The sequence below is a fragment of the Cupriavidus sp. 05L411 genome (genome assembly GCF_056398045.1).
In genome coordinates this window covers 1-51,001 of sequence record NZ_JBFTOQ010000050.1, presented here as the reverse complement: position 1 = coordinate 51,001, position 51,001 = coordinate 1, and the positions used below count along the sequence as shown (strand labels likewise).

44 protein-coding genes are annotated in these 51,001 nt (G+C 66.2%); 30 read left to right on the top strand and 14 right to left on the bottom strand.

What is annotated here, in order from left to right:
* Window positions 1-196 precede the first annotated feature (196 nt).
* The 8 genes from AC1DQR_RS34585 to AC1DQR_RS34550 form a co-directional block, all read right to left on the bottom strand.
* A complete protein-coding gene (locus tag AC1DQR_RS34585; RefSeq protein ID WP_416047560.1) occupies window positions 197-823 on the bottom strand; it encodes a nucleotidyltransferase family protein in 627 nt (208 codons plus the stop codon).
* A complete protein-coding gene (locus AC1DQR_RS34580; RefSeq protein WP_416047561.1) occupies window positions 820-1,848 on the bottom strand; it encodes an XdhC family protein in 1,029 nt (342 codons plus the stop codon). The genes AC1DQR_RS34585 and AC1DQR_RS34580 overlap by 4 nt, the downstream gene beginning before the upstream one ends.
* The gene (locus AC1DQR_RS34575; protein WP_183032719.1) at window positions 1,821-2,402 is read right to left on the bottom strand and encodes an SRPBCC family protein; all 582 of its coding nucleotides are present in this window, start codon (window positions 2,400-2,402) and stop codon (window positions 1,821-1,823) included. Before AC1DQR_RS34575 ends, AC1DQR_RS34580 begins: the two co-directional genes overlap by 28 nt.
* Window positions 2,393-3,688, bottom strand: a complete 1,296-nt coding sequence (locus AC1DQR_RS34570; RefSeq protein ID WP_477134665.1) for a vWA domain-containing protein — start codon at window positions 3,686-3,688, stop codon at window positions 2,393-2,395. The genes AC1DQR_RS34575 and AC1DQR_RS34570 overlap by 10 nt, the downstream gene beginning before the upstream one ends.
* 3 nt (window positions 3,689-3,691) lie before the next feature.
* Window positions 3,692-4,588, bottom strand: coding sequence for an AAA family ATPase (locus AC1DQR_RS34565; protein ID WP_477134664.1), 897 nt, complete (start codon window positions 4,586-4,588; stop codon window positions 3,692-3,694).
* Between the two features lie 127 nt (window positions 4,589-4,715).
* Window positions 4,716-5,516 carry an FAD binding domain-containing protein gene (locus AC1DQR_RS34560; RefSeq protein ID WP_416047563.1) on the bottom strand — a complete coding sequence of 267 codons (801 nt, stop codon included), beginning with the start codon at window positions 5,514-5,516 and terminating at the stop codon, window positions 4,716-4,718.
* A gap of 15 nt (window positions 5,517-5,531) precedes the next feature.
* On the bottom strand, window positions 5,532-7,922 hold the full coding sequence (locus AC1DQR_RS34555) for a xanthine dehydrogenase family protein molybdopterin-binding subunit (protein ID WP_416047564.1): 2,391 nt from the start codon (window positions 7,920-7,922) through the stop codon (window positions 5,532-5,534).
* A gap of 10 nt (window positions 7,923-7,932) precedes the next feature.
* The gene (locus tag AC1DQR_RS34550; protein ID WP_477134663.1) at window positions 7,933-8,415 is read right to left on the bottom strand and encodes a (2Fe-2S)-binding protein; all 483 of its coding nucleotides are present in this window, start codon (window positions 8,413-8,415) and stop codon (window positions 7,933-7,935) included.
* 378 nt (window positions 8,416-8,793) lie between these two features.
* Between AC1DQR_RS34550 and AC1DQR_RS34545 the strand changes: the two genes are divergently transcribed.
* The 10 genes from AC1DQR_RS34545 to AC1DQR_RS34500 all read left to right on the top strand — a co-directional run bounded on the left by AC1DQR_RS34545 (window position 8,794) and on the right by AC1DQR_RS34500 (window position 21,759).
* The gene (locus AC1DQR_RS34545) at window positions 8,794-9,372 is read left to right on the top strand and encodes a YqaA family protein (RefSeq protein ID WP_416047566.1); all 579 of its coding nucleotides are present in this window, start codon (window positions 8,794-8,796) and stop codon (window positions 9,370-9,372) included.
* A gap of 158 nt (window positions 9,373-9,530) precedes the next feature.
* Window positions 9,531-13,505, top strand: a complete 3,975-nt coding sequence (locus AC1DQR_RS34540; RefSeq protein WP_477134662.1) for a DUF3683 domain-containing protein — start codon at window positions 9,531-9,533, stop codon at window positions 13,503-13,505.
* A gap of 115 nt (window positions 13,506-13,620) precedes the next feature.
* Window positions 13,621-14,055: an HIT family protein gene (locus AC1DQR_RS34535; RefSeq protein WP_477134661.1), complete on the top strand. Its 435-nt coding sequence runs from the start codon at window positions 13,621-13,623 to the stop codon at window positions 14,053-14,055.
* A 159-nt stretch (window positions 14,056-14,214) separates the two neighbouring features.
* On the top strand, window positions 14,215-16,080 hold the full coding sequence (locus AC1DQR_RS34530) for an ABC transporter ATP-binding protein/permease (protein WP_477134660.1): 1,866 nt from the start codon (window positions 14,215-14,217) through the stop codon (window positions 16,078-16,080).
* Between the two features lie 52 nt (window positions 16,081-16,132).
* Window positions 16,133-16,546 (top strand): gamma-butyrobetaine hydroxylase family protein, encoded by a 414-nt coding sequence (locus AC1DQR_RS34525; protein WP_150987857.1) that lies wholly within the window; start codon window positions 16,133-16,135, stop codon window positions 16,544-16,546.
* Window positions 16,547-16,590: 44 nt separating this feature from the next.
* Window positions 16,591-17,322: a bifunctional demethylmenaquinone methyltransferase/2-methoxy-6-polyprenyl-1,4-benzoquinol methylase UbiE gene (ubiE, locus tag AC1DQR_RS34520; protein WP_150987860.1), complete on the top strand. Its 732-nt coding sequence runs from the start codon at window positions 16,591-16,593 to the stop codon at window positions 17,320-17,322.
* Between the two features lie 52 nt (window positions 17,323-17,374).
* The gene (locus AC1DQR_RS34515; RefSeq protein ID WP_416047569.1) at window positions 17,375-18,400 is read left to right on the top strand and encodes a Tim44 domain-containing protein; all 1,026 of its coding nucleotides are present in this window, start codon (window positions 17,375-17,377) and stop codon (window positions 18,398-18,400) included.
* Window positions 18,401-18,684: 284 nt separating this feature from the next.
* Window positions 18,685-19,359 (top strand): ubiquinone biosynthesis accessory factor UbiJ, encoded by a 675-nt coding sequence (locus tag AC1DQR_RS34510; protein ID WP_416047570.1) that lies wholly within the window; start codon window positions 18,685-18,687, stop codon window positions 19,357-19,359.
* Between the two features lie 105 nt (window positions 19,360-19,464).
* Complete coding sequence (gene ubiB, locus AC1DQR_RS34505; protein ID WP_477134659.1) at window positions 19,465-21,042, top strand: ubiquinone biosynthesis regulatory protein kinase UbiB; 1,578 nt, start codon at window positions 19,465-19,467, stop codon at window positions 21,040-21,042.
* A 57-nt stretch (window positions 21,043-21,099) separates the two neighbouring features.
* Window positions 21,100-21,759 carry a methyltransferase domain-containing protein gene (locus tag AC1DQR_RS34500; RefSeq protein WP_416047572.1) on the top strand — a complete coding sequence of 220 codons (660 nt, stop codon included), beginning with the start codon at window positions 21,100-21,102 and terminating at the stop codon, window positions 21,757-21,759.
* Between the two features lie 35 nt (window positions 21,760-21,794).
* On the opposite strand, the gene AC1DQR_RS34495 is transcribed toward AC1DQR_RS34500, so the two are convergent.
* Window positions 21,795-22,403 (bottom strand): hypothetical protein, encoded by a 609-nt coding sequence (locus tag AC1DQR_RS34495; RefSeq protein ID WP_416047573.1) that lies wholly within the window; start codon window positions 22,401-22,403, stop codon window positions 21,795-21,797.
* 460 nt (window positions 22,404-22,863) lie between these two features.
* On the opposite strand from AC1DQR_RS34495, the gene AC1DQR_RS34490 reads away from it, so the two are divergent.
* The 4 genes from AC1DQR_RS34490 (at window position 22,864) to aspS (ending at window position 27,421) form a co-directional block, all read left to right on the top strand.
* A complete protein-coding gene (locus AC1DQR_RS34490) occupies window positions 22,864-24,300 on the top strand; it encodes a high affinity choline transporter 1 (RefSeq protein WP_253933021.1) in 1,437 nt (478 codons plus the stop codon).
* Between the two features lie 199 nt (window positions 24,301-24,499).
* Entirely contained in the window at window positions 24,500-24,859 is a 360-nt protein-coding gene (locus AC1DQR_RS34485) for an FmdB family zinc ribbon protein (RefSeq protein ID WP_416047574.1), read from the top strand.
* A gap of 14 nt (window positions 24,860-24,873) precedes the next feature.
* The gene (locus AC1DQR_RS34480; protein WP_150987888.1) at window positions 24,874-25,572 is read left to right on the top strand and encodes a DUF502 domain-containing protein; all 699 of its coding nucleotides are present in this window, start codon (window positions 24,874-24,876) and stop codon (window positions 25,570-25,572) included.
* A gap of 43 nt (window positions 25,573-25,615) precedes the next feature.
* On the top strand, window positions 25,616-27,421 hold the full coding sequence (aspS, locus tag AC1DQR_RS34475; protein ID WP_150987891.1) for an aspartate--tRNA ligase: 1,806 nt from the start codon (window positions 25,616-25,618) through the stop codon (window positions 27,419-27,421).
* A gap of 64 nt (window positions 27,422-27,485) precedes the next feature.
* Here aspS and AC1DQR_RS34470 read toward each other — a convergent pair whose 3' ends face one another.
* Both AC1DQR_RS34470 and speB read right to left on the bottom strand, forming a co-directional pair.
* Window positions 27,486-28,784 carry an MFS transporter gene (locus tag AC1DQR_RS34470; RefSeq protein ID WP_416047575.1) on the bottom strand — a complete coding sequence of 433 codons (1,299 nt, stop codon included), beginning with the start codon at window positions 28,782-28,784 and terminating at the stop codon, window positions 27,486-27,488.
* Window positions 28,785-28,818: 34 nt separating this feature from the next.
* Window positions 28,819-29,802, bottom strand: a complete 984-nt coding sequence (gene speB / locus AC1DQR_RS34465; RefSeq protein WP_477134658.1) for an agmatinase — start codon at window positions 29,800-29,802, stop codon at window positions 28,819-28,821.
* Window positions 29,803-29,931: 129 nt separating this feature from the next.
* On the opposite strand from speB, the gene AC1DQR_RS34460 reads away from it, so the two are divergent.
* The 4 genes from AC1DQR_RS34460 to AC1DQR_RS34445 all read left to right on the top strand — a co-directional run bounded on the left by AC1DQR_RS34460 (window position 29,932) and on the right by AC1DQR_RS34445 (window position 33,264).
* Window positions 29,932-30,828, top strand: coding sequence for a LysR family transcriptional regulator (locus AC1DQR_RS34460; protein ID WP_477134657.1), 897 nt, complete (start codon window positions 29,932-29,934; stop codon window positions 30,826-30,828).
* A 190-nt stretch (window positions 30,829-31,018) separates the two neighbouring features.
* Entirely contained in the window at window positions 31,019-31,909 is an 891-nt protein-coding gene (locus tag AC1DQR_RS34455; protein ID WP_477134656.1) for a hypothetical protein, read from the top strand.
* 96 nt (window positions 31,910-32,005) lie between these two features.
* Window positions 32,006-32,479: a dihydroneopterin triphosphate diphosphatase gene (gene nudB, locus AC1DQR_RS34450; protein ID WP_150987898.1), complete on the top strand. Its 474-nt coding sequence runs from the start codon at window positions 32,006-32,008 to the stop codon at window positions 32,477-32,479.
* Entirely contained in the window at window positions 32,476-33,264 is a 789-nt protein-coding gene (locus AC1DQR_RS34445) for an endonuclease/exonuclease/phosphatase family protein (RefSeq protein WP_416047579.1), read from the top strand. Before nudB ends, AC1DQR_RS34445 begins: the two co-directional genes overlap by 4 nt.
* 9 nt (window positions 33,265-33,273) lie before the next feature.
* On the opposite strand, the gene AC1DQR_RS34440 is transcribed toward AC1DQR_RS34445, so the two are convergent.
* On the bottom strand, window positions 33,274-34,155 hold the full coding sequence (locus AC1DQR_RS34440) for a LysR family transcriptional regulator (protein ID WP_416047580.1): 882 nt from the start codon (window positions 34,153-34,155) through the stop codon (window positions 33,274-33,276).
* Window positions 34,156-34,290: 135 nt separating this feature from the next.
* On the opposite strand from AC1DQR_RS34440, the gene AC1DQR_RS34435 reads away from it, so the two are divergent.
* Window positions 34,291-34,890 (top strand): short chain dehydrogenase, encoded by a 600-nt coding sequence (locus AC1DQR_RS34435; RefSeq protein ID WP_416047581.1) that lies wholly within the window; start codon window positions 34,291-34,293, stop codon window positions 34,888-34,890.
* On the opposite strand, the gene mobB is transcribed toward AC1DQR_RS34435, so the two are convergent.
* Window positions 34,875-35,432, bottom strand: coding sequence for a molybdopterin-guanine dinucleotide biosynthesis protein B (gene mobB / locus AC1DQR_RS34430; RefSeq protein ID WP_416047582.1), 558 nt, complete (start codon window positions 35,430-35,432; stop codon window positions 34,875-34,877). The two genes, AC1DQR_RS34435 and mobB, sit on opposite strands and share 16 nt — an antisense overlap.
* A gap of 141 nt (window positions 35,433-35,573) precedes the next feature.
* Between mobB and clsB the strand changes: the two genes are divergently transcribed.
* The 7 genes from clsB to AC1DQR_RS34395 all read left to right on the top strand — a co-directional run bounded on the left by clsB (window position 35,574) and on the right by AC1DQR_RS34395 (window position 45,477).
* The gene (gene clsB, locus AC1DQR_RS34425) at window positions 35,574-36,890 is read left to right on the top strand and encodes a cardiolipin synthase ClsB (RefSeq protein ID WP_416047583.1); all 1,317 of its coding nucleotides are present in this window, start codon (window positions 35,574-35,576) and stop codon (window positions 36,888-36,890) included.
* Between the two features lie 367 nt (window positions 36,891-37,257).
* Window positions 37,258-37,848, top strand: coding sequence for a TetR/AcrR family transcriptional regulator (locus tag AC1DQR_RS34420; protein WP_477134667.1), 591 nt, complete (start codon window positions 37,258-37,260; stop codon window positions 37,846-37,848).
* 73 nt (window positions 37,849-37,921) lie between these two features.
* On the top strand, window positions 37,922-39,709 hold the full coding sequence (locus AC1DQR_RS34415) for an acyl-CoA dehydrogenase C-terminal domain-containing protein (RefSeq protein WP_477134655.1): 1,788 nt from the start codon (window positions 37,922-37,924) through the stop codon (window positions 39,707-39,709).
* Window positions 39,710-39,901: 192 nt separating this feature from the next.
* The gene (locus AC1DQR_RS34410; RefSeq protein ID WP_416047585.1) at window positions 39,902-42,328 is read left to right on the top strand and encodes a 3-hydroxyacyl-CoA dehydrogenase/enoyl-CoA hydratase family protein; all 2,427 of its coding nucleotides are present in this window, start codon (window positions 39,902-39,904) and stop codon (window positions 42,326-42,328) included.
* A gap of 18 nt (window positions 42,329-42,346) precedes the next feature.
* Complete coding sequence (locus tag AC1DQR_RS34405; protein ID WP_477134666.1) at window positions 42,347-43,546, top strand: acetyl-CoA C-acyltransferase; 1,200 nt, start codon at window positions 42,347-42,349, stop codon at window positions 43,544-43,546.
* Between the two features lie 143 nt (window positions 43,547-43,689).
* Window positions 43,690-44,646, top strand: coding sequence for a DegV family protein (locus tag AC1DQR_RS34400; RefSeq protein WP_477134654.1), 957 nt, complete (start codon window positions 43,690-43,692; stop codon window positions 44,644-44,646).
* Window positions 44,647-44,700: 54 nt separating this feature from the next.
* Window positions 44,701-45,477 carry an enoyl-CoA hydratase gene (locus AC1DQR_RS34395; protein ID WP_183035553.1) on the top strand — a complete coding sequence of 259 codons (777 nt, stop codon included), beginning with the start codon at window positions 44,701-44,703 and terminating at the stop codon, window positions 45,475-45,477.
* A gap of 26 nt (window positions 45,478-45,503) precedes the next feature.
* Here AC1DQR_RS34395 and AC1DQR_RS34390 read toward each other — a convergent pair whose 3' ends face one another.
* Window positions 45,504-45,926 (bottom strand): acyl-CoA thioesterase, encoded by a 423-nt coding sequence (locus tag AC1DQR_RS34390; protein WP_416047587.1) that lies wholly within the window; start codon window positions 45,924-45,926, stop codon window positions 45,504-45,506.
* Between the two features lie 178 nt (window positions 45,927-46,104).
* Between AC1DQR_RS34390 and AC1DQR_RS34385 the strand changes: the two genes are divergently transcribed.
* The 4 genes from AC1DQR_RS34385 (at window position 46,105) to AC1DQR_RS34370 (ending at window position 50,967) form a co-directional block, all read left to right on the top strand.
* Window positions 46,105-48,000, top strand: coding sequence for an ABCB family ABC transporter ATP-binding protein/permease (locus AC1DQR_RS34385; RefSeq protein ID WP_416047588.1), 1,896 nt, complete (start codon window positions 46,105-46,107; stop codon window positions 47,998-48,000).
* A 185-nt stretch (window positions 48,001-48,185) separates the two neighbouring features.
* Window positions 48,186-49,319, top strand: a complete 1,134-nt coding sequence (locus AC1DQR_RS34380) for an ABC transporter substrate-binding protein (protein WP_183035556.1) — start codon at window positions 48,186-48,188, stop codon at window positions 49,317-49,319.
* Window positions 49,316-50,179, top strand: a complete 864-nt coding sequence (locus AC1DQR_RS34375) for an ABC transporter ATP-binding protein (RefSeq protein WP_477134653.1) — start codon at window positions 49,316-49,318, stop codon at window positions 50,177-50,179. Before AC1DQR_RS34380 ends, AC1DQR_RS34375 begins: the two co-directional genes overlap by 4 nt.
* Window positions 50,180-50,181: 2 nt before the next feature.
* A complete protein-coding gene (locus AC1DQR_RS34370; RefSeq protein ID WP_477134652.1) occupies window positions 50,182-50,967 on the top strand; it encodes an ABC transporter permease in 786 nt (261 codons plus the stop codon).
* Window positions 50,968-51,001: the final 34 nt, after the last annotated feature.

Below are 51,001 nucleotides of genomic sequence, written 5' to 3'. Positions count from 1 at the left end.
TTTCTTTTCGTTAGTTTTCTTTGCCGGTCAAAGAAAAGTGACCGGCAGCCCCCGCAGGGGGATGTCGTATGGCCCTTGGGTGCAAAAACCAACGCCGATGAAACAAACAGCGACCAACCCCGCAGGCAGATGTCGTACGGCCCTTGGGTGCAAAAACCAACACCGCCAGCAAACACCCCAATACCCCCCAACCCCCTTACCCCCTTCCCCCTAAATCCCCCAAAGTATCCACATCCCGAAACGCCCCCTCATCCTCAGTAAGAATCCTCATCACCGGCTGCGTCTTCAACAACGCCCGCGCGCCTTCATCCCCATCAAGCTTCAGCAGGGCATCCCGCCACGCCGACCCGAATCCAACCGGATGCCCACGCCGTCCGTCGTGCCACGGTGCGGCAATCGCGTCACGCGTCGTGATCGTCAACGCCACCGCGCGCACCAGCTCGGCCGGCAGCCACGGCATGTCGGCCAGCGCCACGACCCAGCCGCTGGCGTCGGGCGTGGCGGCCACCGCGGCAGCCAGCGCGGCGCCCATGCCGGCCTCGGCGGCTGCCGTCTCCAGTACCCGGCAGCCGGCAGCCTGCAATTCGGCTGCCAGCGCGGCATTGCCCGGGCGGATCACGGCTAGCGTGCCGGGCAGCACGGAGACTAGCGTGCGGGCGCTGCGGGCGGCTACGGTGTGGCCGTCGGGCAGCGTGGCCAGGAGTTTGTTGCGCTGGCCGGCGGGGTCAAAGCGGCGGCCGTAGCCGGCTGCCAGCAGGATGCCGGTGGGGGGCTCGGCAGTGTGGATGGCACCGTTGATGGGGCCCGTCAGCGGGCTGGTCACGGGGTGGGGCTGCAGGTGCTGCCTTCGTTGGCGGCCAGTTCGCGCGCGGCCTTGGCGCCTTCTACCTGGAGGATGTCGGGCAGCGAGACGTGGTTCTTGGCGGCGACGACTTCGGCCAGGATCGAGATGGCGATCTCGGGGGGGGTGCGGCTGCCGATGTAGATGCCGACCGGGCCGTGCAGCCGCGCGAGCTGCAGGTCGTTGAGGTCGAACTCCTTGAGCCGCTCGCGGCGCGCCTGGTTGTTGCGGCGCGAGCCGAGGGCGCCAACATAGAAGGCGCGCGTGCGCAGGGCTTCCATCAGGGCCAGGTCGTCGAGCTTGGGGTCGTGCGTGACGGCGATCACCGCGCAGCGCTCGTCGAGCTTCATGTCGGTCACGGTGTCGTCCGGCATGGTGCGCACCATGGTGACGCCGGGGATGTCCCAGGTCTCGGTGTATTCCTCGCGCGGGTCGCATACGGTGACCTGGAAGCCCAGGCCAACCGCGATCTGGCTCAGGTACTTCGACAGCTGTCCCGCGCCAATCACCAGCATGCGGTAGCGCGGCCCGTGAATGGTGAGCAGGGTGGCGCCGTCGAAGGCAAGGCCGTCGGTGGCCTCGGCCGGGCCCAGGGTGGCGCGGCCGCTAGCCATGTCGAGCGTGCGGGCTACCAGCTTGCCGCCTTCCACGGCGGCCAGCAGTTCGTCCAGGTGGCTGTCGGCGCCGAGCGGCTCGGTCACCAGTTCGATGGTGCCGCCGCAGGGCAGGCCGAAGCGGTGCGCTTCCTCGGCGCTGATGCCGTACTTGACGGCTTCGGGGAGCGCGCCGGCAATGCCTTCGCGCCGTACCCGGTCGATGATGTCATCTTCGATGCAGCCGCCCGAGACCGAGCCGACCACCAGGCCGTCGTCGCGCACGGCCAGCATGGCGCCTTCCGGCCGGGGCGACGAGCCCCAGGTTCTGACTACCGTCACCAATAGCGTGCGATGGCCTTCGGCCTGCCACTTCACACTGCTYTTCAGGACTTCGAGATCCACGCTGTCCATGATCGTTTCCGCTTCGTTTCACCGTTTTGTTCATCGGGCGCGCTGCCTTCGCCGGCCGCCGCTCCGTCCTTGGCGACATTGTCATCCGTGCCTGGCTCGTCACCCTGCGCGCCGGACCCGCTCACCGCCGCCGTGAAGCGGTCGAAGAAGGTATCGGCCATCTTGCGCGCGGCGGCGTCGACCAGGCGCGAGCCGATCTGCGCGATCTTGCCGCCAACCTGGGCGTTGACCGTGTAGGTCAGCACCGTCGCGTCGCCTTCGGGGGCCAGCGTGACGGCCGCGGTGCCTTTGCCGAAACCGGCGACCCCGCCTTGTCCGTCGAACTGGATGGTGTAGCTGTCGGGCGCCTGGATGTCCTGCAGGGCCATGCGCCCCTTGAAGCGCGCCTTGACCGGGCCCACCGCGGCGGTCAGCGCCACCAGGTAGGCGTTGTCGCCGTCAGGCTCGATGCTCTCACATCCTGGGATGCATTGCTTGAGCAGCGCCGTGTCGTTCAGGGCTTCCCAGGCGGTTTGCTGCGCTACCGGCAGTTGCCGCGTCTGTGTCATTTCCATGGTTGGGGCGTCTCCTTGGTGTCCTTCATGTTTTTAATGTCTGCGGGCCTCGGCGCGGCGGGGAACACGGGCATGGCCAGGGTCTCGCGCGCGGCCAGCAGGGATTCGAGCGCGAACAGGCTGTCCAGGTTGTGCGCCGAGCGCAGGGCGTCCACATGCGGCAGGATGGCTTGCACGCCACGTGCCTGCGGTACGAAGCCGGCATAGCGCAGCAGCGGGTTGAGCCAGACGATGCGATGGGCGAAGCGGCGCAAGCGCGCCATTTCGGCGTCTAGCAGGTCGATGTCTTCATGGTCGAGCCCGTCGGTGACCAGCAGCACCGTGGCGCGTCCGGACAGCGCGCGGCGTGCCCACTGGCGGTTGAAGGTGGCCAGCGCGGCGCCGATGCGGGTGCCGCCGGCCCAGTCGCGCACCTGGCCCGTGATGGCGCCAACCGCTTCGTCCGGGTCGCGCTCGCGCAGCCAGCGGGTGATGTTGGTCAGCCGGGTGCCGAACAGGAACACAGACAGCCGCTCGCGCGATTGCATCAGCGCATGGCAGAAGTACAGCACCGCGCGCGAGTACTGGCTCATCGAGCCGGAGATATCGAGCAGCAGCACCAGCGGTGGGCGGCGCTCGGCGCGGCGGCGGTATTTCCACCGCAGCCATTCGCCTTGCTGGCGCACCGCCAGCCGGGCGCTGGCGCGCAGGTCGGCGTGCGGTCCGCTGGCGGCGGCGCGCAGGCGGCGCGTGCGCTCGGTGGCCAGGCGCGCGTGGCGCGCGCGGATCATGTGCTGCAGCGCGCGCCATTCTTCCGCGCCGAGGGTTTCAAAGTCGCGTTGCGCCAGGCGCTCCTGCGCGGAGAAGGTGAGCGGCGCGGTAAAACGCTCGACGTGGTATTCGCCACGGCGGCCGGACTCGGGCGGGCGCTGGGCGGCGAGCGCGTCGGCCAGCCGGTTGTTGCGCGGCGGCGGGGGTGCGCCGGCATCCACGCGCGGCAGCAGCAGGGCGCGCAGCTTGCCCTCCCAGTCCGGGTCGCGCCAGAACAGGTCAAAGGCGGCGTCGAACAACAGGCGCTGATCGGGCCCGCTCACCATCAGGGCTGCCATGGCCGCGCGCACTTCGTCGCGCCTGCCGATGTCCACGTATTGCAGCGCCAGCAGCGTATCCACAGCTTGTGCGGGCGACAGCGCAAAGCCGGCATCGCGCAACAGCCGCACGAAATGCGTGACGTTGCGCGCCAGCATGGGCAGCGTGCCGGCGGGTGGCACGGTGGCGAGCGGAGCGTCCGGATGGAGCCGGGGCATGGCTCAGGCTCCCGGCGCCCGGCTGGCGAGCAACTCGGCCACGGTGGGGCCATCGACCCGGGCCAGGTCGTCCTGGTACTTGAGCAGCACGCCCAGCGTGTCGCGTACCGATTGCGGATCGAGCTCACAGACGCCCAGCGCGGCCAGCGCGCGGCACCAGTCGATGGCTTCGGCGATGCCGGGCGACTTGAACAGGTCGATGCCGCGCAGCCGGTGGATGAAGTCGATGGCCTGGTGCTGCAGCGCGGCGGCGGCCTCGGGAGCGCGCGCGGCCACGATCTGCAGTTCGCGCTCGCGCTGCGGATAGCCCATCCATTGGTACAGGCAGCGGCGCTTGAGCGCGTCGTGCACCTCGCGGGTCCGGTTGGAGGTGACGATGATGAGCGGCGGCTGCTCGGCCCGGATCACGCCGATCTCGGGGATCGACACCTGGAACTCGGACAGCACCTCCAGCAGGAAGGCTTCGAAGGGTTCGTCGGCGCGGTCGATCTCGTCGATCAGCAGCACGCGCGGGATGCCGGGCGCGGCCGGGTCGGGCAGCAGGGATTCCAGCAGGGGGCGCTTGAGCAGGAAATCGTCGTGATACAGCGATTGCGTGTCGGGCCGCTCGCCGCGCGCTTCCGCCAGGCGCAGCGCCATGATCTGGCGCGGGTAATCCCATTCGTACAGCGCGCTGGAGGCATCGAGCCCCTCGTAGCATTGCAGGCGCAGCAAGCGCATGCCGAGGGCGTCGGCCATGGCCCGCGCCAGCGCGGTCTTGCCCACGCCAGGCTCGCCTTCGAGGAAGAGCGGGCGCTGCATGCGCAGTGCCAGGTACAGCACGGTGGCGGTTTCGCGATCGGCGAAATACTGCTGTGCCTCCAGCAGGGCAGCGGTTTGATCGATGGACTGGGGAAGCATGGGTGCTAGCCGGTTGGCTCCCCTCTCCCACCACGTGGGAGAGGGGCTGGGGGAGAGGGCGGGCGTGAGCTCGAAGTAAACACGCTCGGCTTGGCGAGTGCCGGCGCTTTCGCTCCGGCTTTCTCCCCTATCCCTTCAACGCCTGCTCCACCGCGCGCGCCGCCAGCACCGGGATGAGGTGCGCGCGGTACTCGGCGGAAGCATGCAAGTCGGTGTTCAGCTTGCTTGCATCCACCACCACCGCGCGCGCTGCCGCCGGCGTGAAGCTGGCTGCCAGCGCCTGCTCCAGCGGTGCGCAGCGGAACACGCTGTCGGCCGCGCCGGTGACCGCGACCCGCACGACCTTGCCGAACTGCGCCACCATCACGCCCACCAGCGCAAAGCGCGATGCCGGGTTGCGAAACTTGATGTAGGCGGCCGTGTCCGGCGTGGGGAAGCGCACTGCGGTGATCAGCTCATCGGGTTCCAGCGCGGTTTCGTAGAGGCTCTTGAAGAAGCTATCGGCGGCGATATTGCGGCGGTCGGTGACCACCGTGGCGTTGAGCGCGAGCACGGCCGCCGGGTAGCAGGCGGCCGGATCGTCGTTGGCGAGCGAGCCGCCCAGCGTGCCCATCGCGCGCACCTGGCGGTCGCCGATGCCGTCGGCCAGCGCGGCCAGCGCGGGAATGCGCTTGCGCACGTCGGCGTTGGCCGCCACGTCAGCATGGCGTGCCGCCGCGCCGATCACTAGCTCATCGTTCTCGACACGGATATCCGCCATGCCGGGAATGTGGGCTACGTCGATCAGCGCGGATGGCGCGGCCAGGCGTAGCTTCATCGCGGCCAGCAGGCTCTGGCCGCCGCCGAGGTACTTGGCGTCGGGGTCCGCCTTGAGTTTGTCCACGGCCGCCTTGGTATCGGCGGCGCGTTCGAAATTGAATGCGTACATGATGTGCCTCCGATCTCAGTTAGGGGCCTGCGCCAGGCGGATGGCCTGCCACACGCGATGCGGCGTGGCGGGCATCTGGATGTCGTGCACGCCAAGCGGCGAGAGCGCATCCACCAGCGCATTGATGAAGGCCGGCGGCGAGCCGATCGCGCCGGCTTCGCCGCAGCCCTTCACCCCAAGCGGGTTGTGCGTGCAGGGCGTGCCCTTGGCGGTTTCCACCGTGAAGTCCGGCAGGTCGCTGGCGCGCGCCATGGCGTAGTCCATGTAGGAGCCGGTCAGCAACTGCCCACTGTCGTCGTCATACACGCACTGCTCCAGCATGGCTTGGCCGAGGCCCTGGCCGATGCCGCCGTGTACCTGGCCTTCGACGATCATCGGGTTGATGATGTTGCCGAAATCGTCCACCGCGGTGAACTTGATCACCTTGCTCTCGCCGGTGTCCGGATCGACTTCCACCTCGCAGATGTAGGCGCCCGATGGATAGGTGAAGTTGGTCGGGTCGTAGAAGGCGTTTTCGTTCAGGCCCGGCTCCAGCTTGTCGAGCGGGTAGTTGTGCGGCACGTAGGCGGTGAGGGCCACCTCGCCGAAGGTCTTGCTGCGGTCGGTGCCGGCCACGCTGAACGTGCCGTTCTTGAACTCGATGTCGGCGTCCGAGGCCTCCAGCAAGTGGGCCGCGATCTTCTTGGCCTTGGCTTCGATCTTGTCGAGCGCCTTCATGATCGCCGAGCCGCCTACCGACAGCGAGCGCGAGCCATAGGTGCCCATGCCGAACGGCACGCGGCCGGTGTCGCCGTGCACCACTTCCACGGCATCCAGTGCAATGCCGAGCCGGTCCGCCACGATCTGCGCGAAGGTGGTTTCATGCCCCTGGCCGTGGCTGTGCGAGCCGGTGAAGACGGTCACGGTGCCGGTCGGGTGGACACGGATCTCGCCGACTTCGAACAGTCCCGCGCGGGCGCCCAGCGCACCGGCGATATTCGACGGCGCCAGCCCGCATGCCTCGATGTAGCAGGAGTAGCCCAGGCCACGCAGCTTGCCGCGCTGCTTCGCTTCTTCACGACGCGCGGGAAAGCCCTTGACGTCGGCGAGTTCCTGCGCGCGTGCCAGGCACGGTTCGTAGTCGCCGGTGTCGTAAGTCAGGCCGACCGGGGTGGCGTAGGGGAAGTCGTGGATGAAGTTCTTGCGGCGGATTTCCGCCGGGTCCATCTTCATCTCGCGCGCCGCGGCTTCCACCAGCCGCTCCACCACATAGGTGGCTTCCGGGCGGCCCGCCCCGCGGTAAGCATCCACCGGCGCGGTGTTGGTGAACACGGCGCGCACTTCGGCATAGATCGCCGGCGTAGTGTACTGCCCGGCCAGCAGCGTGGCGTACAGGATGGTCGGCACGCTCGACGCGAAGGTCGACAGGTAGGCGCCCATATTGGCGGTGGTGTGCACCCGCATGGCCAGGAACTTGCCGTCGGCGTCCAGCGCCAGTTCGGCCTTGGTGACGTGGTCGCGGCCGTGCGCATCGGTCAGGAAGGACTCCGAGCGTTCGGCGGCCCACTTGATCGGGCGCTTGATCTTCTTCGAGGCCCAGGTCAGCGCCACGTCTTCCGCGTACAGGAAGATCTTGGAGCCGAAGCCGCCGCCCACATCCGGCGCGATGATGCGCAGGCGGGACTCCGGCAGGCCAAGCACGAAGGCGCCCATCAGCAGGCGCTCCACGTGGGGGTTCTGGTTCGATACATAGACCGTGTAGCTGTCGTCCTGCCGGGTGTAGCTGGCGTTGACGGCGCGCGGCTCGATGGCGTTGGGGATCAGCCGGTTGTTGATGATCTCCAGCGTGGTCACGTGGGCGGCCTTGGCAAAGGCGGCGTCGGTGGCGGCGCGGTCGCCGTGGCCCCAGACATAGCTGGTGTTCTCGGGCACGTCGTCGTGCACCAGCGAGGTGGCCGAGGCAGCGTGGGCGGTGTTCACCACGGCGGGCAGTTCATCGTATTGCACGTCGATCTTCTCGGCGGCGTCCTTGGCTTGCTGCAGCGTTTCGGCGATCACCAGCGCGACCTGGTCGCCCACGTGGCGGGCCTTGCCCTGCGCCAGCACGGGGTGCGGCGGCTCCTTCATCGGGCTGCCGTCGATGCTGTGGATCAGCCAGCCGCAGGGCAGGCCGCCGACCTTGTCGGCCGCCACGTCGTCGCCGGTGAAGATGGCGACCACGCCGGGCGAGGCGAGGGCTTCGGTCTTGTCGATGGAGACGATGCGGGCGTGCGCGTGCGGCGAGCGCAGGAAGTAGCCGTAGCTTTGCTGCGGCAGCACGATGTCGTCGGTGTATTGGCCGTTGCCGGTGAGAAAGCGGTAGTCTTCCTTGCGCTTGACCGAGGCGCCGATCAGGTGTTGGTTGTGCTGGTTGTCAGGTGCGTTCATGGCGGTCCCCTTATTCAGCGCTGACGCCATGCATCGCGGACTGGCCTTCCTGCACCGCGCGCACGATGTTGTGGTAGCCGGTACAGCGGCACAGGTTGCCGTCGAGCTGCTCGCGGATGGCGGCGGYGTCGGCATTGGGCTGCTGCGTGACCAGGGCGATGGCGCTCATCACCATGCCGGGCGTGCAGAAGCCGCACTGCAGGCCGTGGCAGTTGCGGAAGGCTTCCTGCATGGGGTGGAGCTGGCCCTCCGGGGCGAGCCCTTCGATGGTGGTAATGCTGGCGCCATCCGCCTGCAGCGCCAGCATGTTGCACGACTTGACCGCGCGGCCGTCCATGTGCACGGTGCAGGCGCCGCACTGGGCGGTGTCGCAGCCGACATGGGTGCCGGTCAGGCGGAGTTGTTCGCGCAGGAACTGGACGAGAAGGGTGTGGGGTTCTACCTGCGCGTCGACGGCGCGGCCGTTGACGGTCAGGCGGATAGGAATCGCCATGCTTGTCTCCATGTGGGTGGACACGTGCACGACCAATCCCTGAATCCCGAAAAAACTGCGCGGGACTGGCCACGACGCGTTACTGCCGTTTGTTGGGTACGGCTATTTCGTGATGTTGGTACTGCGGTGCTTCGGTGCTGCCGGTCAATGCCTGACAATGACCTAAGAATGCCGTGCCGCGAACGTTTGGCTGCGACATGCTCTAACAGTTAATCACAAATCTCCGGCGCATGCCATGCGGGTTGCCCCTTCGCCACCTGGCGCTGCCAGAGGGCGCCGACGGCGTCGGGCGCGGGGGCGCAGGATGGCGCTGCTAGAATGGCCCGCCGTCCGGCCGCCACACCGCATTCACCTCGCTCCGGCACCCGATCTCTCAATATGGAAGGCTTCATCGACTGGCTGTTCGAAACCGTTGCCCTGCCCAAGGTGGGCTTGCCGGCTATCTTCGTGGTCAGCCTGGTGTCCGCCACCTTGCTGCCCCTGGGCTCGGAGCCGGCGGTCTTCGCGTATATCAAGCTCAATCCGCATCTGTTCTGGCCGGCCATCGTCGTCGCCACGCTCGGCAATACCGCGGGCGGCGCCATCGACTGGTGGCTTGGCTACGCGGCCAAGCTGGCCGTGGTGCGCTTTCGCAAGCGGCGCCAGCTGCGCGCGCACGAGGAGGAGCACGCCGAACACCGCCGCCATCCCCGCCAGCCGCGCAAGCCGTCGCTGGATGCGCGCTACTTCCGGTGGATGCGTCGGCTGGGGCCGCCGACCTTGCTGGTATCGTGGTTGCCCGGGATTGGTGATCCTTTGTGCACTTTGGCCGGCTGGCTCCGGTTGTCGTTCTGGCCGAGCTTGGTTTACATGGCGATTGGCAAGTTTCTGCGCTACCTTGCCATGACGATTGCCCTGCTCTGGATCCCGGATAGTTTCTGGCACGGCATCGCAGCCAGCCTCAAAAGCCTGTTCTAGCTAGCGCCTCTCACGGCACGGCAAGGGTAAGGCAACCCTTGCCCAAGCAAGGTTCTGCCATGTTGCGGTGCGGCGAAAGCAGGCCTTGAAGTACAATTGCCCTTTAAAGACGATCCGGCGCACCGTCTCCGTGCGCTACAGGAAGCGGTCCCCTCCCCATGAACGCCCCACTCGTGCTCGATGCCAAACTCGCCGCGCAGGATGCGCCTGCGCGCCTGCGAGAGATCCCTTATAACTACACGTCATTCTCGGATCGCGAGATTGTCATCAGGCTGCTAGGCGAAGAAGCCTGGCGCATCCTGGCCGAACTGCGCGGCGAACGCCGCACCGGCCGCTCCGCCCGCATGCTGTACGAAGTGCTGGGCGATATCTGGGTGGTGCGCCGCAATCCCTACCTGCAGGACGACCTGCTGGAGAACCCCAAGCGCCGCCAGATGCTGGTTACGGCACTGCACCACCGGCTCTCCGAGGTGGAAAAACGCCGTGCCGCCGACCGTGCCGAGCACGCCGAGCCGGCCGCCGAGGACCGCTCCCACCGGGTCGAGCAGCTGGTCAGCTTCGCCAAGCAGGCCATCGAGGACTTCAAGCAGGAGTTCGCGGACGCCTATGACCTGCGCAAGCGCACCCAGCGCGTGCTGGGCCGCATCACGCAGAAGGACAACATCAAGTTCGACGGCCTGTCCCGCGTCTCGCATGTGACTGACGCGACCGACTGGCGCGTGGAATATCCCTTCGTGGTCCTCACCCCGGACACCGAGGAAGAGATCGCAGGCATGGTCAAGGGCTGCTTCGAGCTGGGCCTGACCATCATCCCGCGCGGGGGCGGCACCGGCTATACCGGCGGCGCCGTGCCGCTGACGCCGATGAGCGCGGTCATCAACACCGAGAAGCTGGAACATCTCGGGCCGGTCGAGCAGACCGACCTGCCGGGCGTGCCGCACAAGGTCGGCACCATCTTCTCCGGCGCTGGCGTGGTGACGCGCCGCGTGGCGGATGCGGCGGACAAGGCCGGGCTGGTGTTCGCGGTCGACCCGACCTCGATCGATGCCTCCTGCATCGGTGGCAACGTGGCCATGAACGCCGGCGGCAAGAAGGCCGTGCTGTGGGGCACCGCGCTGGACAACCTGGCCTGGTGGCGCATGGTGGATCCGGAAGGCAACTGGCTGGAAGTCACGCGCCTGGACCACAACCTGGGCAAGATCCATGACGTGGCGGTCGCCACCTTCGAGCTCAAGTGGTCGGACGGCAACCGCGCGCCCGGCGAAAAGCCGCTGCGCACGGAAACCCTGGCCATCGAAGGGCGCAAGTTCCGCAAGGAAGGCCTGGGCAAGGACGTCACCGACAAGTTCCTGGCGGGCCTGCCCGGCATCCAGAAGGAAGGCTGCGACGGCATCATCACCAGCGCGCGCTGGATCCTGCACCGCATGCCGGCGCATGTGCGCACCGTCTGCCTGGAGTTCTTCGGCCAGGCGCGCGACGCCATTCCGAGCATCGTGGAAATCAAGGACTACCTCGACGCCGAATCGCGTACCCCCGGCGGCGCCATCCTGGCCGGCCTGGAGCACCTGGACGAGCGCTACCTGCGCGCGGTGGGATACGCCACCAAGAGCAAGCGCAACGCCTTCCCCAAGATGGTGCTGATTGGCGACATCGTCGGCGACGACCAGGACGCGGTCGCCCGCGCCACCTCGGAAGTCATCCGCATGGCCAACGGCAAGAGCGGCGAAGGCTTCGTCGCGGTCAGCCCGGAAGCCCGCAAGAAGTTCTGGCTGGACCGCTCGCGCACCGCCGCCATTGCCAAGCACACCAACGCCTTCAAGATCAATGAAGACGTGGTGATCCCGCTGCCGCGCATGGGCGAGTACACCGACGGCATCGAGCGCATCAATATCGAGCTGTCGATCAAGAACAAGCTCCAGCTGACCGATGCGCTGGAAGCCTTCTTCGCGCGCGGCAACCTGCCGCTGGGCCGCAGCGACGACGCCAACGAGATCCCCAGCGCCGAGCTGCTGGAAGACCGCGTGCAGCACGCGCTGCAGCTGCTGCGCGAGATCCGCTCGCGCTGGACCTACCTGCAGGACCACCTGGATACGCCGCTGGCCACCGCGCGCGCGTCGCTGATCGGCCACGGCCTGGGCCTGCTCGGCCAGGCTTTCGAGGCGCGCCTCGAGCAGCAGCCGGACGCCACCGTGTTCCACCTGCTGCAGGACCGCACCATCCGCGTGTCCTGGAAGAGTGAAGTGCGCGCCGAGCTGCGCAATATCTTCAACGGCGGCGAGTTCAAGCCCATCCTCGACGAAGCGCAGAAGATCCACAAACAGGTGCTGCGCGGCCGCGTCTTCGTGGCGCTGCACATGCACGCCGGCGACGGCAACGTGCACACCAATATTCCGGTCAACTCGGACGACTACGACATGCTGCAGGACGCCCACCGCGCGGTGGCCCGCATCATGGCGCTGGCGCGCTCGCTGGACGGCGTGATTTCCGGCGAGCACGGCATCGGCATCACCAAGCTGGAGTTCCTGACCGAGGACGAGATCGGCGAGTTCCGCGAGTACAAGCAGCGCGTGGATCCGCTGGGCCGCTTCAACAAGGGCAAGCTGTTGCCCGGCGCTGACCTGCGCAATGCCTATACGCCGTCGTTCGGGCTGATGGGGCATGAGTCCATCATCATGCAGCAGAGCGATATCGGCGCCATTGCCGACAGCGTCAAGGACTGCCTGCGCTGCGGCAAGTGCAAGCCGGTGTGCGCCACCCACGTGCCGCGCGCCAACCTGCTGTACAGCCCGCGCAACAAGATCCTGGCGACCTCGCTGCTGGTGGAGGCCTTCCTGTACGAGGAGCAGACCCGCCGCGGCATCTCGATCAAGCACTGGGACGAGTTCTCGGACGTGGCCGACCATTGCACGGTCTGCCACAAGTGCGTGACGCCGTGCCCGGTCAAGATCGACTTCGGCGACGTGTCGATGAACATGCGCAACCTGCTGCGCAAGATGGGGCAGAAGAAGTTCAATCCCGGCACCGCCGCGTCGATGTTCTTCCTCAACGCCACCAACCCGCAGACCATCAACATGACCCGCAAGGTCATGATCGACTGGGGCTACAAGGCGCAGCGCCTGGGCAACGACGTACTCAAGAAGTTCGCCAGGAAGCAGACCGCGCATCCGCCCGCCACGGTGGGCCGCGCGCCGGTGCAAGAGCAGGTGATCCACTTCATCAACAAGAAGATGCCGGGCAACCTGCCCAAGAAGACCGCGCGCGCGCTGCTAGACATCGAAGACAACGAGATCGTGCCGATCATCCGCGACCCGAAGCGGACTTCGCCCGAGACCGAGGCGGTGTTCTACTTCCCGGGCTGCGGCTCGGAGCGGCTGTTCTCGCAGGTGGGCCTCGCCACGCAAGCCATGCTGTGGCATGTGGGCGTGCAGACCGTGCTGCCGCCGGGCTACCTGTGCTGCGGCTATCCGCAACGCGGCAACGGCCAGTTCGACAAGGCCGAGAAGATGGTCACCGACAACCGGGTGTTGTTCCATCGGGTCGCCAACACGCTCAACTACCTCGATATCAAGACCGTGGTGGTGAGCTGCGGGACCTGCTACGACCAGCTTGCCGGGTATGAGTTCGACAAGATCTTCCCGGGCTGCCGCATCATCGACATCCACGAATACCTGCTGGAGAAGGGCGTCAAGCTGGAGGGCGTGACCGGTACGCGCTATATGTACCACGACCCCTGCCACACCCCGATCAAGACCATGGACCCGACCAAGCTCGTCAACGAGCTGATGGGCGGCAATGAAGGCGGCGGCAAGATCGAGAAGAACGAGCGTTGCTGCGGCGAGTCCGGCACGCTGGCGGTGTCGCGCCCCGACGTTTCCACCCAGATCCGCTTCCGCAAGGAAGAGGAAATGACCAAGGGCGCGGACAAGCTGCGCACCGACGGCTTTGTGGGCGACGTCAAGATCCTGACCAGCTGCCCGTCCTGCCTGCAGGGTTTGTCGCGCTACAAGGAAGACGCCACGGTCACGGCGGACTACATCGTGGTGGAGATGGCCAAGCACCTGCTGGGCGAGAACTGGATGCCGGACTACGTGGCCAAGGCCAACTCGGGCGGCATCGAGCGGGTGCTGGTGTGATGGGGGAGGCGAGGGCGGTGCCACTGGTTTTCTCCCCTCTCCCGCTTGGCGGAGAGGGGCCGGGGGAGAGGGGAGCCGACTTTGGACGGCGGGTTGAGGTAGCGGGAGCGCCCGCATGAACCTCGTCCCCAACTGCCCGCTGTGCGAGACGGACGGCGGCGAGCTGGTCTGGCGTGGCGAGCGCGCCCGGGTCATCCTGGTCGAGCATGAGCGCTTTCCCGGCTTCTGCCGGGTGGTGTGGAATGGCCACGTGGCCGAGCAGACCGACCTGCCTGAGGACGACCAGGCCTGGCTGATGCGGCTGGTGGCGCGGGTGGAGCGCGCGGTGCGCGAGACCATGGCGCCCGACAAGGTCAACCTGGCCGCCTTCGGCAATATGGTGCCGCACCTGCACTGGCATATCATTCCACGCTACCGCTGGGATACCCATTTTCCCGAAGCCGTCTGGGCGGCTGTGCAGCGCGAGCCTGATGCTGAGCGCCTGGCTGGCCTTGCGCAGCGCCTGCCGGCGTTGCGCGCGGCCCTGGCGAAACTGGACGAAGCAGGCTGACGCCTGGCGTGGCCGTACCCGTGCCGTGCTGGCGTTGCTGTCGGTTTTTTTGAGTTTCCGGAACCAGCCGGGCAGCGCCGTCTTCTAACACCCGTTGTCTTCATTCCCACAAGAGCGGGGCCGGTGGATCAGCCCTGGCCCGCTTGCGCGAAAGGTGCTATGTCCACACCGACTTCCGTTACCGTTCCAGGCCCGGCCGTGCCGGCCCGTGCCCTCAAGATCCAGAGCCGCCTGCGGGTGGCCGAGACGTGGGACCTGATCAAGCCTTACTGGAAATCCGAGGACCGCAAGGCCGGTCTCGGGCTACTGGCCTTCGTGGTCGCGCTCAATCTCGGCATCGTTTATATCAACGTGCTGCTCAACGAATGGAATCGCGTGTTCTACAACGCGCTGGAGCAGCATGACTACACCTCCTTCAAGGCGCTGCTGATCCGTTTCTCCTGGATCGCCGGCTTCTTTATCGTGGCGGCCATATCCCGGCAGTACTACACCATGATGCTGCAGATGCGCTGGCGTACCTGGATGACCGACCGCTTCATGGACCACTGGCTCAGCCACCAGGCTTACTACCGCATAGAACAGACGCACGCCACGGACAACCCCGACCAGCGGCTTGCGGACGACCTGCGCTCGTTTACCGATGGCGCGCTGTCTCTTTCGCTCGGGCTGCTCAATTCGGTGGTGACGCTGGTGTCTTTCGTCGGCATCTTATGGGCCGTTTCCGGGCCGATCAGCTTTATGCTGGGCGGCACCGAGATCACGATTCCGGGCTATATGGTGTGGTTCGCGGTGGGCTATGCCGTGATCGGTTCGCTGATTGCCCACGTGGTGGGCCGGCCGCTGATCGGCTTGAGTTTCCAGCAAGAGCAGTACGAGGCGGATTTCCGTTTCATGCTGGTGCGCTTGCGCGAGAACAGCGAGCCGGTGGCGCTTTACCGGGGCGAGCCTACCGAGCAGGCGGGCCTGCGCTCGCGTTTTGACCGCATTCGCGCCAACTGGAAACAGTTGATGCGCTATACGCGTCGCCTGACCTTTGTCAGTTCCGGCTACGGCCAGTTCGCCATCATCTTTCCGCTGCTCGTGGCCGCGCCGCGCTACTTCGCCGGCAAGATGACGCTGGGCGGGCTGATGCAGGTGAGCCAGGCCTTTGGCCAGGTGCAAGGTGCGCTGTCGTGGTTCGTTGACAACTATTCCACTCTGGTCGGCTGGAAGGCCGCGGCCAACCGGCTGATCGACTTCCGCGATGCCATCCGCGTGGCGGAACGTCAGGACGAGGAGCACACCGGTGTGCGCGATATCGAGGTGGACCAGGCCGATACCGACGGCATCCGCATCGACACCCTCGCGCTGGCGCTGCCAGTGCGCACCGGTAATGGCGGCGAAATCCACCAGCGGCCGCTGGTGGCGCCGTTCTCGCTGGAGATCGGCGCCGGCGAACGTTGGCTGGTCAGTGGTCCCTCTGGCTGCGGCAAGAGCGTGTTGTTCCGCGCGCTGGCCGGCATCTGGCCCTATGGCAGCGGCAAGGTAGCCATGCCGCGTGCGGCCAGCTTGCTTTTCCTGCCACAACGCAGCTACCTGCCGATCGGCTCGCTGGCTGATGCGCTGGCTTATCCCGACGCCGGCACCGTGCATAGCCGTGAAGCCTTGCAGAAGGTGCTGCGCGAAGCCCGGCTCGGTGCCCTGGCCGAGCAGCTCGATGTGTTCGACAACTGGTCGCTGCGGCTGTCGCCGGGCGAGCAGCAGCGCCTGGCCTTTGCGCGCGCCCTGCTGCAAAAGCCCGATTACCTGTTCCTGGACGAGGCCACCAGCGCGCTCGACGAGGAAACCGAAAGCGCGATGTACCGCCTGATGGTGGACTCCCTGCCCGGCGCGGCGATCATCAGCATCGCCCACCGCAGCACGGTTGCCGCCTTCCATGGCAAGCGCCTGCGCTATGTCGCGGCCGACGGAGCGCACTGGGAGGCGGAGCACGATGGGCAAGGTGAGGCGGCTGCGGTAAGCTATCGGGTCGTACACGAAGCGTAAAGGCCGGTGTGGCCGCAACCTGCGGCTCGCCCACAGCCGCGCGCCACCCATCATGGCAGGCCTTGAAAAAGATACTCCCCATCCCACCGCCCTTACCGTGCACACCCAGTCGCGCGTGCTGGAGGTGGGTTTTGACAACGGATCCAGCTTCCGGCTGCCGTTCGAATACCTGAGGGTGAACTCCCCCTCGGCCGAGGTCCAGGGCCACGGCCCGGGCCAGGAAGTGCTGCAGACCGGCAAGCGCGACGTCACCATCGCCGCGGTGGAGCCGGTCGGCAACTACGCCATCCTGATCCGTTTTTCCGACGGCCACGATACCGGCATCTATTCCTGGGAACTGCTTTACCGGCTGGGCGCCCAGCAGGACGCCATCTGGCAGTCCTATCTGGAGCGGCTGGAAGCGGCCGGCGTCGATCGCGACACCCCCATGGTGGCCCCCGGCGGCCATGCCTGCGGCAGCCATTGAGATTGCGTGCCCCCGCGGGCCATTACTGAGTTCTGGAGCGAGTTATGAGCGAGACCCACTTCGGGTTCGAGAAGGTCAAGGAAGAAGAGAAGGCCGGCAAGGTAGCCGAAGTCTTCCATTCGGTGGCCAATAAGTACGACGTCATGAACGACCTGATGTCCGGCGGCATGCACCGGTTGTGGAAGATGTTCACCATCGCCCAGGCCGGCGTGCGGCCTGGCTTCAAGGTGCTCGACATCGCCGGCGGCACCGGCGACCTGGCCAAGGCCTTCGCACGCCAGGCCGGGCCCACCGGCGAGGTCTGGCTGACCGACATCAATGAGTCGATGCTCCGGGTTGGACGTGATCGCTTGTTGAATAAGGGCATCGTCATCCCCACCTGTCTCTGTGACGCCGAGCGGATTCCGTTCCCGGACAACCACTTCGACCTGGTCACCGTGTCCTTCGGGCTGCGCAACATGACGCACAAGGAGGTGGCGCTGTCAGAGATGCGCCGGGTGATCAAGCCGGGCGGCAAAGTCATGGTGCTGGAGTTTTCCAAGGTATGGAAGCCGCTGGAAAAGGCCTACGACATGTATTCGCTGAAGTTCCTGCCATGGCTGGGACAGCGCGTGGTACAGGATTCCGATAGCTATCGTTATCTGGCTGAATCGATCAGAATGCATCCAGACCAGGCTTCACTTGTACGGCTTATGGAACATGCGGGCCTGGAGAATGTCGAATACTTCAACCTGACGGCGGGCGTGGTGGCACTCCACGTCGGGCGAAAGTACTAGACTGATATAGGCTCAAAGAAAAATGAGCGAACTTAACAGGGGAAGCACTGATATGTCGCTATTTCGCGCAAAATTCATGGCGGGTGTGCTGATTGGCACGCTTGCCCTCGGCATGGCGCTCGACGCCAATGCCAAACGCCTCGGCGGGTCGCGCAGCATCGGCAAGCAATCGTCCGGCGTGACGCAACGCCAGCAAGCACCGGCACAGCAATCGCCGAACCAGACGCCCGCGCAGCAGGCGCCGGCCCAGCAAGCCGCGCCCGCAGCAGCCGGCGCCGGCGCAGCCGCTGCTGCCGCGCCCAAGCGTAACTGGGGCGGCATGCTCGGCGGCATCGCCGCCGGCCTGGGCATTGGCTGGCTGCTGTCGCACTTCGGCCTGGGCGGTGCCGCCATGGGCTTCCTGTCCAACCTGATCCTGATCGCCCTGGTGGCATTCGCCGCAATCTGGCTGATCCGCAAGTTCCGCGGCGGCGCCAAGGCACCGCAGCAACCGGCCTATGCAGGTGCGGCAGCCGGTGCCGGCAGTGGCTCGGGTAACGGATTTGGTGGCAGCAACGAACCGGCCCTGCGCCAACAAGTGCCGGTTGGCGCACCCAACCCGGTGATGCCTGCGCCCGGTTCCGTCGCCTCGATGCAGTCCGCCGCACCGGTGATGGCTGGCGCCGCCGTTGGTGCTGCGGCAGGCGCGGCCCAGCCCTGGGGCGTGCCGGCCGACTTCGACACCCAAGCCTTCCTGCGCAATGCCAAGGTCTACTACGTACGCCTGCAGGCGGCCTGGGACGCCGGCAATCTTGAAGACATCCGCGAGTTCACCACGCCGGAAATGTTCGCCGAGATCAAGATGGACCTGTCCGAACGCGGCGCCGAGGTCAACAAGACCGACGTGGTCACGCTGGAAGCCGAACTGCTCGGCATCGAAGACGGCCCGGCCCAGCATCTGGCCAGCGTGCGCTTCTCCGGCATGATCCGCGAAAAGGCCGGCGATCCCGCCCAGCCCTTCGCCGAAGTCTGGAACCTGGCCAAGCCGGTAAGCGGCCCCGGCGGCTGGCTGCTGGCAGGGATCCAGCAAACTTCCTGAGTGCAGGGAGTGCCTCGCCGGCAGGTTCAAGGCCGGCAGGTGGCATAGAATGGAGGCCCACGTGAAAACGTGGGCTTTTTTTGTTTGTGGGGTGGGGGGATTCTGTTGCTTGACTTGGAAGTTAAAGTCAAAGTCAAAGGCAGTTTCACCACCCCTGCGGGGCGGCGAAACTGCAGTTGCTTTTGATGTTAAGCACGTTGAAGTGCCGTTGAAGTTGACTTTGACTTTAGAACCGATCAACCACTAACACCTCCTGAAAGGCCCGCCCCCAGCCGCACCCAATCATGACCACCCTCCCCACCCCCCTGGCCACCCCCCCGATCACCGCCCTGAACCACCTGCTGGAACAGGAGCCCTGGGCAACCACCATGCTCCAGCCCTTCGCCGGCCGCATCATCCGCTTTGACGCGGCCGCGTTCACGCTCGCCTTGAAGGTGACGGAGCAGGGCCTGACGGAGCTGGCTCCGGTGGATGAAACCCCGGCGGTTACGCTGACCGTGCCGCTGCAGCAGTGGCCGCTGGTGGCCTCGGACGTGGCGGGCGGCGGCCAGGCGGCGGCGATGAAGCATGTGCGCATCGAGGGCGATGCCGAACTGGCCAACACGGTCTCCACGCTGGCCCGCAACCTGCGCTGGGATGCGGCCGAGGACCTGTCGCGCGCATTGCGCGGCATCCTGGGCGGCCCAGTGAGCGACAGCGTGGCGCAACGGGTGGTGGACGGCGTGCAGCAGATGCATGCCCAGGCCACGCGCGTGGGCCGCGCGCTGGTCGATAACGTGACCGAGTACCTGCTCGACGAGCAGCCGACCCTGGTGCGCCACGCGGCGCTCGACGAATTCGGCACCGGTGTGAGCGCGCTGCGCGACGACCTCGCCCGGCTGGAAAAGCGGCTGGAAAAGCTGGAGCAGCGCACCCGCTCCGAGCGTGGCGCCGGCACGCTGCCGTCCGCCCATCGCTGATCGCCCGCGGCCTGCCGCCGCCAGACCCTTGCTCAATTGCGCATCCACGGCTTTATCCATTGCCAGACCGGCCAAGCAGCACGGCCCCAACACTGAAGAACCTGCATGACCCGCTTCCTGCGCCTTTGCAAGATCGTTTTCGTCATCCTCTACTATGGCCTCGACGAGCTCGTGCTGTCTGGCTTCAAGAGCCGCCGCATCCGTTTCCTGGTGCGTGTCATTACCATTGGCCGCAAGCTCGACATGCCCCGCGGCGAACGCCTGCGCCAGGCGCTGACGCGCCTGGGCCCGATCTTCGTCAAGTTTGGCCAGGTGCTCTCCACCCGGCGCGACCTGATGCCCGAGGACATTGCCGACGAGCTCGCCAAGCTGCAGGACCAGGTGCCGCCGTTCGATTCCGTCGTCGCGGTCAAGATCATAGAGCGCTCGCTGGGCCGGAAACTGGCGACGCTGTTCGAGAGCTTCGACCACAAGCCGGTGGCCAGCGCGTCCATCGCCCAGGTTCACTTCGCCATCCTGAAGGGCGGCCCCAACCACGGCCGCGAAGTCGCGGTGAAGGTCCTGCGCCCGGGCATGCTGCCGGTCATCGACAGCGACCTGGCGCTGATGCGGGACCTGGCCGCCTGGCTTGAGCGTTTCTGGGCTGACGGCAAGCGCCTGAAGCCGCGCGAGGTCGTCGCCGAGTTCGACAAATACCTGCACGACGAACTCGACCTGATGATCGAGGCCGCCAACGCCAGCCAGCTGCGCCGCAACTTTGCCGACACCAAGCTGCTCCTGGTGCCCGAGGTGTTCTGGGACTGGTGCAGCAGCGAGGTCTTCGTGATGGAGCGCATGCACGGGATCCCCATCTCGCGCACCGAGTCGCTCAGGGCGGCTGGCGTCGACATGCACCTGCTGGCGGAGGAGGGCGTGGAGATCTTCTTCACGCAGGTGTTCCGCGACGGGTTCTTCCATGCCGACATGCACCCGGGCAACATCCTGGTGTCGGTGGCGCCGCAGAGTTTTGGGCGCTACATCGCGCTGGACTTTGGCATCGTCGGCGCGCTGTCCGAGTTCGACAAGAACTACCTGGCGCAGAACTTCATCGCCTTCTTCCGCCGCGACTACCATCGCGTGGCGCTGCTGCACGTGGAGTCGGGCTGGGTACCGGCCCATACGCGGGTGGAGGAACTGGAGAGCGCGGTACGGGCGTGCTGCGAGCCCTATTTCGACAAGCCGCTCAAGGAGATCTCGCTGGGCATGGTGCTGATGCGCCTGTTCCAGACCTCGCGCCGCTTCAATGTCGAGATCCAGCCGCAACTGGTCCTGTTGCAGAAGACCTTGCTCAATATCGAAGGGCTCGGGCGCCAGCTCGATCCGGACCTGGACCTGTGGAAGACCGCCAAGCCCTTCCTCGAGAAATGGATGCACGAGCAGGTCGGCTGGAAGGGTGCCTGGGAGCGCATCCAGGTGGAGGCCCCGCAATGGGCCAAGATGCTGCCTGACTTCCCGCGCCTGGCGCACCAGTTCCTCGAGCGCCGCGCCCTGGTCGACAATGGCCAGCAGGAGAAGCTGCTGGCCGCCCTGGTCGCCGAGCAGCGCCGCACCAACCGCCTGGTCGGCACGGCCTTGTTGCTGGTTGGCGGATTCATCGCCGGGGTGGTGCTGACCGAGCTGCTGGCCTGGGTTGGCTACTGGTAGCGCACGGGATCGTGCCCCGAATCGCCTGGGTGGCGAGTGCAAGGTTGATGAAATGCAATGCAGTGGAGAGTGGAGGCTAGCTTGACCAAATCCGATAACGCGCCGAACAAGGCCGCGGCCCCGCCAGCCTTTACCACGCGCAACGCGGGGGACCCGGCTTTCTGGGATGAGCGCTTCGAGAAGGGCTTCATGCCCTGGGACCTGGGCGGCGTGCCGGCCGATTTCGAGGCCTTCGCCAGCGCGATGGTGCCGTGCCCAACGCTAATCCCTGGCTGTGGCAACGGCTGGGAAGCGGGGTGGCTCCATGCGCGGGGCTGGCCGGTGACCGCCATTGATTTCTCACCCGAGGCCGTGGCCAGCGCGCGCCGCGCGCTGGGGCCGGCCGGGGCCGTCGTGCACGAGGCGGATTTCTTTGCCTTCGCGCCCGAGCCTGCCTGCCAGTGGATCTACGAGCGGGCTTTCCTGTGCGCCTTGCCGCCAGCCATGCGGGCCGGCTACGCCGCTCGCGTGGCGCAACTGCTGCCGCCGGGCGGGCTGCTGGCCGGCTACTTCTTCCTGGACGAGACGCGCGGCGGGCCGCCTTTCGCCATCCCCGAGGCAGAACTGCGCGCGCTGCTTGAGCCGGCCTTCGAGCTGGTGGAGGCGCGGGCCGCCACTGGCTCGCTGCCGGTATTTGCCGGTCGCGAGCAGTGGCAGGTCTGGCGCCGCAGGGCTTAGGTTTCAGCGTTCAGCCGCGGGCGCAAGCCTTTGCTTCAGCCGCGCACGCGAGCGTTGTGCTTGTCGTGGTAGATCGCCCGGCTGTCGCGGTTTTCGGCGCGCTGGATGCCGCGCTGCTCGCCCGCGCCGACATGGCCGTTGGCGCCGGCACGCGCTTCGCGTCGATCCACGTGGGCCTGGCCGCGTTCGAGGCTGCCGGCCTCGTGGTTGGTGAGCGAGCCGTTGGCCACGCCGTTCTTGATGCGCTGCTCCTGATTGATATTGCGCTGCACGTCGGCCTGCATGCGCTGCGACGAGGCGCTGGCGGGGTTGCCGGTGATGCCGTTATGCGTGTCATGCGCGATGTCGCGGCTCACGTTGTTCTCGGCGCGCTGGATCGACGCCTGCTCGCGCGGCGAGACCGAGCCGTTGGCCAGGGCGTGCGCTTCCATGTGGTCCACCCGTGCGGTCTGCTTTTCCAGGCTGGCCGCTTCGCGCGTGCTCAGGCTGCCGGATTTCAGGCCGTTCTCGATGCGCTGTTCCTGGTTGACGTTGCGCTGCACGTCCTGCGAGACCGCCGCGGTCTGGGCGCTGGCCAGGCCGGCGCCGAGCAGGCCTGCGGCAATCATCAGGGTCTTGAGCATCTTGGTTTGGCGGTTCGACATGGTGTTCTCCTTTTCCTCATTGGGCCGTGTGCGGCAGCGTGGCTCGTGGGCGTGGCGCCCGATATTGCTGCCTTGGCTTCTTTAATGCGCGCCGGGCACGGCGCGCTGACGCAGGGTTTGTAAGCTGTGTAACCGCGCGTAAGCCCACGCGTAAGCCGCAAGCCTTGCGCACCATGGCGGGGCGCCGCGGCCGTGGCGGGCATCCACGGCGCAGTCCACGTCACCTGTGGCGCCGGGGCTGCACCGTCCCGGGCAATTTCCGCGTGGCGGCGGGTTTTTTTCTCGCCGCGCGGCAGGCGTCGCTATAATCCGCGTTTTGATTCGGCTACGACCGCAGGCTAGCTCAGCCACCCATGCGGCCCCGACCGATGAATTGGACTCCGGGCAAGGCTGGCCGCAAATCCCGCCTCACCGGCAACCGGTTTCTCGCCGCAAGGGCACTTTGGGATAGGGCAGCAGCATGCTGATCTGGTTCGTCATCATCTATTGGGTAATCTCCGTCGGCATTGGCCTGTGGGCCGCGCTGCGCGTGCGCAACGCCACCGACTTCGCGGTCGCCGGCCGCAGCCTGCCGTTCTACATCGTCACCGCCACCGTGTTCGCGACTTGGTTCGGCTCGGAGACGGTGCTGGGCATCCCCGCGGTTTTCCTCAAGGAAGGCTTGTCCGGGGTGGTGTCCGATCCTTTTGGTTCCTCGCTTTGCCTGATCCTGGTTGGCCTGTTCTTCGCGCGCCCGCTGTACCGGATGAACCTGCTCACCATCGGCGATTACTATCACAATCGCTACGGGCGGCTGGCCGAGGTGCTGACCACGCTGTGCATCGTGATGTCCTACCTGGGCTGGGTTGCCGCGCAGATCAAGGCGCTCGGGCTGGTGTTCTTCACCGTCTCGGACGGCGCGCTGTCGCAGGAAACCGGCATGATGATCGGGGCCGCCAGCGTGCTGGTGTACACCCTGTTCGGTGGCATGTGGGCCGTGGCGGTGACCGACTTCATCCAGATGATCATCATCGTGATCGGGATGCTGTATATCGGCTATGAAGTCAGCGGCCAGGCCGGCGGCGTGGCCGCGGTGGTGTCGCATGCGGCGGCGGCCGGCAAGTTCGAATTCCTGCCCTCGCTGGACCTGATCCAGATCATCGGCTTCGCGGCCGCGCTGTTTACCATGATGCTGGGATCGATCCCGCAGCAGGATGTGTTCCAGCGCGTGACCTCGTCGCGCACCGAGAAGATTGCCGGGCGCGCTTCGGTGCTGGGCGGCGTGCTTTACTTCTGCTTTGCCTTCATCCCGATGTTCCTGGCCTATTCGGCCACCATGATCGACCCGGAGATGGTGCAGAAGTACATCAACACCGATTCGCAGCTGATCCTGCCCAAGCTGATCCTGACGCACGCGCCCATGTTCGCGCAGGTGATGTTCTTCGGCGCGCTGCTGTCCGCCATCAAGAGTTGTGCCTCGGCGACGCTGCTGGCACCGTCGGTCACCTTTGCCGAGAATATCCTGCGGCCCTATTTCCGCCATCTCGACGACCGCCGCTTCCTGCGCGTGATGCAGGCTGTGGTGCTGGTGTTCGCCGTGCTGGTGACGCTGTTCGCGCTGAACTCGCATCTGTCCATTTTCCATATGGTGGAGAATGCATATAAGGTCACTTTGGTGTCGTCATTCGTCCCGCTGGCCTTTGGCATGTTCTGGAAGCCGGCCACGCGCCAGGGCGGCCTTGCCGCGATCATCCTCGGGTTGGTTTCCTGGCTGTGCTGCGAAATCGCCTTCGCCGACGCGGCGGTGCCGCCGCAGATGGTCGGCCTGCTGGTCTCCATTGGCGGCATGGTGTTTGGCTCTCTGCTGCCGCAGTGGATCAACGACCATCCGCGCGTCAAGGAAGTCCATCTGGCCTGAGCGTTGCGGGCATCCGGCGGGTCACGCGTGGCTTCGAAGGCACCCCGGCCTCTTTTTCCGCCGGCCCGGCGTTCTCAGAACGGTTTATAATTCAAGGCTTTGCACCGCAAGGTGCGCGCACGGGAGTGGCAACTTCCCGCTCGGCGCGGCCTCGCGGTTCCATCCAATTTCCGTTCCAGACTCCTTGCGGAGAGCCACTATGCCGATCTATGCCTATCGTTGCGACGCCTGCGGCCACGGGCGCGATGTGCTGCAGAAAATGAGCGATGCCCCGCTCACCGACTGCACATCCTGCGGCGCGAAGGGCACGTTCAAGAAACAACTGACCGCCGCGGGCTTCCAGCTCAAGGGGTCGGGCTGGTACGTCACCGATTTCCGCGGTGGCAACAGTGCCACGCCCGCTGCGCCCGCCACGGCGGCCGCCGGCAGCGCCACCGAGGGCAAGAGCGAAGCAGCGGCACCGGCCTCGTCCGGCGCAGCCACGGAATCCTCCAGCACCGTCAGCACGGCGCCGACCAGTACTGCCGGCGGTTCCGGCAGTGCCGTCGCCAGCCATTGAAGGCAGAACGCATCGTGCCGGCGAAGAAGACTTCCGCCCTCAAGACCTGGTTCCTCACCGGGCTATTGGTGCTGGTGCCGCTGGGCATCACGCTGTGGGTGTTGAACCTGGTCATCAGCACCATGGACCAGAGCCTGGCGCTGCTGCCTGAAGCCTGGCAGCCGGTCCAGCTGTTCAAGGTGCGCATCCCGGGCCTGGGCGCCATCCTGACGGTGGTGTTCATCCTGCTGGTCGGCCTGCTGACCCACAACTTCATCGGCCAGCGCCTGGTGCGCTGGTGGGAAGCGCTGCTGCGCCATATTCCGGTGGTCGGGCCGATCTACACCAGCGTCAAGCAGGTCTCGGATACGCTGCTCTCCTCGTCCGGCAATGCCTTTCGCAAGGCGCTGCTGGTGCAGTACCCGCGTGAGGGTTCGTGGACCATCGCATTCCTCACCGGCCGTCCCGGCGGCGATGTGCAGAATCATCTGCAGGGCGAGTATGTCAGCGTCTACGTGCCGACCACGCCTAATCCGACCTCGGGCTTCTTCCTGATGATGCCCAAGGCCGATACCATCGAACTCGACATGACCGTCGACGCCGCGCTGAAGTACATCGTCTCGATGGGCGTGGTGGCGCCGACCGAGCTGCCGCGCAAGAGCGGCTCGGTGCGCGCCGGCGAGGCGGAGGCAGAAGCCCTCGCCGAGTCCGCCGGCTCATCGCATTCAAATTGATCGCCGGCCGCATCGGCGGCCGCGTTATTCCGGGAATTCTCTTATGTCCTCCATGCGTACTCACTATTGCGGTCTCGTGACCGAACAACTGTCGGGCCAAGAAGTGGCTCTCACCGGCTGGGTGCAGCGTCGCCGCGATCACGGTGGCGTGATCTTCATCGACCTGCGCGACCGCGAGGGCCTGGTGCAGGTGGTGTGCGATCCCGATCGTCCCGAGATGTTCAAGGCCGCTGAGGAGATCCGCAACGAGTTCTGCGTGCGCATCACCGGCAAGGTGCGCCCGCGCCCCGCCGGCACCGAGAACGCCAACCTGACCTCGGGCAAGATCGAGGTGCTGTGCCATGAGCTGACCGTGCTCAACCCGTCGGTCACGCCCCCGTTCCAGCTCGATGACGACAACCTGTCCGAGACCACCCGCCTGACGCACCGCGTGCTGGACCTGCGCCGCCCGCAGATGCAGTACAACCTGCGCCTGCGCTACAAGGTGGCCATGGAAGTGCGCAAGTACCTGGACGCGCAAGGCTTCATCGACATCGAGACCCCGATGCTGGGCAAGAGCACGCCCGAAGGCGCGCGGGACTACCTGGTGCCTTCGCGGACCAACCCGGGCCACTTCTTCGCGCTGCCGCAATCGCCGCAGATCTTCAAGCAGATGCTGATGGTGTCGGGCTTCGACCGCTACTACCAGATCACCAAGTGCTTCCGCGACGAGGACCTGCGTGCCGACCGCCAGCCCGAGTTCACGCAGATCGACTGCGAGACCTCGTTCCTGAACGAGCAGGAGATCCGCGACCTGTTCGAGGACATGATGCGCACGGTGTTCAAGAACGCCATCGACGTCGACCTGGACGCCAGCTTCCCCGTGATGGAATTCCGCGAGGCCATGGCCCGCTTCGGTTCGGACAAGCCTGACCTGCGCGTCAAGCTCGAGTTCACCGAACTGACCGACGCCATGAAGGACGTCGACTTCAAGGTGTTCTCCGGCCCCGCCAACAGCGAGAACGGCCGCGTGGTCGGCCTGTGCGTGCCGGGCGGCGCCGCCATCTCGCGCAGCGAGATCGATGCCTACACCCAGTTCGTCGCCATCTATGGCGCCAAGGGCCTGGCCTGGATCAAGGTCAACGAAGTGGCCAAGGGCCGCGACGGCCTGCAATCGCCGATCGTCAAGAACCTGCACGACGCGGCCATCGCCGAGATCCTGAAGCGCACCGGCGCCAAGGACGGCGACATCATCTTCTTCGGCGCGGACAAGGCCAAGGTCGTCAACGACGCCATCGGCGGCCTGCGCCTGAAGATCGGCCACTCCGAGTTCGGCAAGACCCACGGCCTGTTCGAGGACGTGTGGAAGCCGCTGTGGGTGATCGACTTCCCGATGTTCGAGTACGACGAAGAAGATGCCCGCTGGGTCGCCATGCACCACCCGTTCACCAGCCCCAAGGACGAGCACCTGCAATACCTGGAAACCGATCCGGGCAAGTGCATCGCCAAGGCCTACGACATGGTCCTGAACGGCTGGGAAATGGGCGGTGGCTCGGTGCGGATCTTCCGTGAGGACGTGCAGAGCAAGGTGTTCCGCGCCCTGAAGATTGGCGAGGAAGAAGCCCGTGCCAAGTTCGGCTACCTGCTGGACGCGCTGCAATATGGCGCGCCCCCGCACGGCGGCCTGGCCTTCGGCCTGGATCGCATCGTCACCATGATGGCCGGCGCCGATTCGATCCGCGACGTGATCGCCTTCCCCAAGACCCAGCGCGCGCAAGACTTGCTCACGCAAGCACCGAGCGCGGTCGACGAGAAGCAACTGCGCGAGCTGCATATCCGCCTGCGCGCCGCGGAGCCGAAGACGGCCTGAGCCGGGTTTTCGTCTTGAAGAAAGGCTGCGCGCAAGCGCGGCCTTTTTTGTTTTTCGGGGCGCCTTAAATGCTTGCCGCGGTCGCGGGCAAGCCTGCCTCTCGCGCTCGCCCCACCAGCACCACGCACACCAGCGATAGCGCAGCAAATCCCCCATAGAACACGGCCATCGGCCACCACTGCGGAAAGAACCTGTCCGCCAGCAGCGTCGCCAGCAACGGCGTCAGGCCGCCGGCGAAGGCGCCGCACACCTGGTACGACAGCGAGATGGCGGTGTAGCGGATGCGCGCGGCGAACAAGCCGGTGACAAAGCCGGCAATGACGGCGTAATAGCCCGATTCGCATAGCGTGGCGATGGCGATGCCCAGGAACACCGTGTGGGGCTGCCCCATGCGTACCAGTGGCAGCATGACGAACGGCACGACGATGGCGCATGCGGCAACGATGGCGAGCACGCGCCGGGTGCCGAAACGGTCGGCCAGGTGCGCGGCGCCCAGCTGCACGAAGAACTGCAGCACCGCCACCCAGAACATGCAGTCGAGAATCATCGCCCGGTCCAGCGCCAGGTACTGCGTGGCATAGGAGATCATGAAGATGTTGCTGAAGTACACACCGGCGATGCCGTACACGTTGGCGCCGATCGCCAGCGCGATCAACGGCCACGCGCGCAGCGCTTCGGCCAGCGGCTGACGCGCCACGTCGCCGGTGGCCCGCATCGTCTCGAACTCCGGCGATTCGTTGACCGAAAGCCGGATCACGAAGCCGACCGCCAGCAGCACTGCGCTGGCCAGGAAGGGCAGGCGCCAGCCCCATTGCAAGAGGGCGTCGTGATCGAGCCGGCTGACGGCGCTGAACGCCAGCATTGACAGGATCAGCCCGCCCGCGCTGCCCAGCTGCGCGAACGAGGCGAAAAAGGTGCGCCGGCCGGCCGGTGCGTGCTCGCCTGCCAGCAACACCGCGCCGCCCCACTCGCCGCCGACCGCGATGCCCTGCAGCACGCGCAGCGCCACCAGTGCCACGGGCGCGATCCATCCCGCTTGCGCATACGTCGGCAAGCAGCCGATCAGCACCGTGGCGACGGCCATCAAGGACAGCGTGCCCATCAGCGCGCGCTTGCGCCCGAGGCGATCGCCGATGCGGCCGAACAGCACGCCGCCAATGGGCCGCGCCAGAAAGCCGATGGCGAATGAGCCGAACGAGGCCAGCAGGCTCAGCAGGCGGTTTTCGCCGGGAAAGAACAGTGGCCCGAAGACCAGCGCCGCGGCGGTGGCGTAGCTGTAGAAGTCATACCACTCGATGGTGGTGCCGACAAACGATGCCAGGGCGGCGCGGCGTGGTTGGGGAGCTGGCGGCTTGGCCTGCATGAAGGGTCTCCTGTTTATTGTTCTGGCGAAGGCATCAGGCATCGCGGTACTGGACGCCGGGCAGCACGCACAGCAGTTCGAACGCCAGGTTGGCCCCGAGCAGCGCCGTGGTGCCGAACGGATCGTACGGCGGCGATACCTCGACCAGGTCGGCGCCGACGAGATCCAGCCCGCGCGCGCCACGCACGATCTCCAGTGCTTGCGGCACGGTCAGCCCGCCGATCTCCGGCGTGCCGGTGCCAGGCGCGTAGGCCGGGTCGATGCCGTCTATGTCGAAGCTGATGTAGACCGGGCCGCCCGCCAGGCGCGCGCAGACGTCTTCCATCAGCGGTGCCAGTGACCGGTGCCAGCATGCTTCGGCGGTGATCACGCGAAAACCCTGCTGGCGGCACCAGTCGAAATCCTCGGCGGCATAGCCAGTGCCGCGCAGCCCGATCTGCACCACGCGGCCGCAGTCGAGCAGCCCTTCCTCCACCGCGCGGCGAAACGGCGTGCCGTGTGCGATCTTCTCGCCGAACATGGTGTCGTTCACGTCGGCATGCGCATCGACGTGGATCAGTCCGACAGGGCCGTACCTGGCATGCATGGCGCGCAGGATCGGCAGCGTGACGGTGTGGTCGCCGCCCAGCCCGATCGGGCGGCAACCCGTGGCGATGATGTCGCGGTAAGCCGCCTCGATGCGCGCAATGGAGTCGTGCAGGTTGTAGGGATTGGTTGCCACGTCGCCGATGTCGGCCACGCGCAAGGAATCGAACGGGGCGGCGCGCGTGGCCATGTTGTAGGGTCGCAGCAGCACGGATTCGGCCCGGATCTGGCGGGGCCCCAGGCGCGCGCCGTTGCGGTTGGATGTGCCCAGGTCGAACGGCACGCCGACGAAGCAGGCATCCAGCCCGGCGGTGCTCACGGCGGCGGGCAGCCGCATCATGGTGGCGATGCCGCCAAAGCGCGGCATGGCGTTGCCGGACATCGGCTGGAAGGGTTCGGCCCCCGTGGCCGGATGGAGCGGGTTTGCATTCATGATGATCGATTTGTCACGCCACGCTAGGTGACATGGCATGGTGGAGATATCGGCATTCTTGCCGATCGATCCTGCGCGTAGAATGCGAAATTTCTTAACCAAACATTGATTCGGGTCGATGTATCAATCATGCTAGGGCAGCCCTCCGATCTTGACCTGCGTCTGATCCGCGTTTTCCTGGCGGTGGTGGATGCCAACGGCATCACGCCCGCGCAGGCGACGCTCAACGTCAGCCAGTCCACGATCAGCACGCAGCTTTCGACGCTGGAGACGCGGTTGGGCTACCGGCTGTGCGAGCGCGGGCGCGGCGGCTTCCGGCTGACCGCGCGCGGCCAGCAATTTGTCGAATCCGGGCGCAAGCTGCTGACGGCACTGGAGGTCTTTGGCGCGGAAGCGCGCAAGGTGGGCCGCACGCTGGTGGGCACGCTCAGCCTGGGCTTGATCGGGCATACGCCGGTGAGCGCCAATGCGCGCATCAGCCAGGCAATCGAGCGCTTCCGCCAGCGGGACGAATCCGTGCATTTCGCGGTGTCGGTACGTTCGCCGGGGGAGCTGGAAGGGCTGCTGCTGGACGGCAAGATCCACATGGGCATCGGCTACTTCTGGCACCGCGTGCCCGCGCTGGACTACACGACCATCTTTCACGAGACGCAGCTCGCCTACGCCGGACGCGGCCATCCGCTCTTTGCCCTGGCCGGGCGCGTCGACCCCGCGGTCGCGCTCGGGCATGCGTGGGCCTGGCGCAGCTATCCGCTGCCGCAGGCCGCGGGTTCGGCGGCGGACCGGCTGGTGACAGCCGTGGCGGACAACATGGAGGCGGTGGCGATGCTGGTGCTGTCCGGCAGGCACCTGGGCTATTTGCCGGCGCATTTCGCGGCACCCTACGTGCTGCAGGGACAGTTGGCGCCTCTCGTGCCGCACGCGCTGCGCTATGACGTGCCGTTCGACATGGTGGTGCGACGCAAGCCGCACCGCAACGATCTGCTGGACGCCTTCGTCGCAGACATGAAGGCGGCTCACGCCTGAGGTAGTGGAGAACCGGCCAGGTCCGCCGACATTGGTCTCTCGCGCGGCACGTGCCACTGCCAGCACCCAATCCCTGGTTTCCAATTGTTACATCGCGGAACGAAGCCCTTTTCGTCCAGTCTTCTCCCTTTATAGCGCCAAGCCGCAAGCCCAATTCGAAGGCACGACGGCCGCGCGGGAGGAATTTGCCGTGCACCTGGATGTAGAACTGATTCGCCAGTTTTTACTGGCCCATGCCGAGACCATCCTCACCTGGCTGGCGGCCGGGCTGGTGATGATGCTGCTGGCGCGTTTCGAGCTGCGGCGCGCGGTGCGCCGCTCGGCGGTGGCCATGTCGGAGTCCGTGGCGACCACGGTGGCCGCCTGTGTGCCGGATATCGCGCATGCTGCGAAGACCGGCGGCGTTGGGGGCGTGCCGGTGCTGGAGCCGGTGGAAATGCAGCGCGCAGAAGCCCTGCGCCGGGTGGCGCTGGATACGGTGGGCACCGTCATGGCGCGTGGGCGCTGGCTGGAGGACCTCGGCAACCTGAGGCTGCCCGATGACGCTTTGCTGCAGGGCAGCCGCGCGGGCGGCGCGGATCCATTGCTGGTGGTGGCGCCGCAGCCGGTGGTGCAGGCTTACCTGACGGCCCAGCGCAGCTTCGATGAGTACGTCGTGAAGCTGCGCGACGAGCGTCGCGAAGCGCTGCGGCTGCAGGACGGCTTGCAGGCGCTGGCCGCGGAGGCCACGCATATCGAGCAGGAAACCGGCAGCATCGTGATGCGCTTCGAGCAGGTCAACGCACAGGCCGCCCAAGGTGTCGAAGCCGGAGACTACCAGCGCTTCCTGATCCAGAAGTACAACACGCTGGGCGTGCGTGAAAAGGAGATCGCGCACGAGCGCGCGCAGTTGCAGGCGCAGGTGCAGCAATGCGCGGACCGCCTGGCCGCGCATGCGCAGGTGGCTTCGCGCGAGTACACGCGCGCGCTGACCCCGTTGATGCAGCAACTGCGCGCCGCGTGGGGCCACGGCGACTCGCCAGGCGTATTCGAGACCTGGTTGCGCGAGACGCCGGCGCAGTCCAGCGTCCATGCCGCATGAATGGGCCTGGGCAGCAAGATCGCCATGTCCGCCATGTTTCCCATGGTGCCCGGGCGCATCTGCGGTAAGCTTGGGGACGCCGTTTGTCCTATCCCCATGTCCTACAAAATCCCTGAATCCGTCCTGGTTGTGATCCACACACCAGACCTGCAAGTGCTGTTGATCGAGCGCGCCGACCGGCCGGGCTACTGGCAGTCGGTTACCGGCAGCCTGGACACGCCCGACGAGCCGCTGGCGCTGACGGCCGCGCGCGAGGTGGCCGAGGAAACCGGCCTGATCGCCGCCGAGCACCAGCTGGACGACTGGAACCACACCATCGAGTACGAAATCTACCCGCAGTGGCGCCACCGCTACGCACCGGGCGTGACGCGCAACACCGAGCACTGGTTTGGCCTGCGTGTCGCGCAGCCGCTGCCGGTGACGCTGGCGCCGCGCGAGCACTTGCAGTATCAGTGGCTACCGTGGCGGGAGGCCGCCGCGCTCTGCTTCTCGACCAGCAATGCCGAGGCGGTGCTGCAGTTGGGCTGGCGGGTGCGGGGGCAGCGTGCGGCCTGCGGAGCGGACCTATGAGGCTGCGCGTCGTCACCTACAACATTCACAAGGGCGTGACCGGCATCAAGGGCAAGTCGCGTATCCATAACGTGCGCGATGGCCTGCACGTGGTGAATGCGGACATCGTCTTCCTGCAGGAGGTGCAGGATCGCAATGACCGCCTGGTGGCGGCGGCCTTGTTCGACCCGGATTACACCCAGCTCAACTATTTGGCGACCGATGCGTATCCGCATTCGGTCTACGGCCGCAATGCGGTGTACGACCACGGGCACCACGGCAATGCCATCCTGTCGCGCCATCCGATCCTGATGTCGGAAAACCTCGACATCTCCGACCATCGCTTCGAGCAGCGTGGCCTGCTGCACGCGGTGGCGGATATGAACGGGGTCGAGGCCCATCTGATCTGCGTGCATTTCGGCTTGTTCGCGCGCAGCCGCGCGCGCCAGGCGGAAGCACTGGTCAAGCGGGTGCAGGATGTGGTGCCAGCCGAGGCGCCGCTGGTGATCGCGGGGGATTTCAATGACTGGAACCACCGGCTCGACAACCTGATCTGCAACACGCTTGGGGCGACGGAGGTGTCCTCCGCGGGTGGCGCGCGGCTGCACACCTTTCCCAGCCACATGCCCTGGTGGCAACTCGACCGCATCTATGTGCGCGGCTTCGAGATCGAGCACGCCAGTGCGCTGACCGGCCGCGACTGGGCCCAGCGCTCCGACCACGTGCCATTGATGGCGGAGCTTGCACGCATTGCCGTGCCGGAGCGGCCAGTTGTCCACAAGGCCAAGGCAGGCACGATTTCCTGAGGGCTATCTTCAGGCGCTCATTTTCTCCAGCATGACATCGACAAAGCAGGCCTGCTTGGGCAGCGGCCGCGGGTCGCGCGGATAAAGCAGGTGGACCGGCCTTGGCGCTGGCACGGCGTCTTGCAGCAACGGGACCAGCAGCCCGGCGGCTATGTCTGCCGCCAGCAGCACTTCCGGCTGCATCACCACCCCACAGCCAGCTAGCGCCGCGCGCCGTAGCGCCTGGCCGTTGTTGGCCGCCAGCGGCGCCGTAGACATGGCCGCCGCACCATCCTCGGGGGCCGGCCACCCCATGCCTTGCGGCCACAACAGATGATTCAGGCAGCGGTGCCCGGCCAGCTCTGCCAGCGTGCGGGGATGGCCCGCTTGCGCGAGGTAGGCCGGCGCCGCGCAGATCGCCATGCGATACGGCCGCAACGGCCGCGCCACCAGATGGTCGGAGCTGGCCAGCGCGCCGATGCGCACGGCGGCGTCGAAACCATCGGCAATCAGGTCGGTGAAAACGTCGTCGAGCACCAGTTCCACTGTGACTTCCGGGTAGCGCAGCAGGTAGGCCGATACCGCTTCGGCGACCGCCGTCTCCCCCAACGTCACCGGCGCGGTCACGCGCAGGCGGCCGCGTGGCTGGCTGTGCAGACGTTCGGCCACGGTCTCCGCTTTGCGCACGCGCTCCAGGATCTGCCGGCATTCCTCCAGGAACAGGTGGCCGGCTTCGGTCAGGCTTTGGCGGCGCGTGCTGCGTTGCAGCAAACGCACGCCAAGATGCCGCTCCAGCTGGCCGACATGCTTGCCTACCATCACCGCCGACAGGCCCAGTGCATCGGCGCAGGCGCTGAAGCTGCCGGCTTCGGCAGCGGCGGCAAACACTTCCATGCTGCGGAGCTTGTCCATGGATTGCTAATAAAAAATTAGGGATGTGCAAAATCCTAGCCCATTTATCCCTCTTGAATCCACTTTCAAAATGCATTCCTGATGGCGGTAGAAGGAGTGCCGTCTTCCTAGACAACCAGAACCATGGGGAATGCGATGAAGATTGTTGTGATCGGAGCCAGCGGAACGCTCGGCCAGGCGGTAGTACAGAACCTGTCGGCTCGCCACGACGTGGTGCGGGTCGGCAAGTCGCGCGGCGATCATCGGGTCGACCTGACCCGGCCGGAATCCGTGCAGGCCTTGTTTGACGCGACCGGCCGGGTGGACGCCATCGTCGCCACGACCGGAAGCCTGTTTTTCGGGCCGCTCGCGCAGATGCGGGCCGAGGACTTCGACATCGGGCTACAGGACAAGTTGCTCGGGCAGGTGCGGCTGGCGCTGGTTGGCCAGCATTTCCTGAACGATGGCGGCTCGATCACGCTCACCAGCGGCATTGTCGGCAGCGAGCCGATCCGCATGGGCGCCAATGCCGGCAGCGTCAATGCGGCGCTGGAGGGGTTCGTGCGTAGCGCGGCGCCCGAACTGGAGCGCGGCCTGCGCATCAATGTGGTCAGCCCCACGGTCGTGCAGGAGTCATGGCCCGCGTATGGCGATTTCTTCCCCGGCTTTGAGCCGGTGCCGGCGGCGCGCGTCGCGCTGGCCTTCCAGCGCAGCGTGGAAGGGCCGCGCAGCGGGCATGTCTATCGGGTCTGGTGAGGCTGCGCCAAGGCGGCGGCCAGTGCGGGCGTGAGTTCGAGTGCGCTGTCGCGGATGATCTGGCAGATCGCGTCAAGGTCCGCCAGGTCCAGCACGGGCAAGGCGGTGAGCGCGGCCACCGCCTGCGGCTGGTCGCTGGCGACGGCCATGATGCTCGGCACTTCCGGCCATAGCGGTGGCCTGCCCAGGTCCGGGCGGAACACTTCCAGCTTGGGGAAATCGCTGCGCTTGTAACCTTCCACCAGCACCAGGTCCGTGTCGGCGGGCAGCACGGCCAGCGCATCGGCCAGCTCAGGCGAGGCCTCGGCTTCGGGATAGTGGCGCATCAGCGTGAGGTGCCGCGCGCCCACCAGCACGACATTGGCGCAGCCAGCCTGGCGCATGCGCCAGGAGTCCTTGCCCGGGGTGTCCGGGTCAAATCCATGGTGGGTGTGCTTGACGCCGGCCACGCGCAGGCCGGCGGCGGCGAAGCGCGGGATCACTTGATCCAGCAACGTGGTCTTGCCGCTGCCGGACGCACCGGAGATGCCGAAAACCTTCACGATGTCGGGGCTTGCGAGGGGATGAAGCGGCGACGATAGCAGAGAAAGGCCGCCGCGGCTCGCATGGCCCCACACGCAGTGTGCGCCGCGCGCGTCGCCTGGCGCACGCACAGGACATCGGCGTGCCTGATAATGTGGCTCATGTCATCGATTCCGCCCCCACGCCCGCCCCGCGCGCCGCCTCCCGGGCTCACCGCGAGCCGCGACGATGCCCGCGCAAGCGCGCCGCGGCATGCCGGTCCACTGCGCTCCGAATGGCGCCGCGGCAGGCCTTTGGGCGGCAATGCGGTCCGTTTGCTGCGCGGCGGCAATGAGTTCTTCCCGGCCTTGGTTGCCGCGATCGACCAGGCTGTATTTTCGGTTTCGCTGGAGACCTACATTTACGCCGATGATGCGGTCGGCGCAGCGGTGAGCGATGCGCTGATCCGTGCTGCCGGGCGGGGTGTGGCCGTGCACCTGGTGGTGGACGGTTTCGGCGCCGGCGACATGCCGGCCGGGCTTGCCGAGCGCCTGCGCGAGGGCGGGGCGTGTCTCAAGATCTTCCGTCCGCTGCGCCGCTTCAGCCTCGCGCGGCGCAACCTGCGCCGGCTGCACCGCAAGCTGGCAGTGATTGACCAGCAGATCGGCTTTGTTGGCGGCATCAACATCATCGACGACCACAACCACGGGCCCTTCGAGAGCGCCGGGCTCGGCCCCCGCTACGACTTCGCGGTGGAGGTGCGGGGCCCGCTGGTCAACCAGATCGCGCTGACCGCCGAGCGCCTGTGGTGGCAGCTATCGCTGCGCGGCGAAATGCGCAGCGTGGGCCTGGCGGGGGTGGCGGCGGAGTTTCCGCTGATCACCGACCTGCCGCTGCCGCGCCAGGACCAGGTCGGCGGCATGCGCGCCGTGCTGCTGCTGCGCGACAACCTGCGCAACCGGCGCGCCATCGAACGCGAGTACCTGCAGGCGTTGGGCGGCGCGCGCCGGGAAGTGACCATTGCCAACGCCTACTTCCTGCCTGGGCACAAGATGCGCCGCGCCCTGCTGGCGTGCCGCAAGCGCGGCGTGCGCGTGCGGCTCTTGCTCCAGGGCAGGGTCGAGTACCGTTTGCAGCACTATGCAACCCATTCGCTTTATGCGACCTTGCTCGGCGCCGGCGTGGAAATCTACGAATACGCCGATAGTTTCCTGCACGCCAAGGTGGCCGTGGTCGACGATGCCTGGGCCACGGTGGGCTCCAGCAACATGGACCCGTTCAGCCTGCTGCTGGCCCGCGAGGCCAATGTCGCGGTCTATGACGGCGCGTTTTGCGCCGAGCTGCGCCTGGAGCTGGAGCACGCCATTGCCTCGCGCAGCATCGAGGTCAAGGCCGCCACGCATGCGCGCCGTTCGGCGGTGCGCCGGATGGCGAGCTGGGCTGCCTATATGGTGCTGCGTGTCGGCGTGATCATCGCCGGCGTGACAGGGCGCTACTGATCGCGGGACAATACCGGGTGGGGCGATGCTGCTGTGCATCACTCGCGGCAACAATGCTCGTTATCTCGCCGCGCCGCGGCATGTTGCGGCGCAGGAGCGCGGGCGCTGCGTTTAGAAACCCCGATCTAATTAAAAGCTTGCTGCCAGCGGGCGCGATCACAATAATCTGAACGGTCGTTCTTTTTTGCCTTAGACTGCGTGCATTCGGGTCTGCCAGGCGGTGAAGCAGCCAGCCGGGCAGCGAAAAAATGCAGTACGTCAGGGTCATACGCGGCGCGATCCGTATCGCGCCGCGAAGAACGGAGAAAAAATCATGCGACACCAGTCAGCTCGTCTCGAATCCGCCACATCCGCGTCCCCCGCGCCCATGCGCAAGGGGGAAATGACGCGCGTGGCCATTCTGGATGCCGCGCTGGAATTGTCGTCCCGCGACGGGCTTGAAGGCTTGACCATCGGGCTGCTCGCGGAACGCATGCAGATGAGCAAAAGCGGCGTGTTCGCGCATTTCGGTTCGCGCGAGGACTTGCAGGTGGAAGTGGTGCGCGAGTATCACCGCCGGTTCGAGCAGGAGGTTTTCTATCCTTCGCTGCACGAGCCGCGTGGGCTGCCGCGCCTGCAGTCCATGGTGCGCCGCTGGATGGAAAAACGCATCCAGGAAGTGACCACGGGATGCATCTACATCAGTGGGGCGGTGGAGTACGACGACCGCGCGGAAAGCCCGGTGCGTGACGAACTCGTCAAGAGCGTCACCATCTGGCGCGCCGCGCTGACGCGCGCCATCGACCAGGCACGGGAAGAGGGGCACCTGCGCGCGGATTGCGATCCGCGCCTGATGCTGTTTGAAATGTACAGCCTTGAACTAGGCTTGCATCATGACGCCCGCTTCCTGCGTTTGCCCGCGAGTGCCGAGCTTGCCATGGTCGCGCTCAGTAAATTGATTCAGTCCTACCGTACCTGACGCCGCCGCGGCGTCCCGTGCCGGATCGTGCACGGGCGGCGTAGCGGCTTTGCAAACCTCCAAGGAGTCTTTGATGGGCCAGTACACCGCACCGTTGCGCGACATGCAGTTCGTGCTCCATGAATTGCTCGGCGTGGAAGCCGAACTCAAGGCGCTGCCGAAGCACGCCGACGTTGACGCGGACACCATCAACCAGGTGCTTGAGGAAGCCGGCAAGTTCTGCTCCGAGGTCGTGTTCCCGCTCAACCAGAGCGGCGACCGCGAAGGCTGCACCTACGTCGGCGACGGCGTGGTGACGGCGCCCAAGGGCTTCAAGGAAGCGTACAAGCAATACGTGGAAGCCGGCTGGCCGGCACTGGGCTGCGACCCCGAATACGGCGGCCAGGGCCTGCCTATCCTGGTCAACAACGTCCTGTACGAGATGCTGAACTCGGCCAACCAGGCGTGGACCATGTACCCCGGCCTGTCGCACGGCGCGTACGAAGCGCTGCACGCGCACGGCACGCCCGAGCTGCAGAAGGTCTACCTGCCCAAGCTGGTCTCCGGCGAATGGACCGGCACCATGTGCCTGACCGAGCCGCACTGCGGCACCGACCTGGGCATCCTGCGCAGCAAGGCCGAGCCGCAGGCCGATGGCTCCTACACCATTACCGGCACCAAGATCTTCATCTCGGCTGGCGAGCACGATCTCTCCGCCAACATCATCCACCTGGTGCTGGCGCGCCTGCCGGATGCACCGCAGGGCACCAAGGGCATCTCGCTGTTCGTGGTGCCGAAGTTCATCCCCGACGCCAACGGCAACCCGGGCGAGCGCAACGGCATCAAGTGCGGCTCGATCGAACACAAGATGGGCATCCACGGCAACGCCACCTGCGTGATGAACCTGGACGGCGCGCGCGGCTGGCTGGTGGGCGAGCCCAACAAGGGCCTGAACGCCATGTTCGTGATGATGAACGCCGCCCGCCTGGGCGTGGGCATGCAGGGCCTCGGGCTGACCGAAGTGGCCTACCAGAACTCGCTGGCCTATGCCAAGGACCGCCTGCAGATGCGCGCGCTGACCGGTCCCAAGGCACCGGACAAGCCAGCCGACCCGATCATCGTGCACCCGGACGTGCGCCGCATGCTGCTGACGCAGAAGGCCTTTGCCGAAGGCGGCCGCGCGTTCAGCTATTGGACCGCGCTGCAGATCGACCGCGAACTGTCGCACCCGGATGAGTCCGTGCGCAAGGAAGCGGGCGACCTGGTTGCGTTGCTCACGCCCGTGATCAAGGCCTTCCTGACCGACAATGCGTTCACCGCCACCAACGAGGGCATGCAGGTGTTCGGTGGCCACGGCTACATCGCCGAGTGGGGCATGGAGCAGTATGTGCGCGACGCGCGCATCAACATGATCTACGAAGGCACCAACACCATCCAGGCGCTGGACCTGCTGGGCCGCAAGATCCTGGGCGACATGGGCGCCAAGATGAAGGCCTTCGGCAAGATCGTGCAAGCGTTCGTCGAGGAAGAAGGCACCAACGAAGCCATGCAGGAGTTCGTCAACCCGCTGGCCGACCTGGGCGACAAGGTGCAGAAGCTCACCATGGAAATCGGCATGAAGGCCATGGGCAACCCCGACGAAGTCGGCGCTGCCGCCGTGCCTTACCTGCGCGTGGTGGGCCACCTGGTGTTCTCGTACTTCTGGGCCCGCATGGCCAAGATCGCGCTGGAGAAGGAAGCCAGCGGCGACAAGTTCTACACCACCAAGCTGGCGACCGCACGCTTCTACTTTGCCAAGCTGCTGCCGGAGACGGCATCGCAGATCCGCATGGCACGCGCTGGTTCGGCCACGCTGATGGCGCTGGACGCGGATCTGTTCTGATCGGATTGTTTGTCCTGAATTAATGCGGTTGTCTTAGCGCGGGCGCAGGATACTGGCTCTGACGGTGTCGATGCCAATGGGGTGCTCCCCTCTCCAGCAAGCGGGAGAGGGGAGCACCCGCGGCAACACCAGCGCCGGCGCCACGCGCAGCCAGCCCACCTCATCTCAACGCTCACTTTCCTAGGAGCGCGCATGTCCAATTTCATCGTCAAGAAGGTCGCCGTGCTGGGTGCCGGCGTCATGGGKGCSCAGATCGCCGCCCATCTCGTCAACGCCCGCGTGCCCGTGGTGCTGTTCGACCTGCCGGCCAAGGAAGGCCCCAAGAACGGCATCTCGCTGCGCGCCATCGAGAACCTGAAGAAACTCTCGCCGGCACCGCTGGGCATCAAGGACGAAGCCGGCCTGATCCAGGCTGCCAACTACGAGGACGACCTCGCGCTGCTCAAGGAGTGCGACGTGGTGATCGAGGCCATCGCCGAGCGCATGGACTGGAAGCACGACCTGTACAAGAAGGTCGCGCCGCACCTGGCATCGCACACGATCTTCGCTACCAATACCTCGGGCCTGTCGATCACCGCGCTGTCCGATGGTTTCGACGCGGACCTGAAGTCGCGCTTTTGCGGCGTGCACTTCTTCAACCCGCCGCGCTACATGCACCTGGTGGAACTGATCCCGACCGCGACCACGCAGCCCGCGATCCTGGACCGCCTGGAGACCTTTCTGACCTCCACGCTCGGCAAGGGCGTGGTGCGCGCCAAGGACACGCCGAACTTCATTGCCAACCGCGTTGGCATCTTCTCGATCTTGGCGGTGTTCGCCGAGGCCGAGAAGTACGGCATCCCCTTCGACGTGGTCGACGACCTGACCGGCTCCAAGCTGGGCCGTGCCAAGTCCGCCACCTTCCGCACTGCCGACGTGGTGGGCCTGGACACCATGGCCCACGTGATCAAGACCATGCAGGACACCCTGCTGGACGATCCGTTTGCGCCGGTGTACAAGACGCCCGCCGTGCTCAAGGGGCTGGTGGATGCGGGCGCATTGGGCCAGAAGACCGGCGCCGGCTTCTACAAGAAGGAAGGCAAGACCATCAAGGTGCTGGACCCCAAGACGGGCCAATACGTCGACTCGGGCAAGAAGGCCGACGAGATCGTGGTGCGCATGCTGAAGAAGGAGCCGGCCGAGCGCATCAAGCTGCTGCGCGAATCCACCAACCCGCAGGCGCAATTCCTGTGGGCGGTGTTCCGCGACGTGTTCCACTACATCGGCGTCTACCTCGAGCAGATCGCCGGCTCCGCCGCCGATATCGACCTGGCGATCCGTTGGGGCTTCGGCTGGAACTCCGGCCCCTTCGAGGACTGGCAATCGGCTGGCTGGAAGCAGGTGGCCGAGTGGGTGAAGGAAGACATCGAAGCCGGCAAGGGCCTGGCCAACGTGGCGCTGCCCGCGTGGGTCTTCGAAGGCCCGGTGGCCGAGAGCCAGGGCGTGCATGGCGCGCAGGGTTCATGGTCGCCCGCCGCGCAAGCTTTCGTGCAGCGCAACGCGTTGCCGGTGTACGAGCGCCAGGTGTTCCGCGCCGCGGTCAAGGGCACCGCCGCAACCGACCCGCGCAAGGCTGGCCGCACCGTGGAAGAAAACGATGCGGTGCGCATCTGGGTGAGCGAGGGCCAGGACGATGTGCTGGTGGTTTCGTTCAAGAGCAAGATGAACACCATCGGCCCGGACGTGATCGATGGCCTGACGCGCGCCATCGACCTGGCCGAAGCCGAGTACAAGGGCTTGGTCGTGTGGCAGCCGACGTCGCTGCAACTGGGCGCGCCGGGCGGCCCGTTCTCCGCGGGTGCCAACCTGGAAGCCGCGATGCCGGCCTTCATGATGGGCGGCGCCAAGGGCATTGAGCCCTTCGTCAAGAAATTCCAGGATGGCATGATGCGGGTGAAGTATTCCGCCGTGCCGGTGGTGTCGGCGGCGTCCGGCATCGCGCTGGGCGGCGGCTGCGAGCTGATGCTGCATTCGGCCAAGCGCGTGGCCGCGCTGGAAACCTATATCGGCCTGGTGGAAGTGGGCGTGGGCCTGGTGCCGGCCGGTGGCGGGTTGAAGGAAGCGGCCCTGGCAGCTGCACGCGCGGCACAAGCCGCTGGCAGCACCAACTACCTGCAGTTCCTCACCAACCGTTTCCAGGCAGCCGCCATGGCGAAGGTTTCGGCTTCGGCGCTGGACGCGCAGAAGATGGGCTACCTGCAGCCGTCGGACACCATCGTGTTCAACGTGCACGAGCTGCTCTACGTGGCGCAGAACGAAGTGCGCGCGCTGTCCAACGCTGGCTACCGCGCCCCGGTACCGGGCACGCTGGTGCCGGTGGCGGGCCGCTCGGGCATTGCCACCATCAAGGCGTCGCTGGCCAATATGCGCGACGGCGGCTTCATCTCCGCGCACGACTTCCTGATTGCCAGCCGCATTGCCGAGGCGGTGTGCGGCGGCGACGTGGAAGCCGGCTCGCTGGTCAGCGAGGAATGGCTGCTGGCGCTGGAACGCAAGGCCTTTGTCGACCTGCTCGGCACGGGCAAGACCCAGGAACGCATCATGGGCATGCTGCAGACCGGCAAGCCGGTGCGCAACTAAGGCAAGCGAGGAACCGACATCATGAAACAACTGCAAGACGCATACATCGTTGCCGCGACCCGCACGCCGATCGGCAAGGCTCCCAAGGGCGCGTTCAAGAACACCCGCCCGGACGACCTGCTGGCCACCATCCTGCGCGCGGCCGTGGCGCAGGTGCCTAACCTCGATCCCAGGCTGATCGAAGACGCCATCGTTGGCTGCGCCATCCCCGAGGCGCAGCAGGGCCTGAACGTCGCGCGCATCGGTGCGCTGCTGTCGGGCCTGCCGAACACCGTGGGCGGCATTACCGTCAACCGCTTCTGCGCCTCCGGCCTGTCTGCCGTGGCCATGGCCGCTGACCGCATCCGCGTGGGCGAGTCCGACGTGATGATCGCCGCCGGCGTGGAATCGATGAGCATGGTGCCGATGATGGGCAATTCGCCGTCGATGTCGCCGGCGATCTTCGAGCGCGACGAGAACATCGGCATCGCCTACGGCATGGGCCTGACCGCCGAGAAGGTCGCGCAGAAGTGGCAGGTCAGCCGCGAAGACCAGGATGCTTTCTCGCTCGCTTCGCACCAGAAGGCGATCCGCGCGCAGCAGGCCGGCGACTTCAAGGACGAAATCACCCCGATCGAGATCGTCGAGAAGTTCCCCAACCTGGCCAGCGGCCAGGTCGACGTGAAGACACGCACCATCTCGCTCGACGAAGGCCCGCGTCCGGAGACCTCGGTCGAAGGCCTGGGCAAGCTGCGCCCGGTGTTTGCCAACAAAGGCGGCGTCACCGCCGGCAACAGCTCGCAGACTTCGGATGGCGCCGGCGCGCTGATCCTGGTTTCGGAAAAGATCCTCAAGCAGTTCAACCTGGTGCCGCTGGCGCGCTTTGTGTCGTTCGCGGTGCGCGGTGTGCCGCCCGAGATCATGGGCATCGGCCCCAAGGAAGCGATTCCCGCGGCGCTCAAGGCAGCCGGCCTCACGCAGGACCAGATGGACTGGATCGAGTTGAACGAAGCCTTCGCCGCGCAGTCGCTGGCGGTGATSCGCGACCTGCAGCTGGACCCGGCCAAGGTCAACCAGATGGGCGGCGCGATYGCACTGGGCCACCCGCTGGGCGCCACCGGCGCGATCCGTTCGGCTACCGTGGTGCACGCGCTGCGCCGTAACAACCTGAAGTACGGCATGGTCACCATGTGCGTCGGCACGGGCATGGGTGCCGCAGGTATTTTCGAGCGCGTCTAAACGCGCCGCGGGGCAGGCAGCCTGAGCGCCAGGTGCGTTCGTGCTGCCTGCCCCGACTCTCGATCAGGTGAAGAAAGCAGTGCCATAACAAGGAGACAGCTGCCGCCCCGATGCGGCTCACCTGACCGGGAGGAAACAACAAGATGCAGGAGACACTCATCCTGGCCGACGCCGCGTGCGACATGCCGCGCGCGCTGATGGCCGAGCTCGGCGTGCGCACGGTGCCGTTCCGCATTCGCGCGGGCGATCGCTTTGTGGCCGACGTGCGCGACGAACCGGCCTTGCCGTCGCTTTACGCGCAATACCTGGTCGGCAAGCAGGACCACTACGCAGAATCCATTCCCTTGCTCGAACGTGAGATCGAAGACCACCTGCTCAAGCATGTGGTGACCTCATGCGACCGCGCGCTGCTGCTGACCATCGCCAGCAGCCGCAGCAAGCTGTATGCGCATGCCACGGGCGCCGTGGTTGGCACCGTGGCCAAGAGCTTCAAGCCCCGCAAGGACGCGGGGCGCACGGGGTTGTTCGAGCTGACGGTGATCGACACCGGCGCGATCGGCCCGGGCCAGGCGCTGATCGTGCGCGAGGCGGCGCGCTTGCTGGGCGGCGGCGCCAGCGCGCAAACGGTGGTGGAGGCCGTGGAGACACGCCTGCGTGACGCCGCGCATATGTTCCTGGTGCCCGATGAGTTGCTCTACATGTACACGCGGGCCAGGCACAAGGGCGAGAACAGCATCACCTGGGGCCGCTACATGCTCGGCAGCGCGTTCAATATCCGCCCCGTCGTGCATATGCATCGCGGCCAGACCGAGCCGGTGGCCAAGRCGCGCGGCGCGGACGAAGGCATGCGCCGCGTGATGGCGCATGCGGAGCAGTGCATCCGCAGCGGCCGCTTGCTGAGCCCCGCGGTAGCGCTGAGCTATGCCGGGCCGCCTGGGGCAATTCAAGCGTTGCCTGCCTATCAGTCGCTCGCGCGCACCGCGCAGCAGCATGACGTGGAGCTGATGCTGGCGCCGATGAGCCTGACGGTGGCGCTCAACGTCGGCGCAAAGGCGTTCGGGATGAGCTATCTTTGCGAGAATCCGCCGGCGTTCGAATGAACGGGTTTCGGCACGGCGGACAAGTCAACCAAGCAGTAAGGAGAAGACGATTTCATGAGCATCCTGACCACCATCGAGCAAGGCATCCTGACCCTTGAGTTCGATCGCCTCGACAAGAAGAACGCCATCACGGCGGCGATGTACCAGGCCATGGCCGATGCGCTGCGCGCGGCCGATGCCGACCCTGCCGTGCGCGTGATCGTGATCCGCGGCAAGCCGGAAGTGTTCACCGCGGGCAATGACCTGGAAGACTTCATGCAGCGTCCACCGACCGCGGGCGAGGGTGACCAGCCGGCGCCGGTATTCCAGTTCCTGCAGCAGATCAGCCAGGCCAGCAAGCCGCTGGTGGCGGCGGTGAGCGGCCCGGCGGTGGGCGTGGGCACCACCATGCTGCTGCATTGCGACCTGGTCTATGTCTCCGAGACGGCCAAGCTGTCGCTGCCGTTCGTGCAACTGGGCCTGTGCCCGGAGGCGGCATCGAGCATGCTGTTGCCGCGCCTGCTGGGTCACCAGCGCGCTGCCGAGAAACTGATGCTGGGTGAGCCGTTCAGCGCGCAGGAAGCGCTACAGATCGGCCTGGCCACGCGCGTGCTGCCGGTGGCGGAGCTCAACGAGTTCGTGCACCAGCAGGCGCGCAAGCTAGCCGCGCTGCCGGCCTCGTCGCTCAGGGAAACCAAGCGCCTGATGAAGGGCGGCGACAAGGCGGCCGTGCAGGCCAAGATGGCGGAGGAGGGCGAAGTGTTCCGGCGCATGCTGCAGGCGCCGGAAGCCAAGGAGGCGTTCAAGGCGTTCTTCGAGAAGCGCCGCCCGGACTTCTCGCAGTTCAGCTAAGGTACATGGAAACCGCCGCTGCGCACTCAGGCCAGCGGCGTGTCCTTTGCCTTCGGCAGCACGCGCGGCTGGCGTGTATCGTCCGTGGCAACGTAGGTCAGGGTGGCTTCGGTCACCTTGACGATCTCATTGCTGTGGCGCATGCGTTGCGCATAGACCTCCACCGATACGGTGATCGAGGTGCGGCCCGTCTTCTCGATATCGGCGTAGAAGCTCACCAGGTCGCCGACAAAGACCGGATGCTTGAACAGGAAGGAGTTCACCGCCACGGTGGCCACGCGGCCTTGGGCGCGCTCCACCGCCGGGATCGAGCCGGCGATGTCCACCTGGGCCATGATCCAGCCTCCGAAGACGTCGCCATGCACATTGGCATCCGCCGGCATGGGGACCACGCGCAGTGCGGGATTCTTGCCAGAGGGCAGGCAGGGGAGGACGTTAGGTTGATTCATGATGGCTGCTTGATGAGGCTGGATGGGGTTGGGGCGGGGTAGGGCGGGCTGCGGCGGAGTGACCTTGCCGCCGCGCGGCCCGGGCGTCGCGGCGCTGCCGTGACGCGCGCTTGCGGCGTGGCGCCGGCTAATTCTGTCGATCTCTGCCACAATCGCATATTCGCCCGAATTCTAACGTATGCGACGCTACTCTACGTCGGCCGAGCCGTCCCCCGCCCAGCCTTCTTCCCTCTTCGGCAAATCCAACGTTCCCCGCAGCGATTGGCAGACCGTGCGCAACCTGTTGCCCTATGTCTGGCATTACAAGTGGCGAGTGATCCTGGCGCTGGTGTGCCTGGTGGCGGCCAAGGTGGCCAACCTGGGCGTGCCGATCCTGATGAAGAAGCTGGTGGACAACATGAATGTTCCCGCCGGCAGCGCGAGCGCGCTGCTGGTGGTGCCGGTGGGCCTGATCGTCGCCTACGGGATACTGCGCTTGTCCGGCACGCTGTTTACCGAGTTGCGCGAGATCCTGTTCTCCAAGGTCACGCAGAGCGCGGTGCGCGAGATCGCGCTGCAGGTGTTTCGCCACCTGCACGCGCTGTCTCTGCGCTTTCACCTGGACCGCCAGACCGGCGGCATGAGCCGCGACATCGAGCGCGGCACGCGTGGCATTCAGTCGCTGATCTCCTACTCGCTCTACAGCATCCTGCCGACCCTGGTCGAGATGGGGCTGGTGATGGGCTTCTTCATCCTGCACTACGACATCTGGTTCGCTGCCATCACGGGCTGCGCGCTGGTGAGCTATATCGTGTTCACCATCGTGGTGACCGAGTGGCGCACGCACTTCCGGCGCAAGATGAACGAGCTGGATTCGCGCGCCAACCAGAAGGCGATCGATTCCCTGCTCAACTTCGAGACCGTCAAGTACTTCGGCAACGAGGAGTACGAGGCCGGCCGCTATGACGAGAACCTGCGCAAGTACCGCACCGCGGCGATTCGCTCGCAAAATTCGCTGTCGTTCCTCAATTTCGGCCAGCAGGCCATCATCGCCACCGGCCTGATCCTGATCCTGTGGCGCGCCACGGTGGGCGTGGCGGCGGGCAAGCTCACGCTGGGCGACCTGGTGCTGGTCAACACGCTGATGATCCAGCTGTACATTCCGCTGAACTTCCTCGGCGTGATCTACCGCGAGATCAAGCAGGCCACCACCGACATGGACCGCATGTTCGTGCTGCTGGGCACCAACCGCGAAGTCGCCGACGCGCCGGACGCCGCGGCCTTGCGCGTGCAGGGCGCGGCGGTGCGTTTCAACCATGTCGGCTTTGGCTACGAGAGCAACCGCGTGATCCTGGACGAGGTGGACTTCGCCATCGCCGCCGGCACCACTACCGCGGTGGTAGGCCACAGCGGCTCGGGCAAGTCCACGCTGGCGCGGCTGTTGTTCCGCTTCTATGACGTGGGCAGCGGCGGCATCGAGATCGACGGCCAGGATATCCGTACGATCACGCAGGACAGCCTGCGCCGCGCCATCGGCATCGTGCCGCAGGACACCGTGCTGTTCAACGACAGCATCTACTACAACATCGCCTACGGCCGCCCCGACGCCAGCCGCGACGAAGTCATCGAGGCCGCGCGCGCGGCCCAGATCGACGGCTTTATCCGCGAGTTGCCGCAGGGCTACGACACGCCGGTGGGCGAGCGCGGCCTCAAGCTGTCGGGCGGGGAGAAGCAGCGTGTCGCCATTGCCCGCACGCTGCTGAAGAACCCGCCGATCCTGGTCTTCGATGAAGCCACCTCGGCGCTGGATTCCCGTACCGAGCAGGCCATCCAGGCCGAGCTGATGCGCCTGGCGCAGAACCGCACCACGCTGCTGATCGCGCACCGGCTCTCTACGGTGGTGCATGCCGACCAGATCCTGGTGATGGACCGCGGCCGCATCATCGAGCGCGGCACCCATGCCGAACTGATGCGGCTCGACGGCCGCTACGCCGAGATGTGGCACATCCAGGCGCGCAGCGCGGCAGAGAGCGAGGCCCCCGTGGAGGATGCCGCGCTGGCCATCGAAGCTGGCGACGCAACCCAGGACGCCTGACACGGCAATCGCCGGGGCCGCAATGGATTGTCAACAATTCATTGCGGCAAACCGTCCCGAAACATCCGGTTGCACGCATTTGGTTCGACAATAGGTGGCGTATCAGCCCCATCGTGGTGCGTGTTTGCATGGCACGGGCCTTGCGGACGAACTATCCAGGAAGACGACTAACTGGAGAGAGTTCAATGCCGCTATTCCGTGCCGCCACCCCGTTCGAGGCCACTGCCGCTCACGCCGGCGCCGAGCCCGCCCATGCTGCGTCCGGCGCTGCCGCATCCACAGCGCGCCGCCGCTGGCTGCAGCTTGGCATGGCGCTGGGCACCGCCCTGGTGCTGTCGACACAATTTGCCGGCGAGGCGCACGCCCAGACCAAGGTCCGTTTCCAGCTCGACTGGCGCTTCGAAGGCCCGTCGGCGCTGTTCCTGCTGGGCGAGCAGAAGGGCTACTACAAGGCCGAGAAGCTCGATGTGTCGATCGACGCCGGCAATGGATCGGGCAACGTGGTCAACCGCGTGGCCTCCGGCACCTACGACATGGGCTTTGCCGACCTGGCCTCGGTGATGGAGTTCTACGGCAACAACCCGGATGCCAAGAACAAGCCGGTGGCCGTGATGATGGTCTACAACAACACCCCCGCCGCCGTGCTCGCGCTGAAGAAGTCCGGCATCAAGACCCCGCACGACCTGGCCGGCAAGAAGCTCGGCGCACCGGTATTCGACGCCGGCCGCCGCGCCTTCCCGATTTTCGCCAAGGCCAACGGCCTGCAGGCATCTAGCTTCAACTGGCAGGCGATGGACCCGACCCTGCGCGAGACCATGCTCACGCGCGGCGACCTCGACGCCATCACGGGCTTTTCCTTCACCTCCATCCTCAACCTGAATGCGCGCGGCGTGAAGGACGAGGACATCGTGGTGCTGCCTTACCCGCAATACGGCGTGAAGCTGTACGGCAACGCCGTGATCGCCTCGGAAGACTTCCTCAAGAAGAACCCGGAGGCGGTCAAGGCCTTCCTGCGTGCCTTCGCCAAATCGGCCAAGGACGTGATCGCCAAGCCGGAGGAGGGCATCAAGGCGGTCAAGGCCCGCGACGGCATCATCGACGAGAAGCTCGAGACCAAGCGCCTGAAGATGGCGCTGGATAGCGTGGTCAAATCGCCCGATGCGCGCGCCGAGGGCTTTGGCCGCGTCAACAAGCCGCGCTTGTCGCTGATGGCTTCGCAAGTGGCTGACGCCTTCGGCACCAAGGGCCGCATCAACCCTGACAACCTGTGGACCGATGCCTACCTGCCGTCCGCTGCCGAACTGGATGTGCTGCGATGAYGGTGGGCACTACCTCCCTGCGCAGGGGGGCCGCGCTCCCTCCTGACCTGCCAGGCGAGCCGGCGGCGCAACCCTTCGTCGAGTTCAACCGGGTCTGGCTCGCCTATAACGACGAGCTTGCCCGACAGGGTGAGTTCGCCATCGAGGACATCTCGCTGCGGGTCGAGCCGGGCGAGTTCATCGCCATCGTCGGGCCTTCCGGCTGCGGCAAGTCCACCTTCATGAAGCTGGCGACCGGGCTCAAGCCGGCCACGCGCGGCGTGGTCAAGATCGCCGGCGAGAAGGTCGCCGGCCCGCTCAAGATGGTTGGCATGGCCTTCCAGGCGCCGACGCTGCTGCCCTGGCGCACCACGTTGCAGAACGTCATGCTGCCGCTGGAGATTGTCGAGCCCTACCGCTCCACGCTGCGCCAGAAGCGCGAGGAGTACACGGCGCGCGCACGCGAGCTGCTGCGCACCGTGGGCCTGGCCGGCTACGAGGACAAGTACCCGTGGCAGCTCTCCGGCGGCATGCAGCAGCGTGCCTCGATCTGCCGCGCGCTGATCCACGAGCCGCGCATGCTGCTGCTCGACGAGCCCTTCGGCGCGCTCGATGCCTTYACCCGCGAGGAGCTGTGGTGCGTGCTGCGCGACCTGTGGCAGGCCCAGCGCTTCAACGTGATCCTGGTCACCCACGACCTGCGCGAGGCCGTGTTCCTGGCCGACACGGTCTACGTGATGAGCCAGCGCCCGGGGCGCATCCTCACGCGCAAGGAGATCGACCTGCCGCGTCCGCGCGATCTCGACCTGACCTATACCGAACCCTTTGCCGACCTCGTGCATTCGCTGCGCGAGAAGATCGGCCACGTACGGCAGCACTGACCATGAGCACTTTTTCTTCCTCGATGAGCGCGGCTCAGCAACGCCGCGTGCAGCGTGTGGCGCCATGGCTGTTGCTGGGCACGTTCCTGCTGCTGTGGCAGGGCGCGTGCCTTGTGTTCAATGTGTCGGACTTCATCCTGCCCAGCCCCAGCGCGATCGTCACGTCGCTGTTCGAATACTGGGATGTGATTGCCGGCCACGCCTGGCGTACCTTCTGGACCACCATGGTCGGCTTTGGCCTCGCCATCATCGTGGGTGTGGTGCTGGGTTTGCTGATGGGCTCGTCCAAGCTGGCGTATGCCGCCGGGTATCCGCTGATGACGGCGTTCAATGCGTTGCCGAAGGCGGCCTTCGTGCCGATCCTTGTGGTGTGGTTCGGCCTGGGTGCCGGCCCAGCGATCCTGACCGCCTTCCTGATCTCGTTCTTCCCGATCATGGTCAATATCGCCACGGGGCTGGCCACCTTGGAGCCGGAACTGGAGGATGTGCTGCGCGTACTTGGTGCAAAGCGCACCGATGTGTTGCTCAAGGTCGGGCTGCCGCGGTCGATGCCTTACTTCTTTGCTTCGCTCAAGGTGGCGATCACGCTGGCTTTCGTCGGCACTAMCGTGTCCGAGATGAGTGCCGCCAATGAAGGCATCGGCTATTTGCTGGTGTCCGCCGGATCGGCGATGAAGATGCCGCTGGCGTTTGCCGGGCTAGTGGTGATCGCGGTGATGGCGATGGTGATGTATGAGTTTTTTGCGGTGGTGGAGAGGCGGATGACGGGGTGGGCGCATCGGGGGTGAAGGGGGAAGGGGGTAGGGGGTAGGGGGTAGGGGG

Bases quoted from the DNA above. Each gene is read 5' to 3' on its own strand.
- AC1DQR_RS34575 (WP_183032719.1), bottom strand. From the start codon at position 2,402: ATGGAAATGACACAGACGCGGCAACTGCCGGTAGCGCAGCAAACCGCC.
- AC1DQR_RS34570 (WP_477134665.1), bottom strand. From the start codon at position 3,688: ATGCCCCGGCTCCATCCGGACGCTCCGCTCGCCACCGTGCCACCCGCC.
- AC1DQR_RS34565 (WP_477134664.1), bottom strand. From the start codon at position 4,588: ATGCTTCCCCAGTCCATCGATCAAACCGCTGCCCTGCTGGAGGCACAG.
- AC1DQR_RS34560 (WP_416047563.1), bottom strand. From the start codon at position 5,516: ATGTACGCATTCAATTTCGAACGCGCCGCCGATACCAAGGCGGCCGTG.
- AC1DQR_RS34555 (WP_416047564.1), bottom strand. From the start codon at position 7,922: ATGAACGCACCTGACAACCAGCACAACCAACACCTGATCGGCGCCTCG.
- AC1DQR_RS34545 (WP_416047566.1), top strand. From the start codon at position 8,794: ATGGAAGGCTTCATCGACTGGCTGTTCGAAACCGTTGCCCTGCCCAAG.
- AC1DQR_RS34540 (WP_477134662.1), top strand. From the start codon at position 9,531: ATGAACGCCCCACTCGTGCTCGATGCCAAACTCGCCGCGCAGGATGCG.
- AC1DQR_RS34535 (WP_477134661.1), top strand. From the start codon at position 13,621: ATGAACCTCGTCCCCAACTGCCCGCTGTGCGAGACGGACGGCGGCGAG.
- AC1DQR_RS34530 (WP_477134660.1), top strand. From the start codon at position 14,215: ATGTCCACACCGACTTCCGTTACCGTTCCAGGCCCGGCCGTGCCGGCC.
- AC1DQR_RS34525 (WP_150987857.1), top strand. From the start codon at position 16,133: ATGGCAGGCCTTGAAAAAGATACTCCCCATCCCACCGCCCTTACCGTG.
- ubiE (WP_150987860.1), top strand. From the start codon at position 16,591: ATGAGCGAGACCCACTTCGGGTTCGAGAAGGTCAAGGAAGAAGAGAAG.
- AC1DQR_RS34515 (WP_416047569.1), top strand. From the start codon at position 17,375: ATGTCGCTATTTCGCGCAAAATTCATGGCGGGTGTGCTGATTGGCACG.
- AC1DQR_RS34510 (WP_416047570.1), top strand. From the start codon at position 18,685: ATGACCACCCTCCCCACCCCCCTGGCCACCCCCCCGATCACCGCCCTG.
- ubiB (WP_477134659.1), top strand. From the start codon at position 19,465: ATGACCCGCTTCCTGCGCCTTTGCAAGATCGTTTTCGTCATCCTCTAC.
- AC1DQR_RS34500 (WP_416047572.1), top strand. From the start codon at position 21,100: ATGCAGTGGAGAGTGGAGGCTAGCTTGACCAAATCCGATAACGCGCCG.
- AC1DQR_RS34495 (WP_416047573.1), bottom strand. From the start codon at position 22,403: ATGTCGAACCGCCAAACCAAGATGCTCAAGACCCTGATGATTGCCGCA.
- AC1DQR_RS34490 (WP_253933021.1), top strand. From the start codon at position 22,864: ATGCTGATCTGGTTCGTCATCATCTATTGGGTAATCTCCGTCGGCATT.
- AC1DQR_RS34485 (WP_416047574.1), top strand. From the start codon at position 24,500: ATGCCGATCTATGCCTATCGTTGCGACGCCTGCGGCCACGGGCGCGAT.
- aspS (WP_150987891.1), top strand. From the start codon at position 25,616: ATGTCCTCCATGCGTACTCACTATTGCGGTCTCGTGACCGAACAACTG.
- AC1DQR_RS34470 (WP_416047575.1), bottom strand. From the start codon at position 28,784: ATGCAGGCCAAGCCGCCAGCTCCCCAACCACGCCGCGCCGCCCTGGCA.
- speB (WP_477134658.1), bottom strand. From the start codon at position 29,802: ATGAATGCAAACCCGCTCCATCCGGCCACGGGGGCCGAACCCTTCCAG.
- AC1DQR_RS34460 (WP_477134657.1), top strand. From the start codon at position 29,932: ATGCTAGGGCAGCCCTCCGATCTTGACCTGCGTCTGATCCGCGTTTTC.
- nudB (WP_150987898.1), top strand. From the start codon at position 32,006: ATGTCCTACAAAATCCCTGAATCCGTCCTGGTTGTGATCCACACACCA.
- AC1DQR_RS34445 (WP_416047579.1), top strand. From the start codon at position 32,476: ATGAGGCTGCGCGTCGTCACCTACAACATTCACAAGGGCGTGACCGGC.
- AC1DQR_RS34440 (WP_416047580.1), bottom strand. From the start codon at position 34,155: ATGGACAAGCTCCGCAGCATGGAAGTGTTTGCCGCCGCTGCCGAAGCC.
- AC1DQR_RS34435 (WP_416047581.1), top strand. From the start codon at position 34,291: ATGAAGATTGTTGTGATCGGAGCCAGCGGAACGCTCGGCCAGGCGGTA.
- clsB (WP_416047583.1), top strand. From the start codon at position 35,574: ATGTCATCGATTCCGCCCCCACGCCCGCCCCGCGCGCCGCCTCCCGGG.
- AC1DQR_RS34420 (WP_477134667.1), top strand. From the start codon at position 37,258: ATGCGCAAGGGGGAAATGACGCGCGTGGCCATTCTGGATGCCGCGCTG.
- AC1DQR_RS34415 (WP_477134655.1), top strand. From the start codon at position 37,922: ATGGGCCAGTACACCGCACCGTTGCGCGACATGCAGTTCGTGCTCCAT.
- AC1DQR_RS34395 (WP_183035553.1), top strand. From the start codon at position 44,701: ATGAGCATCCTGACCACCATCGAGCAAGGCATCCTGACCCTTGAGTTC.
- AC1DQR_RS34390 (WP_416047587.1), bottom strand. From the start codon at position 45,926: ATGAATCAACCTAACGTCCTCCCCTGCCTGCCCTCTGGCAAGAATCCC.
- AC1DQR_RS34385 (WP_416047588.1), top strand. From the start codon at position 46,105: ATGCGACGCTACTCTACGTCGGCCGAGCCGTCCCCCGCCCAGCCTTCT.
- AC1DQR_RS34380 (WP_183035556.1), top strand. From the start codon at position 48,186: ATGCCGCTATTCCGTGCCGCCACCCCGTTCGAGGCCACTGCCGCTCAC.